General features: G+C 64.7%; 70 protein-coding genes (2 of these 70 running past the window's edge). 33 read left to right on the forward strand and 37 right to left on the reverse strand.

Annotated features, from left to right (window positions below):
- From AC3EDY_RS08125 to AC3EDY_RS08225, 21 genes are all read right to left on the reverse strand, one after another.
- Positions 1–838, reverse strand: partial view of a transglycosylase SLT domain-containing protein gene (locus AC3EDY_RS08125; protein WP_488571980.1) — the start only. The gene continues 2225 nt to the left of window position 1, outside the view; only the first 838 of its 3063 coding nucleotides appear in the window; it begins with the start codon at positions 836–838; the stop codon falls past the left edge of the window.
- The gene (locus AC3EDY_RS08130; protein ID WP_488571981.1) at positions 835–2799 is read right to left on the reverse strand and encodes a hypothetical protein; all 1965 of its coding nucleotides are present in this window, start codon (positions 2797–2799) and stop codon (positions 835–837) included. Before AC3EDY_RS08130 ends, AC3EDY_RS08125 begins: the two co-directional genes overlap by 4 nt.
- A 3-nt stretch (positions 2800–2802) precedes the next feature.
- Positions 2803–3261 (reverse strand): hypothetical protein, encoded by a 459-nt coding sequence (locus AC3EDY_RS08135; protein ID WP_488571982.1) that lies wholly within the window; start codon positions 3259–3261, stop codon positions 2803–2805.
- Positions 3261–3812 (reverse strand): hypothetical protein, encoded by a 552-nt coding sequence (locus AC3EDY_RS08140; protein ID WP_488571983.1) that lies wholly within the window; start codon positions 3810–3812, stop codon positions 3261–3263. The genes AC3EDY_RS08135 and AC3EDY_RS08140 overlap by 1 nt, the downstream gene beginning before the upstream one ends.
- The gene (locus AC3EDY_RS08145; RefSeq protein WP_488571984.1) at positions 3805–6057 is read right to left on the reverse strand and encodes a phage tail protein; all 2253 of its coding nucleotides are present in this window, start codon (positions 6055–6057) and stop codon (positions 3805–3807) included. The genes AC3EDY_RS08140 and AC3EDY_RS08145 overlap by 8 nt, the downstream gene beginning before the upstream one ends.
- The gene (locus AC3EDY_RS08150; protein ID WP_488571985.1) at positions 6057–6653 is read right to left on the reverse strand and encodes a phage connector family protein; all 597 of its coding nucleotides are present in this window, start codon (positions 6651–6653) and stop codon (positions 6057–6059) included. Before AC3EDY_RS08150 ends, AC3EDY_RS08145 begins: the two co-directional genes overlap by 1 nt.
- 12 nt (positions 6654–6665) lie before the next feature.
- Entirely contained in the window at positions 6666–6863 is a 198-nt protein-coding gene (locus AC3EDY_RS08155) for a hypothetical protein (RefSeq protein ID WP_488571986.1), read from the reverse strand.
- A gap of 95 nt (positions 6864–6958) precedes the next feature.
- Positions 6959–7402 (reverse strand): hypothetical protein, encoded by a 444-nt coding sequence (locus AC3EDY_RS08160; RefSeq protein ID WP_488571987.1) that lies wholly within the window; start codon positions 7400–7402, stop codon positions 6959–6961.
- Positions 7403–7430: 28 nt separating this feature from the next.
- Positions 7431–8357: a phage capsid protein gene (locus AC3EDY_RS08165; RefSeq protein ID WP_488571988.1), complete on the reverse strand. Its 927-nt coding sequence runs from the start codon at positions 8355–8357 to the stop codon at positions 7431–7433.
- Positions 8358–8587: 230 nt separating this feature from the next.
- Complete coding sequence (locus AC3EDY_RS08170; RefSeq protein WP_488571989.1) at positions 8588–9586, reverse strand: hypothetical protein; 999 nt, start codon at positions 9584–9586, stop codon at positions 8588–8590.
- Entirely contained in the window at positions 9567–9905 is a 339-nt protein-coding gene (locus tag AC3EDY_RS08175; RefSeq protein ID WP_488571990.1) for a Bbp19 family protein, read from the reverse strand. Before AC3EDY_RS08175 ends, AC3EDY_RS08170 begins: the two co-directional genes overlap by 20 nt.
- 1 nt (position 9906) lies before the next feature.
- Positions 9907–11556, reverse strand: a complete 1650-nt coding sequence (locus tag AC3EDY_RS08180; RefSeq protein WP_488571991.1) for a portal protein — start codon at positions 11554–11556, stop codon at positions 9907–9909.
- Between the two features lie 73 nt (positions 11557–11629).
- A complete protein-coding gene (locus tag AC3EDY_RS08185; protein WP_488571992.1) occupies positions 11630–12199 on the reverse strand; it encodes a hypothetical protein in 570 nt (189 codons plus the stop codon).
- A gap of 27 nt (positions 12200–12226) precedes the next feature.
- Positions 12227–12451 carry a hypothetical protein gene (locus tag AC3EDY_RS08190; protein ID WP_488571993.1) on the reverse strand — a complete coding sequence of 75 codons (225 nt, stop codon included), beginning with the start codon at positions 12449–12451 and terminating at the stop codon, positions 12227–12229.
- A gap of 1 nt (position 12452) precedes the next feature.
- Positions 12453–13988 (reverse strand): hypothetical protein, encoded by a 1536-nt coding sequence (locus AC3EDY_RS08195; protein WP_488571994.1) that lies wholly within the window; start codon positions 13986–13988, stop codon positions 12453–12455.
- A complete protein-coding gene (locus tag AC3EDY_RS08200) occupies positions 13988–14629 on the reverse strand; it encodes a hypothetical protein (protein WP_488571995.1) in 642 nt (213 codons plus the stop codon). The genes AC3EDY_RS08195 and AC3EDY_RS08200 overlap by 1 nt, the downstream gene beginning before the upstream one ends.
- 1380 nt (positions 14630–16009) lie before the next feature.
- Entirely contained in the window at positions 16010–17983 is a 1974-nt protein-coding gene (locus tag AC3EDY_RS08205; protein WP_488571996.1) for a hypothetical protein, read from the reverse strand.
- A complete protein-coding gene (locus AC3EDY_RS08210) occupies positions 17980–18591 on the reverse strand; it encodes a hypothetical protein (RefSeq protein ID WP_488571997.1) in 612 nt (203 codons plus the stop codon). Before AC3EDY_RS08210 ends, AC3EDY_RS08205 begins: the two co-directional genes overlap by 4 nt.
- Positions 18588–19688 carry a DUF7146 domain-containing protein gene (locus AC3EDY_RS08215; RefSeq protein WP_488571998.1) on the reverse strand — a complete coding sequence of 367 codons (1101 nt, stop codon included), beginning with the start codon at positions 19686–19688 and terminating at the stop codon, positions 18588–18590. The genes AC3EDY_RS08210 and AC3EDY_RS08215 overlap by 4 nt, the downstream gene beginning before the upstream one ends.
- Positions 19685–19930: a hypothetical protein gene (locus AC3EDY_RS08220; RefSeq protein ID WP_488571999.1), complete on the reverse strand. Its 246-nt coding sequence runs from the start codon at positions 19928–19930 to the stop codon at positions 19685–19687. Before AC3EDY_RS08220 ends, AC3EDY_RS08215 begins: the two co-directional genes overlap by 4 nt.
- 2 nt (positions 19931–19932) lie before the next feature.
- Positions 19933–20157 carry a helix-turn-helix domain-containing protein gene (locus tag AC3EDY_RS08225; protein WP_488572000.1) on the reverse strand — a complete coding sequence of 75 codons (225 nt, stop codon included), beginning with the start codon at positions 20155–20157 and terminating at the stop codon, positions 19933–19935.
- Between the two features lie 104 nt (positions 20158–20261).
- On the opposite strand from AC3EDY_RS08225, the gene AC3EDY_RS08230 reads away from it, so the two are divergent.
- The 25 genes from AC3EDY_RS08230 to AC3EDY_RS08350 all read left to right on the forward strand — a co-directional run bounded on the left by AC3EDY_RS08230 (position 20262) and on the right by AC3EDY_RS08350 (position 30497).
- Positions 20262–20603: a helix-turn-helix transcriptional regulator gene (locus AC3EDY_RS08230; RefSeq protein WP_488572108.1), complete on the forward strand. Its 342-nt coding sequence runs from the start codon at positions 20262–20264 to the stop codon at positions 20601–20603.
- A gap of 39 nt (positions 20604–20642) precedes the next feature.
- Positions 20643–20834 (forward strand): hypothetical protein, encoded by a 192-nt coding sequence (locus tag AC3EDY_RS08235; protein WP_488572001.1) that lies wholly within the window; start codon positions 20643–20645, stop codon positions 20832–20834.
- 141 nt (positions 20835–20975) lie between these two features.
- Positions 20976–21341, forward strand: coding sequence for a hypothetical protein (locus AC3EDY_RS08240; RefSeq protein WP_488572002.1), 366 nt, complete (start codon positions 20976–20978; stop codon positions 21339–21341).
- A complete protein-coding gene (locus AC3EDY_RS08245) occupies positions 21338–21628 on the forward strand; it encodes a hypothetical protein (protein WP_488572003.1) in 291 nt (96 codons plus the stop codon). The genes AC3EDY_RS08240 and AC3EDY_RS08245 overlap by 4 nt, the downstream gene beginning before the upstream one ends.
- Complete coding sequence (locus AC3EDY_RS08250; RefSeq protein ID WP_488572004.1) at positions 21625–21774, forward strand: hypothetical protein; 150 nt, start codon at positions 21625–21627, stop codon at positions 21772–21774. The genes AC3EDY_RS08245 and AC3EDY_RS08250 overlap by 4 nt, the downstream gene beginning before the upstream one ends.
- Positions 21774–22025: a hypothetical protein gene (locus tag AC3EDY_RS08255; protein ID WP_488572005.1), complete on the forward strand. Its 252-nt coding sequence runs from the start codon at positions 21774–21776 to the stop codon at positions 22023–22025. Before AC3EDY_RS08250 ends, AC3EDY_RS08255 begins: the two co-directional genes overlap by 1 nt.
- A 19-nt stretch (positions 22026–22044) precedes the next feature.
- Complete coding sequence (locus AC3EDY_RS08260; RefSeq protein WP_488572006.1) at positions 22045–22479, forward strand: hypothetical protein; 435 nt, start codon at positions 22045–22047, stop codon at positions 22477–22479.
- A gap of 4 nt (positions 22480–22483) precedes the next feature.
- Positions 22484–22795, forward strand: coding sequence for a hypothetical protein (locus AC3EDY_RS08265; protein WP_488572007.1), 312 nt, complete (start codon positions 22484–22486; stop codon positions 22793–22795).
- Positions 22792–23073, forward strand: coding sequence for a hypothetical protein (locus tag AC3EDY_RS08270; protein ID WP_488572008.1), 282 nt, complete (start codon positions 22792–22794; stop codon positions 23071–23073). Before AC3EDY_RS08265 ends, AC3EDY_RS08270 begins: the two co-directional genes overlap by 4 nt.
- Positions 23074–23108: 35 nt before the next feature.
- Positions 23109–23426, forward strand: a complete 318-nt coding sequence (locus AC3EDY_RS08275; RefSeq protein WP_488572009.1) for a DUF6948 domain-containing protein — start codon at positions 23109–23111, stop codon at positions 23424–23426.
- A complete protein-coding gene (locus tag AC3EDY_RS08280; protein ID WP_488572010.1) occupies positions 23413–23607 on the forward strand; it encodes a hypothetical protein in 195 nt (64 codons plus the stop codon). The genes AC3EDY_RS08275 and AC3EDY_RS08280 overlap by 14 nt, the downstream gene beginning before the upstream one ends.
- Before the next feature lie 55 nt (positions 23608–23662).
- Positions 23663–24046, forward strand: coding sequence for a DUF4326 domain-containing protein (locus AC3EDY_RS08285; protein ID WP_488572011.1), 384 nt, complete (start codon positions 23663–23665; stop codon positions 24044–24046).
- Positions 24043–24765 (forward strand): hypothetical protein, encoded by a 723-nt coding sequence (locus AC3EDY_RS08290; protein ID WP_488572012.1) that lies wholly within the window; start codon positions 24043–24045, stop codon positions 24763–24765. Before AC3EDY_RS08285 ends, AC3EDY_RS08290 begins: the two co-directional genes overlap by 4 nt.
- Complete coding sequence (locus AC3EDY_RS08295; RefSeq protein ID WP_488572013.1) at positions 24762–25004, forward strand: hypothetical protein; 243 nt, start codon at positions 24762–24764, stop codon at positions 25002–25004. Before AC3EDY_RS08290 ends, AC3EDY_RS08295 begins: the two co-directional genes overlap by 4 nt.
- Entirely contained in the window at positions 25001–25375 is a 375-nt protein-coding gene (locus AC3EDY_RS08300; protein WP_488572014.1) for a hypothetical protein, read from the forward strand. Before AC3EDY_RS08295 ends, AC3EDY_RS08300 begins: the two co-directional genes overlap by 4 nt.
- Positions 25372–25629 (forward strand): DUF2312 domain-containing protein, encoded by a 258-nt coding sequence (locus tag AC3EDY_RS08305; protein ID WP_488572015.1) that lies wholly within the window; start codon positions 25372–25374, stop codon positions 25627–25629. Before AC3EDY_RS08300 ends, AC3EDY_RS08305 begins: the two co-directional genes overlap by 4 nt.
- On the forward strand, positions 25626–25847 hold the full coding sequence (locus AC3EDY_RS08310) for a hypothetical protein (RefSeq protein ID WP_488572016.1): 222 nt from the start codon (positions 25626–25628) through the stop codon (positions 25845–25847). The genes AC3EDY_RS08305 and AC3EDY_RS08310 overlap by 4 nt, the downstream gene beginning before the upstream one ends.
- Positions 25848–25865: 18 nt before the next feature.
- The gene (locus tag AC3EDY_RS08315; protein WP_488572017.1) at positions 25866–26945 is read left to right on the forward strand and encodes a hypothetical protein; all 1080 of its coding nucleotides are present in this window, start codon (positions 25866–25868) and stop codon (positions 26943–26945) included.
- Positions 26942–27520, forward strand: coding sequence for a hypothetical protein (locus AC3EDY_RS08320; protein WP_488572018.1), 579 nt, complete (start codon positions 26942–26944; stop codon positions 27518–27520). The genes AC3EDY_RS08315 and AC3EDY_RS08320 overlap by 4 nt, the downstream gene beginning before the upstream one ends.
- A 47-nt stretch (positions 27521–27567) precedes the next feature.
- Entirely contained in the window at positions 27568–27927 is a 360-nt protein-coding gene (locus tag AC3EDY_RS08325; RefSeq protein WP_488572019.1) for a hypothetical protein, read from the forward strand.
- 28 nt (positions 27928–27955) lie between these two features.
- Positions 27956–28186: a P-loop NTPase family protein gene (locus AC3EDY_RS08330; RefSeq protein ID WP_488572020.1), complete on the forward strand. Its 231-nt coding sequence runs from the start codon at positions 27956–27958 to the stop codon at positions 28184–28186.
- A gap of 296 nt (positions 28187–28482) precedes the next feature.
- Positions 28483–28851: a helix-turn-helix domain-containing protein gene (locus AC3EDY_RS08335; protein ID WP_488572021.1), complete on the forward strand. Its 369-nt coding sequence runs from the start codon at positions 28483–28485 to the stop codon at positions 28849–28851.
- A gap of 2 nt (positions 28852–28853) precedes the next feature.
- Positions 28854–30158, forward strand: coding sequence for a hypothetical protein (locus tag AC3EDY_RS08340; protein ID WP_488572022.1), 1305 nt, complete (start codon positions 28854–28856; stop codon positions 30156–30158).
- Complete coding sequence (locus AC3EDY_RS08345) at positions 30155–30373, forward strand: hypothetical protein (RefSeq protein ID WP_488572023.1); 219 nt, start codon at positions 30155–30157, stop codon at positions 30371–30373. Before AC3EDY_RS08340 ends, AC3EDY_RS08345 begins: the two co-directional genes overlap by 4 nt.
- Positions 30366–30497 carry a hypothetical protein gene (locus tag AC3EDY_RS08350; RefSeq protein WP_488572024.1) on the forward strand — a complete coding sequence of 44 codons (132 nt, stop codon included), beginning with the start codon at positions 30366–30368 and terminating at the stop codon, positions 30495–30497. The genes AC3EDY_RS08345 and AC3EDY_RS08350 overlap by 8 nt, the downstream gene beginning before the upstream one ends.
- 128 nt (positions 30498–30625) lie before the next feature.
- Here the strand turns inward: AC3EDY_RS08350 and AC3EDY_RS08355 are convergent, their stop codons facing one another.
- Positions 30626–32644 (reverse strand): protein-disulfide reductase DsbD family protein, encoded by a 2019-nt coding sequence (locus tag AC3EDY_RS08355; RefSeq protein ID WP_488572025.1) that lies wholly within the window; start codon positions 32642–32644, stop codon positions 30626–30628.
- Between the two features lie 249 nt (positions 32645–32893).
- On the opposite strand from AC3EDY_RS08355, the gene AC3EDY_RS08360 reads away from it, so the two are divergent.
- Positions 32894–34579: an alkaline phosphatase family protein gene (locus AC3EDY_RS08360; RefSeq protein ID WP_488572026.1), complete on the forward strand. Its 1686-nt coding sequence runs from the start codon at positions 32894–32896 to the stop codon at positions 34577–34579.
- On the forward strand, positions 34579–35814 hold the full coding sequence (locus AC3EDY_RS08365) for a UbiH/UbiF/VisC/COQ6 family ubiquinone biosynthesis hydroxylase (RefSeq protein ID WP_488572109.1): 1236 nt from the start codon (positions 34579–34581) through the stop codon (positions 35812–35814). Before AC3EDY_RS08360 ends, AC3EDY_RS08365 begins: the two co-directional genes overlap by 1 nt.
- A 103-nt stretch (positions 35815–35917) precedes the next feature.
- On the opposite strand, the gene AC3EDY_RS08370 is transcribed toward AC3EDY_RS08365, so the two are convergent.
- From AC3EDY_RS08370 to AC3EDY_RS08400, 7 genes are all read right to left on the reverse strand, one after another.
- Positions 35918–36979 carry a site-specific integrase gene (locus tag AC3EDY_RS08370; protein ID WP_488572027.1) on the reverse strand — a complete coding sequence of 354 codons (1062 nt, stop codon included), beginning with the start codon at positions 36977–36979 and terminating at the stop codon, positions 35918–35920.
- Entirely contained in the window at positions 36976–37194 is a 219-nt protein-coding gene (locus AC3EDY_RS08375; RefSeq protein WP_488572028.1) for a hypothetical protein, read from the reverse strand. The genes AC3EDY_RS08370 and AC3EDY_RS08375 overlap by 4 nt, the downstream gene beginning before the upstream one ends.
- A 17-nt stretch (positions 37195–37211) precedes the next feature.
- Positions 37212–38408, reverse strand: a complete 1197-nt coding sequence (locus AC3EDY_RS08380; protein ID WP_488572029.1) for a phage portal protein — start codon at positions 38406–38408, stop codon at positions 37212–37214.
- A complete protein-coding gene (locus AC3EDY_RS08385) occupies positions 38350–38889 on the reverse strand; it encodes an HK97 family phage prohead protease (protein WP_488572030.1) in 540 nt (179 codons plus the stop codon). The genes AC3EDY_RS08380 and AC3EDY_RS08385 overlap by 59 nt, the downstream gene beginning before the upstream one ends.
- Position 38890: 1 nt before the next feature.
- A complete protein-coding gene (locus tag AC3EDY_RS08390; protein ID WP_488572031.1) occupies positions 38891–40153 on the reverse strand; it encodes a phage major capsid protein in 1263 nt (420 codons plus the stop codon).
- A gap of 104 nt (positions 40154–40257) precedes the next feature.
- The gene (locus AC3EDY_RS08395) at positions 40258–40839 is read right to left on the reverse strand and encodes a MerR family transcriptional regulator (RefSeq protein ID WP_488572032.1); all 582 of its coding nucleotides are present in this window, start codon (positions 40837–40839) and stop codon (positions 40258–40260) included.
- Positions 40840–40872: 33 nt separating this feature from the next.
- On the reverse strand, positions 40873–41229 hold the full coding sequence (locus AC3EDY_RS08400) for a hypothetical protein (RefSeq protein ID WP_488572033.1): 357 nt from the start codon (positions 41227–41229) through the stop codon (positions 40873–40875).
- A 439-nt stretch (positions 41230–41668) separates the two neighbouring features.
- Here AC3EDY_RS08400 and AC3EDY_RS08405 point away from each other — a divergent pair, with 439 nt between their 5' ends.
- On the forward strand, positions 41669–41905 hold the full coding sequence (locus tag AC3EDY_RS08405; protein WP_488572034.1) for a hypothetical protein: 237 nt from the start codon (positions 41669–41671) through the stop codon (positions 41903–41905).
- On the opposite strand, the gene AC3EDY_RS08410 is transcribed toward AC3EDY_RS08405, so the two are convergent.
- The 5 genes from AC3EDY_RS08410 to AC3EDY_RS08430 all read right to left on the reverse strand — a co-directional run bounded on the left by AC3EDY_RS08410 (position 41902) and on the right by AC3EDY_RS08430 (position 45679).
- On the reverse strand, positions 41902–43503 hold the full coding sequence (locus AC3EDY_RS08410) for a terminase large subunit (RefSeq protein WP_488572035.1): 1602 nt from the start codon (positions 43501–43503) through the stop codon (positions 41902–41904). The two genes, AC3EDY_RS08405 and AC3EDY_RS08410, sit on opposite strands and share 4 nt — an antisense overlap.
- 167 nt (positions 43504–43670) lie before the next feature.
- On the reverse strand, positions 43671–44048 hold the full coding sequence (locus tag AC3EDY_RS08415) for an HNH endonuclease (RefSeq protein ID WP_488572110.1): 378 nt from the start codon (positions 44046–44048) through the stop codon (positions 43671–43673).
- On the reverse strand, positions 43990–44142 hold the full coding sequence (locus tag AC3EDY_RS08420; RefSeq protein WP_488572113.1) for a hypothetical protein: 153 nt from the start codon (positions 44140–44142) through the stop codon (positions 43990–43992). The genes AC3EDY_RS08415 and AC3EDY_RS08420 overlap by 59 nt, the downstream gene beginning before the upstream one ends.
- On the reverse strand, positions 44139–45551 hold the full coding sequence (locus AC3EDY_RS08425) for an AAA family ATPase (protein ID WP_488572036.1): 1413 nt from the start codon (positions 45549–45551) through the stop codon (positions 44139–44141). Before AC3EDY_RS08425 ends, AC3EDY_RS08420 begins: the two co-directional genes overlap by 4 nt.
- Entirely contained in the window at positions 45548–45679 is a 132-nt protein-coding gene (locus AC3EDY_RS08430; protein WP_488572037.1) for a hypothetical protein, read from the reverse strand. The genes AC3EDY_RS08425 and AC3EDY_RS08430 overlap by 4 nt, the downstream gene beginning before the upstream one ends.
- Positions 45680–45697: 18 nt before the next feature.
- Between AC3EDY_RS08430 and AC3EDY_RS08435 the strand changes: the two genes are divergently transcribed.
- The 3 genes from AC3EDY_RS08435 (at position 45698) to AC3EDY_RS08445 (ending at position 48119) form a co-directional block, all read left to right on the forward strand.
- The gene (locus AC3EDY_RS08435; RefSeq protein WP_488572038.1) at positions 45698–45985 is read left to right on the forward strand and encodes a hypothetical protein; all 288 of its coding nucleotides are present in this window, start codon (positions 45698–45700) and stop codon (positions 45983–45985) included.
- 10 nt (positions 45986–45995) lie between these two features.
- Positions 45996–47123, forward strand: coding sequence for a non-hydrolyzing UDP-N-acetylglucosamine 2-epimerase (gene wecB, locus AC3EDY_RS08440; protein ID WP_488572039.1), 1128 nt, complete (start codon positions 45996–45998; stop codon positions 47121–47123).
- A 624-nt stretch (positions 47124–47747) separates the two neighbouring features.
- Positions 47748–48119: a VOC family protein gene (locus tag AC3EDY_RS08445; protein ID WP_488572040.1), complete on the forward strand. Its 372-nt coding sequence runs from the start codon at positions 47748–47750 to the stop codon at positions 48117–48119.
- A 32-nt stretch (positions 48120–48151) separates the two neighbouring features.
- On the opposite strand, the gene rfbB is transcribed toward AC3EDY_RS08445, so the two are convergent.
- Genes rfbB through AC3EDY_RS08460 form a run of 3 tightly spaced genes read right to left on the reverse strand, consistent with a single transcriptional unit; the run spans position 48152 to position 50335 of the window.
- Positions 48152–49213: a dTDP-glucose 4,6-dehydratase gene (gene rfbB, locus AC3EDY_RS08450; RefSeq protein ID WP_488572041.1), complete on the reverse strand. Its 1062-nt coding sequence runs from the start codon at positions 49211–49213 to the stop codon at positions 48152–48154.
- Between the two features lie 9 nt (positions 49214–49222).
- On the reverse strand, positions 49223–50137 hold the full coding sequence (gene rfbA / locus AC3EDY_RS08455; RefSeq protein WP_488572042.1) for a glucose-1-phosphate thymidylyltransferase RfbA: 915 nt from the start codon (positions 50135–50137) through the stop codon (positions 49223–49225).
- A 57-nt stretch (positions 50138–50194) separates the two neighbouring features.
- On the reverse strand, positions 50195–50335 hold the full coding sequence (locus AC3EDY_RS08460; RefSeq protein ID WP_488572043.1) for a hypothetical protein: 141 nt from the start codon (positions 50333–50335) through the stop codon (positions 50195–50197).
- Between the two features lie 280 nt (positions 50336–50615).
- Between AC3EDY_RS08460 and AC3EDY_RS08465 the strand changes: the two genes are divergently transcribed.
- On the forward strand, positions 50616–51626 hold the full coding sequence (locus AC3EDY_RS08465) for an NAD(P)H-dependent flavin oxidoreductase (protein ID WP_488572044.1): 1011 nt from the start codon (positions 50616–50618) through the stop codon (positions 51624–51626).
- Between the two features lie 29 nt (positions 51627–51655).
- On the forward strand, positions 51656–52319 hold the 5' portion of the coding sequence (locus tag AC3EDY_RS08470) for a TCR/Tet family MFS transporter (protein WP_488572045.1). 557 nt of this gene lie beyond the right edge of the window; 664 of the gene's 1221 nt are visible here — the first part of the coding sequence; it begins with the start codon at positions 51656–51658; the stop codon falls past the right edge of the window.

The following is a 52319-nucleotide window of genomic DNA, read 5'->3' on the forward strand; positions in this document are numbered from 1 at the left end:
CCGCTTGCTGCGGGCTCGTTGCCCAATCGCCTTTGATCGATTGGCGAAACGCATCGGCAAGTCGGCGATCGCCACGTGTCGGGTCCACTTTGTCGAGCAGCGCGCCGCCTGCCCTGGCTATGGCTGGCGGCCCATAGGTCAAGGCACCCGCAAAGGCCGCGTTCGTGGCGCCCGACATCACGAGATCGCGGCCAAGATCCTCGCTGCCGTATTGCTCGCCCATGTTGGCGCGCGATCGCGCAACCTGCGGCGATTGCAACGCCTGGCCCAGCACGCCGGCGGCAAACTGCTTGGCCAGAAAACCAGTGAACGACGTGGCCCCGCCGCCAAGCGGGATCTGCGCCAGATTTTCCGGCGATCCCATGGTGGCAATGCCGAACGTCAGGCCCGGCAGTATCGCCGAACCAGCGCCACCCTGTGCCGCGGTTTCCATGTCTTTCACGCGGCCACCCTTGCGCGCATAGGCCCAAGTTTCGAATTCCTTGCGCGTGGCCGGAATATTGGCAAAGGCACGCGGATTGGCGCGTCGTGCTTCCTGGACATCGGCCCACAACGCGTCATAGCGTTCGGGCGATGTTTCCACGGGTTGGAAATAGCCGCCCCATTCGGGGTTGCGATAGCGCGATCGCGGCCGCCCTGACGCAACGAGGGCATCCTCAAGATCGTTGAAGCCCTTAACCAGGTTGTTGTAATTGCCGGCCTCGTCATCGTCGAGGTTCAGCCGCCAGTTGGCTTTTGCCGCGTCCCACCAGCTCACCGGGCGCGTATCGGCCTGATCGCGCCGGGTGAACACTGGCGAGGCCGGGTTCACCTCATAGGCATCGATCGGGTCGCTCACTGGCCGCCACCCGGGCGGAATTCCCAGACGCCACCCGCCTTGCCGCGCACTTCCCGATCGCCGACGAGAAATCGATAGGCACCGTTTTGAACACGAACAGGATAGGCGTTGCGCAGATTCACGATCGAGCCGTCGGGGTTGCGCGGCGCGCTTTCAGGATGCTTGGCCACGAAATCGAAGACGCGGTTGGTGAACTGCTGCGCAGTCATGCCGCCTGGCACCAGGAACGGATGCCCCTGCCAGCTGCCCAGGCCGCCTTGCCGCTGCCCATCGGGCCCGACCGAACCCAGCGCCTCGTTGACAGCCTGATAGAACGTGCCGGGGGCCACTGGCGCGCCCTGTTGCCGCACATGATACGCCATGATGTCGCGCGCGGCTTCGATCACGCTTTCGCGATCGGCAACCGGGAAGCTGGCCATGGCCTGGTGGAGGACGTTGCGCGTCGTGGCGAATTTCGCGCTGACATCGGGATCGTCGTTTTTGAGCAAAGCCGGATCGGCCTTGCGCGCAGCCCGGCCTTCGATCGCCATGTTCTGCAGCGCCGGGGCCAGGGTTACCACGTGCTGCAGCCACCCATCCTGGGGTGCAACTTGCCGGGCCGCCGCGCGCGCCGTTACGCCGCCGAACATCGAAAGGGCGCTGGCCACCTGCCGCGTCCCGTTTGCCCCGCTGGCCAGCGTCGTGCTCAAGGCTTGCGCTTCATTCGCGGAAAGGGGCGCCATTGCACCATAGGCTCCCACCATCGTGCGCACCCATTGCGCCCGGGCCTGCACCGTCGACGGGTTCGACCAGTCGATCGCCGGCGGCTGCTCGCCCGGCTTGCCGTTCTGGATAACGAAGCCGACCGGATCGGCGTTATAGCGACTATCCAGCGCGCCGGTTTTATCTTGCAGCCATTTAAGCTCCGCTTGCTGATCGGCGGTCCGCTTGCCTTCCGGCACGCCCTGCAGCTGCGAAATGCGATTCTGCCGCTGGATCGGCGTCGCCACATTCCACACTTTGGCAAATGAGCTATTTCGGGCGAGGCCCTGCAAATCGACAACGGTGGACGTATCCCCGATCGCGCTGGCTTGCTGGATGAGCTGGGGCAACTGCGCCGAAACGTCGATGCCCTGCGAATCTTGCGCCTTGACCGTCGCCACGCTTTCACGAAACGCGGCTTTGGCCACCGCCTGTTCGCGTTCCGCCGCCGCCTCTGCCCTGCGGATTTCCACTTGCGTACCGCTCCGCGCAGCATCGATCTGCTCCGGCGTCAGCACGTCGTTGAACGCGCCGGCGTCTACCAGGGCAAGCGCGGCCTTGGGGTTGGTGTCGTTCAAATGGTTGATGTAGGAAATGGCGTATTTCTGGTCGCCTTCGCGCAACAGCTTTTCCCGCGCAACCGGGGTGATGTTTTTCAAACCACCAACATAATCGTGCCAGGCTTTGACCTCTTGCGCATAGTGCTGCGGGTCCATGCCCTGCCTGATCCGGTTCGCGCCTATGTCGCTCACCGTTGCGCTGTCGGTAATAACCTTGGCGATCCGCTGCGATTCGGCAAACGTCAACTCGCTGTCGTGCAGCTGGGCGTCATAGGCATCAAGCTGCTGGAGTGCGCGATTGCGCACACTTTCTTCGGTTATACCCGAAAGTAGAGCATCCCGCGCGGCCTGGTCGGCCTGCTGCGCCAGCTTGACGTGTTCGGCATAGTCGGGGCTGGTCGGGTTGTTGCGCAGCTGCTCGACAATCCCGTCCATGTTCTGGCGGTGCAGCGCGAACCGGTGCGCGAAATCTGCATTTTCCCGATCGGCCTTCAACCGGCGCTCTGCCTCATAGTCGCGCAACTCCGTCTGGTGGATCGTGTCGCCCAGCGCGGCTGCGCCCTTGAACATCGCCGCGCCATAGGTTTCGGGCGTGGCCAGGGGCATTGCGGCCCCGGCCTGGGGCATCACGCGGGCGTCATATCCTTCCTCCACCGGCATGGATCAGCCCGCCCCTGCCGCCGCGCTCGATCCCGATCCGGCCGATGCCCAATCCGAATATGCACCTGTCAACGTCGCCCCCGCCGAAAGAAACGATCCCCACATGTTATAGCGGCCCTGTTGATAGCGCATGTCCCCCTCCGCGCGCAGTGATCGCCCTTTCATCATCGCGTCGCGGCGCACCTGCATCGTATCCAGCGTCGCGTTGATCTGGCTTTCGGTCAGGGCGTCCAGCGCGCTCCCGCTGTCGCCGGTAAAACCGTTGGCCCCCTGTGCGGCCGCCTGTTGGCCAATGGCCTTGCGCGCCTGTTCCTTGATGCGCAGGGCCTGGGCATTGCCCGCGTTCTCTTCCTCGCGCGCCTGGCTATACAGCGCGTCGCGGTTCTGCCGCCCCGCCTTGTTGGCGGCAACCCCGCCTAAAACGGTGCTCGCGGCCGAAAGGCCCGCGCCAACCATCTGCATCAGGCCGCCTCCCTCATTGCGCGGTCGCGCAGCGCCGGGGCAATCCGTTCCATCAGCATCACGCTTTCCCCATTTGCGCCATAGCAGCGCAGCACGTGCGCCGGCGTGAAGCCCAGCATGCGGCCCCATCGCATTTCCGGCGTGGGCCTGGCACAGGCCAGCGCCACGATCTGCCCGGGGTCGAGATCGGGATGCCGGTCGATCAGGCCTTCCACATCGTGGCACCGCGCCAGCAATTCCACGCGCGGAATGTCGCACGTGGCCATGCAATCGCGGGCAAAGCGCGTCACGGCCAGGTGCGCCGCGCCGATGCCGCGCGCCAGCATCGCCCAGCCTGTCGCGTGCATCCCGCCGAATTGCTCCACCACGCCAAAGCACGCCACCACGCGGCCGCCCTGGGTCGCCGCCCAGGCGATCGGGCCTTCGCGCATGCGGGCAATCTGTTCCTCGCCCGGTGCGTAATCCAGCCCCAGGGGCCGCACCTGCGAAGGCTGCAGATCGATTGAGCGGATATGCGCGCTGCGTAGGGGTACAAAGCGAACCTCAGGCATCGCGCTGATCCATGTCGATGTTCAGCATCGCCGCCGTGATGATCGCCGGCAGCGGGTCGCTCGATGTCCAGGTTATCTTGCCCGCGCGGTCGAATTCGGTTTCGACCAGGCCCTGAGTGTCGCCGGAAAACAGCGGTATCGGGCTGTCCATATAGTCCGAAGCCGATCGATCGAGATCTTCGAGAAGATCGAGCGTGCCCATGGCGCTGCCAACTTTCAGGCCCATGGTTTCCAGCAAGCGCAAAACGACTTTGCGCACCCGTTGCTTGAGCCCTTGCGATGTGCCGTTCGTGGTCTTGATTTCGGGCGATAGCGTGGTGGCGGTCGCCGTAAAGGGAAGCCCCACGATCAAGGTATAGGCCGTGCTCGGAACCGATCCTGTCGGAAGGTTAAGCGAACCGTCGGCGGCCACTGTCATGCCGGGTATCACCGCGCCGCCCGCCAGCACGGAAACCGCCTGCCCCGCCAGGTGCGTCAATCCGGTGAAGCTGGTCTGCCCGCCGGCGGCGCTCGCGCGCACCCCGCCGTCGACATAGAACGCCTGCGCCGGGTCGGTGCCCAGCTCGCGCCAGGCTGTCTGCCGCCAGATCTCGCGCCGCATGCCGCTAGGCGTCGCCCGCGATACCAGCACCCACAGTTCATCGCTCTTGCCGTCGCTGCCGACAACCGAAACGGCCGAAAGCACTTGCGCATTCCCGCCCAGCTTGAACCGGGTGAAGCCCTTGATGTTCAGCTTCGTGTCCGAATGCGCCACGATCTGCCCATCGCCGCGCACGGCAAACAGCATGGGCCACGGCACGCGTTGATAGGCAAGCTGCACCACGCCGCCGGCCGTCACATGGCGCGCGGCCGCGGTGATATCGTCGGCCACATAGCGGTCGCGCGAAAACTCGTATGACGATGTGCGCAGCCGCCGCCCGCCCCGCTCGACGAACACCGTATCGATGCCGATCTGTACCGGGCGCACGGCTTCGCAGCCATAAAAGCTCTGCGGCTCTGCCTCGATGTTCGATCCCGAAAGGGCCTGCTGTTGATTGAGCGGGCCGATCGCCAGTTCCTTGCTCGCCGTGCCCACCAGCAAGCGGCGATCCGCCGTGATCCACAGCGGGGGGTCTTCGGTCGCCAGCGTCCGCCGAAACGAAAGGTCGGCCGCGGTGATGCCGCTGTCGGTAAAGGCGGAATAGTTGACCTGGCCGCCGCCATAATCCCCCACCACGCTGCCGATCACGTCGAAATCCTTGACGTCGATCCGCCGCCCTTTCCACAGTGCCACCAGGCCGGGCCACCCCTCTGCCGCCGAAAAGCACGAATGCGCCCAGCGGCGGCTCGCCACGGTCTGCAGGCTGTCCGGAACGCGGCGCTTGACCGTGCCCGTCACCTGCGTTGCGCTGGTAAACCCGGTGATCTGCACCACGCCGAATTTGTCGTGGCGATAATCCCACTTCACGCCATAGGGGCCCTTGGCGTTGAGCACGTCGTTGCGCAGCTGCCCGTCGTAATAGGCACCCTCGGTATGGGTGGGCTGCACCGATCCTGTCTTGCCGCTGGTCAGCGCGGTATAGACCTTGCCGTCGCTGCGCACCTGGTCGCCAACGGAAACGCTGTCCATCTGGGCTTCCCAGGCCTTGATATCGGCAAAATCCTTGGCCTGCATCCGGAACAGGCCGCCCACGTGCCCGGCCTTGAAAATACCGCTCGGCGCCGTGATCGTCACCGCGCCGCCGACGGTCAACGTACCCGCAACGGATACCGAGATTGCATCGTCGGTATTGTCATCCTTGAACGGCCCGTTGTTCAGGGTCAGCGTTTCATAGCCGAACGTGGTGGCCGTCAGCCGCTTGATCGCCCCGGGCGCATAGGCCGGATGATTGATGTAGAGCCGGTCATAGTTCTGTTGGGTCGAAAGTGCCGGCGCCTGTGCCGCGCTATAGGGAATGGCCAGTTCATAGGGCGTGGCCGGATCGCTTTCGATACGGCCGCCATTGGTATAAAACCGCGCCTTGGCCTCGCTGAATTCCACCACGTATTCCTGCGTGGTGGAAAAGCGGAAGGCGCCCAGCCAACTCGCCGTCGGCGCGGCATCGCGGATATATTCGAAACCGGCGCGCTTCACCAGCGGCCCTTGCGCCAACGCGATAAAGTTTTCGCACGTGGCAAGGCCATAGGAATAGTTGTCGGTATCGACGCGGCCCTGCATCAGCGGGTCGATTTCGCCGGCCAGGAATCCGGGCAACAGGTGCCGCATCAGTATGGCCCCCAACGCGATGCCGAACCAAGCCGCGCTTCGATCCAGCTGCTTTCTTCCTGCTTGATCGGCGGATTTTCGCGGGCGTCCTGCGCCTTGCTGTCGTTCAGCGCGTCTTGATAAAGGCGCCAGCCCATGTTCGCATCATAGGTCGAACCAGCAATGCGCCTGCCGATCGTGAAGGCGATGCGCTTGGCAAAGGCATCGGCAAAGCCATCGTCCCACAGCGCCGGCTCCGGCACGTCGTACAGGTATCGGATATAGAGCGGCGCGGCCGTGTCGCACAGAATCTTGCCGCTTTCCAGCTGATAGCTGTCCCGCGCCGTATCGTTCAGCACTTCGAGCAGCCGCAGGCAGTCCGCCGGCAGTTGATAGGCATAGGTATAGGGATAGGCCACCGCGCCGGTGAGCGAGGGCAGCCCAGCGCGTTTCGTGGCAAAATTCCAGGCGCCGTCGCCGATCGTCGCCCGCCGCTGCAAGTCCCACACGGCTTTCACGTTGCGCGCCAGCACCCGGTCATCGTCGGGGCTGGTGAGCCGTGCATCGGTGCCGATCAGCTGGGCCGCTAGATTGGCGATCTGTACATAGGAAGCCACCGGCCGCCCCCTTTAAATCGGCGGCCATTTGCCGGCGAAAATCTTTTCCTTGATCTCGTCGATCAGCACCAGGGCCTCGCCCTTGGTCAGCTTGGTCTGGTCGATGTTGATCGAAATCGTGTCGCTCTGCGCTTCGGCGGTGCCGGCGGCGACGGAGATGTTTTTCAGGTCGACCTTGCCGCGCTGGGCGGTGAATTTCCATTGGGGCATTCGGCTTGCTCCTCATGCATTGTGGGGGGAAGGCGGCGCCTCGACGCAGCCGCCCTCCCCCCGCCGGCCCGGAGCGCAGGCCCCGGGGCCGGAACTCACTTGATACGCGCGATTTCCAGCTCGCTTGTCAGGTTCACCGCCGCGCCGATGCCGGCCACGGCCACGGTCCAATAGAGATCTTCGTCGGCCGTCAGCGGCACTGCCGCCGCGGCCGAGGCGCGCGGCCCCATCGCCGTCGGCGTGTCGGTAACGGTCAGGGTCTTGGCGTTGACGTATTTCGTCGGCGAGGCGATCGTGCCCAGCGACATCGTCGTGGTGCCCAGCGACGTATCGACGTTAAGGTGCACGCGCCGCAGGCTTTCCCCGGCGCGCAGCGTGCCGGCATAGATCAGGTCGCCCACGGCATAGGCCTGGGTCGTGGGCTTGGCCGCCACGATCGTCACCAGGTCCGCACCGACCTTGCGCCCATCGGCGCGATCGGCGGGAAATTTCGTGCCGTCTTTCACGCCGATGAAGCTGTCCAGATAATAGGTTGGCATCGTAAGATTCCTTGTCCTGCGTCAGGGATTACGCTTCGCTGTTCAGAATGATGCCGCAGCGGCCGGCCTGGGTGCGGGTGGCCGCAAGCGTGGTGCCCGCGAAAACCTGCTTGGCCAGAATCTTGCCGGGCATCAGGTCGATCGACGTGGTGACGCGGTTCCAGAAATTGCCGCGCATCCCGCCTTTCACCCAGAACGGCGTCTTGCGATAACCACTGCCATCCACCGAAAGGGTGGGAATCGTCACCAGCGCCGGGTTCGCCAGTTCCAGCGGAATGATGTTCCAGCCCAGAATGCGCCGGATGATCCCTTCTTCCACCACGCCGCCGAACGCGCCCTTGAAATCCTCGCTCGTAGCGGGCACTTCGGTCAGCAGATCGTCGTTCTGCTCGGCCGTCAGCACCATGTAGCGGGGCAGCGTCATGTCGACGAAACCCTGCATCAGCATCTTGTTGGCCGCGCGCAGCTTGGCCACGTTCATGCGCTGCGCACCGCTGGCGCCGCCCGTGGTCACCGGCACGGTCTGGCCGGCGGGAAATGCCGTCGTCGTGGTGCCGTCCTTGCCCGAAATGATGTTGCCGTAAAACCCTTCCAGGATACGGCGATCATAGGCGCGCTGGATCACGCCGGCCGCGCCCTGGGTATAGGAACCGGTCAGCTCGATCGCGGTGGAAAGCTGGTCGCTGCGGTCGACCAGCACCGCGTCGTACAGCTCGTTGGTCTTGGGCAACCACACCCCGTCATGGGTGTTGTTGTTGTACTTCGTGTCGCCGTGGCGCTCGTCGGCTTCCTGCGGCGTATTGTTGCCGATCAGATCCTTGACCTTGATCTTTTCGGCGCCGGTATCGTCCGACCAGTCGCAGGCCATCATCAGGCGCGATTGCTGCTGCTGCAGCACAAGCTCGACATTGTTCTGGAATTTGATCTGGAATGTTGCGGGTACGTTGACAGACATGGGCCTGCCCTTTCGTCAAAACGGTTGATCCGAGTTGCGAAGGGCGAGTGGCCCGATGGGCCGGCCTCTCTATCGTTTTACGCCCGCGGTCGGCGGCTGTCTCCACAGCGGGGCCCAGGGCCGGTTTCGGCGAGTCCGGGACTTCGATCTACTCCGGGAGGGGGACAAACCCCTCCCGTTTCGAATGCGCGCAAAAATGATTCATGGCAGGCTTGGCGTCAAGTGGCTTTTCAGCCCATCCGCATCTTGCGCTCCTGCTCGGCGGCGACAGCCTCGATCGCGCGGTTGTATCGGGCCGCTTCCGGCGATCCCGGAACCATGACTTTCGCCCCCAGCGCCATGTCCTTCTTCACGCTGTCGAGGTACGCTTGCGCCTCGCTGGCAGAAATGCCGAATCGCTGCGCCCCGCCGCCGCTGGCCATCATCACGTCTTCCGCCAGGCCGGAACCCAGCTTCTGAAAGATATCCATCGCCCGCCCCGCGCCAAGCGCCGATCGAACCGAAAGCGCTTCGTCACGCGTCAGTCCCAGCGCCGCCAGGCCGCGGTTCACGTCCTGTTGCCTGGCCGGCGCATCGCGCCCCCACTCGGTCACTTTGGCCTGGGCCTCCTGCTGGGCCTTGGCATCCGATTGGCCCAGCTCTTCAAGCTGCGCCTGCACGAAATCCTGCACCAGCGCGTCATAGGCCGCCTTAGGTACGCCGGCCTGGTGCGCCACCGTGGCCAGCCGTTCCAGCAACGGCGCGTTCAGCTTCACCGGCTCGCCATCCGGCCCTTTCAGCGGTTGCCCATCCGCGCCCTTTGGCACGGGCACTTCGTATCCCTTGGCATCGTCGGGCACGCCGATCGCCTTGCGATACGTGGCAATTTCCTCCGCGTTCGCCCCTTCGCCGGGGATCTTGATCCGCCCGCTGTCATGCAAAGCGCGCTGGGTATCGAAAAACCGCTTGGCCAGCGTGCCGATATCCTTGACCCCGGCCGCCTTTACCCGATCGCGCAGGCTCGCGCTTTCGCCTTCGCCCAGCTCCGATGGCAGTTGCGCATACCAGTCGGGATCGGCCGCGCCGCCATCGCCGCCCTGGCCGCCCAGGCCGCCATCACCGCCGCCATCCTGGACGCCGCCGCCATTGCCGCCCGCCCCACTGCCGCCATCGCCGCCACCGAAAACGCCCGAAAAATCCGCTCCACCGCTGGCGCCTGCAGCGCCGCTGTCAGAATTCTGAAAGTCCATCGTCAAGCCTCATGAGTTTTTGAACGGTCGCTTCGTCCAGGTTGAGCATGTTTATGATCCGCATCGCCACTTCGCGGCGTCCCTCGCGCCGCGCCATGATCAGCGGTTCTGTGTCGAAAATCGTGCCGTGCTCCAGGAAACAGAACTCGCGCAGGTCGGCCAGCACGTGCTCGCCCACCGCGCGCAGCTCGCCGTTCTCCCCGCGAAACAGCCAGTTGTAGATCCAGCGCCGGGGGATCGCGCCCGCGAACAGTTCCTTGAACGATCGCGAAAGCATGATCGCCCGGTGCCGCAGCTGGTTTGCCGCCGTCACCGCCATGTCACGCCGCCTCGCTCAACTGGTTGCCCTTGGCGATTTTCTGATAGGCATCCGCCGCGGCCTGCATCTGTTCGGCCGATTGCGCCTGCTGTTCCTTTTCGGCACGGGCCTGGCGGATCTGCTGCACGCCCTTGAGGTCGCGAATATACCTCGGCTTGACGCCGATTTCCTCGGCCATGCCAGGGATCATCTCATCGGTATCCAGGTAATCGTACACGGCGCCGCCATCGACCTGGGCGATCGGCGTGATCGCCTCAATGAACCGCAACGTCTTTGCCGTGCTTTCCACGCGGGCCATGGCCGCCAGCATGTTCTCGTATTCCACGATCGGCCAGGCGCCGGCTTCCCGCACTTCGGGCGGAAAGTCTTCCAGCTGGCCCCAGCGGATCGCCAGGTCCAGCTCGCGCTGCGAAACCGGGTTCTGCTTTTCGGTTTCATACCGGCTCGCGAACGGCCGCACCAGGATGCCCTGTTTCGACATCACCTCGAGCACTTCCGTCGTGGTCATCCGTGAATTGGGGTCGGTCAGGATCTTGTAGAACTCTTCGAGGTAAGGGGTGCGCAGCTCGCGCCGCTCGGCCTCCATCATTTCGATCGTGATCGGAATGCCGTTTTCGCCCCCGGGCATGCGCGCCACGCGCGCCCGTCCCATTTCGTCGACCAGGCCCGGGTTCATGCCGCCCGGCTTCGTCGCCAGGCGCGTGATGCCATCCTCGTTGTTGAACAGCAGCGCGGGATCGACCGCCTTGTGCGCCGCGCGCAGCGTCGTGTGCTTCATAGCATTCAGCCCGTGGATCGTCGGCAGCATCTTGATGCTCGGCGATCGGCCGTACTTTTCGCCCGCGCTGGTCATGTGCCGCGAAACCGAAATGGGGCTGGTGTGATAGCCCTTGCGCCGCAGATAGATTTTTTCGTCCATCGCCAGATAGCGCGAGGCGATCGGGAACCGGCGCCAGTCCAGCTTTTCGCGGTCCCAGCTCCGGTTCGGCGCCACCACGTGCAGGATTTCGAATTCCGTCTCCGGCTTGTTCTCCTCCAGCGCCTTGAGCATCTTGGGCGTGAGCGCGTCTTTGCCAAAAAAGCTTTCGATCTGCCCCACCGTGCGCACATAGCGACGATCGATCGTGTCGACTTCGCCTGCATAGTCCACGTCGATCGTGCATTCCGAAAGATGCAGCACGCGATAGAACAATCCGGTGCCGTCGGGCTTTACATCGGTCCAGAACGGGCTCGTGCCATAGCGGCCCAGCTGGTCCCAATCCTCGTTGGCGGCAATGCCGAACCCGGTCCGCGCCGCATGGCGAATGGCATAGAGCCGCTTGCCCGCGTTCTCGCACCACAGTTGCACCGCGCGGATTTTCATCAGCTCCGCATCGGCGAACCGCGGCTTGATGTAATCCTTTTCGGCGGGCGTCGTGATGGCCACACCAGCGGCGGCAAACCGCTCATTGGCGGTGATATGCGTCGAATCGAAATTCTGTTCTCCACGGATCGCGCCCGGGCTCGTCTTGTTGAATCCGCCGGCCCCGTCAGGAAACCGGTCATCGATCTGGCGCCACGTACTTTCCCACGGTGACCGCTCGCTCCGGCGGCGCTCATGATCGCGGATATCGGCCTTGGCCATATCTTCATCCTGCAGTTTCTCGTCCATGAACGCCGCCTTTCAATTTGATATCAGATAATCCCGCTCCACCTGGGCAGAGTGGGTGTGTCGTGTTTTCACGTCAGAAAACGATATCCCCCGCCAGGCTCACTTTCGAACCCGGGGCGATGCGCAGGGGGGACATCCGCTTGCGGTACGCCATCAGCTTGCCATCGAGCAGCAGGCCATAACCCACGATCTCGACCAAGCCGCCGGCGCCGGTCAGCTCGATGTCAACCCCGCGCAATTGCAGCCCGGCCACCGTCACGGACCAGGCATCACCGGTGATGACGCGCGCCGGAATGCTCAGCTCGCGCTTGCCGTCGCTGAACGCTACTTCCACTTTGTCGGCCGCGCGCACCAGTTGCAGCAGCTCGAGCGGCGCCAACGGCTCGCCATCGGTTTCGCCGATCTTTCGAACGCTGGGCGCCTTGGCCGATTTTGCCTTGGGCGCACTGTCCTGCGCGGCAAGCTTCGCCTGCAATTCGTCGCGCTCTGCCGCCAGCTTGCGATTTTCTTCCTCAAGCGCATCGATCTTGGCTTCCAGGTCGGAATTGATCGCCGCCAGATCGGGGGCATCGCCCGCGCCGTTTTCGGTCGGTCCCGCCTGCTGATCGCCCGCGCCATCCTGCTCAATAGTTTCTTCGCTCATGTCCTTCGCCTTTCCTTCCGTTGAAAATCAGTTGCCCAGCACCAGCTTGCCGGTCGAACCCGTCGCAGCCTCGGCCCCGCGCGAGCCGGTCAGCAGATCGGCCGCGCTGCCCTGCCGGCGGGCAAGCGCATCGTTGGCCGCAACCTCGCTCGCTGCATCGTCGCGCGTCACCGTTTTCGGCGCATCGTACGTCACTTGCTGGCTTTTACCGCCCAGGCCGAATATGCTTGCCACCGCACCAATCAGTTGCATCTCAATAGCCTCCTGAAAAAACGTCAAAATCCGCATCGTTGATAATGGGCTGGCCCGTGCCGCGCGGGCGCCCGCGAATGTCCGAAATCACGTGCTCGCCCTCGACGCCGGCATACTGTTCCGCGTCGCACACGTGCGTGTAGATCGTGTCGGCCACTTCCAGATGGCCGCGTGTTTCGCCGGCCTTCATGTCCGCATCGCGATAGCGGTAACCGCCCAGGTGCCCCCGAATCAGGTGCTTGCACGCCGGGTCGACGGCATAGCCGTCATGGTCGGCCTGGGCTTTCCAGATCGCCTCGTGGCGCAGCGCCTGCCGGTTCGTCTTGGCCTTGTGCGCCTTGTGGCCCAGCGCCTTTTCGAACGCGCGGATCCAGTCGCGATCGTTGTCCTCATTGTCGCTGGCCCGCCAGGCCGCCGGGTCACCCACGAAGCGCACGCGATCGGGATCGACATCGGGAAAATGCTCGGCCATCATTGCCCGCACCATCTGGCCAAACGCCGTTGGCCCGATCTTTCGCAGCGTCTTTCCCGCCTCCAGGAAGCTCACCGCCTCGCGCAGCGATCGGAAATAGCCTTCCGCCGTGCGCTGGCAGGCCACGGCCGAGGCGAACAGGCCCTGGTCGAAGCCGATCACCAGCATGCGCCGCGGATCGAACTCGATCTTGCGCACGTGCCGGTCGAAATCGAACTGCGGATAGACCGGCTGCCCGTGCTGCATCGGCACCGGGCGGTTGTCGATCATCCGCGCCACGTAATCGGGCCGATGCTTGTTCAGCGCCGCCTGGATCGTGTAATAGCCCTTGGGCAGGTTGTGCAGGTTTTCGGCGGCCGGTGATCGCCCACCAGGCTGGATGAACACTTCGATCAGCGGGCGGCCCTGCAGAGCTTCGACCAGCTCGGCATCGAACAGGTCGGCAAAGTCGTTTTCATAGGCGAGCGGATATATCCAGTTATCGATATACGGCGCGTTGAGCGCCATGATGATCGTCGGATCGACCACCAGCTTGGGATCAAGCTCTGAAAATCGGCCAACACGGCCTGACAGGAACGATAGAAGATCGGCGGGCTGCAGATCCGCCTCGTCGATCATCACCGCGTTGACTTCCCACCCGCGGCAGGCTTCTTCGACCGACCGATCACCGATCGCACGAAATTCGATTTCGAAATGGCAGACGTCGTTGGGCTCGCTGGTGACCGGATCGGTGCCCAGGATCAATGTCAGCTTATGCGTATAGGGCGCCTTCCAGGTGAAATCGCCATCGCTTTGGGCGTGGATGCGAAACCAGCTCGGCAGCGTGTTCTTTTCCAGGTTCGGATAGGTTTCGCGGATCACGCCGACTCGTGCGCGCCGGCGGATCACGCCCTTTGCATCGCGGCGCCCACCCTGCATCATCCCGATCCGGCGCAGCTTGCGCAGGCAGGTCATCGTCTTGGCAGACCCCACCGGCCCGATCGCGATCTGCACGAACGCCCGCGACAGCAGCAGGCGGTCCGACACGGGGCCAGGCGAATTCAGCCGGCGAATTTCCATGTCCATCAGTCCTGATCCTCACGAAACGGCATTATGCCCAGCGGCTCACCGTCGATCGTGACCACGGGGCCGGCCTGGCCGCTGCTGATTTCCTCAACCACCATCACGCCGCGGATCGTCGCATCGACCGCCACCGGCTGCTTGCTCTCGAAGTAGGGCAACAGCGCCTCGGCACACCGCACGCGCAGGCTCTGCGCATCGTGCAGCGACATTTGCCGCTTGGAGCTGTCGATCATGTACGATTGCGCCACCAGCTCTTCGGGCGGCGTGCTATGGATCTGCATCAGCGTGATCGCGGGATGCTGGCCGAACTGCATCAGATACCGCCGGAAGTCCTGCGTTCGCCGGTTCTGCACTCCCTTCGGCCGGCCGCGCCCGCGCCTGGCTTCGCGCAGCACGGCAACCTTGCCGGCGCCCTCGCCCAACCGTTCGCGCGCAGCATCGATGTCGTCAGCCGTCAACGGTTCCAGCAGGTTCAACTGCTCTTCCTGTTCGGCCGCCTCGGCCAGCAGGGCCTTGGCCTGGTCGACCATCTCTTTGACCACAGCCTTGTCGCCGCTTTCAGTTGACATCGTTGGCGCCCCCTCTAGCGTGACGATTCTGGCAGCGCGCCAGGCCACCACCCCAACCCCGGCCCGCCGCTGCATCCCAACCACCGGCCGTTTCCCCAACCCCGACCCGCCTTGCCATCCAAGGTTCAGGGCGCTTTCCGGCCATGGTCGGCAAGGTCATCGGGCCAGCCGGCCCCCGATGCCGATCCAAATTCCGGCACGGTAGCGCGCCAGCATGCTCGGGACCTCGGCCGCCGCGAATGGGGGCATAGGGGGGGGCCTCGGCCCCGATCGGCCGCGCGGCCCCGTTCAGCCTGACAGGCTTACGACCCATGCCGGAAAGTCCAAAGATGCCAGTGCCTTGCCGGCACCGTTCCAACATCACCCTTCCAACACGCGCGCAGCGCCCCGGCAAAACCGCCTGAATTCCATCACTTAGCCCGCAGCCCCCGATCGCCGCGCTCGAGGCGCCCAGGCCACCGCCCGCAGCCCCGATCGGCCCGGCCGCCAGGCCGAAAACGCCAAAACTTTCGCCCGCCCTCCACCCCAAAACGGTGCTGCGCGCCTTGTCGGCAAGGCCACGATGCCTGGCGATCGAGCCACGGCGATATCCGGCCGCCAAAATATTCCGCGCGGCGCTACAGATCGGGCCGCGATCGGGCCTTTGCGCTGCCAGTTGCGCTTGCAACTGCGCTGCAACCACGATGCAACCAATAACATATTGATATACATAACGAAATATACACGGTTGCAGAGTTGCAGCGACACGCGCGCGCATGTGCATGTGTGTGCACGCGTATACGCACACGTGCGCATCGCGCGTGAGGAAGGCGCGCAACTGCGCAACTGGCAAAAATTGTTGTGAGAAAACAGGCGCTTGCCAGTTGCAACGCGGTTGCACGGCAGTTGCGCTTGCAACTGGCGCCCCCAGCCCGAATGCGTCGGCCAGATGGCGTGCCAATCTTTTCGCATGGTCAACGGGCCGGGGCAAGGGCAAAGCAAGAGGCAGGGCGCGAATCGCCACGCCATGCACTGCGCAGCGGGCCGGGGTGAGACAGAGCGAACGGCCACGCACCGCAGCGCCTGCGGCGCCGCTGCGGCCGTGCCCAGGCGCTTCCCGCGCCGGCAAGCCAAGCAACACACGCAGCGCTAGGCTGTTGAAATGCAGGCGATTGCGCACCGCACCAGCCCGCTCCGCGCGGGCTGGTGCTGCAATCGCGCGCAGGCTTGAGGCGGCTGCGATGCGCTCCGATCTAACCCTGTTGACACAATACAGTGGGACATAAAAACAGGACCTACAAAAGCCGCTCAAGATGCTCTCGCAACAGGTCGAAGAATGCACGGGTGCCTCACCCGCGCCGCCTAACCAACCAACGGCCGGCGCGCAGTGCCCAGCTGCGCGCCGGCCGCCTCGCATGCGCGGGCCGTCGTGGCCCGGCGCTGCGCCGCGCGGCAAGGCCAGGGGCGCGCCTAACATCACGCCACCGCCTCGCCGGTCTGCTCTGCCATCCACGCTGCCACGGCCTCGCGGCGGCACAGATCGGGCAATTCGGCTTCGTCCATCAAGTGATACAGCGGCACCAGCACCGCGCGAATCTTATGCCCGGCAAAGCTGATCGTCACCGAGGGGATCGCATGCTCGAGGCGCGCCAGCGTCTGCCGCCAGGTGCCCCCTTGCCAGCGCGATCCTGAAAAGATCGTGTCCAGCTGCCGGTGCGCATTGGCCACCGCCACGTATCCTGGCGCGGCATAGGGCATGAATGATTCCGCCCCCCATCGCCCATCGCCCTTGGCTTTGGGATTGACCACCTTGAGGCCCAGCTGCTCGAGGTACAGCCCCTTGTCCTCGCCCGCCACCGCCGCCATCGTGCTGGTCCGGCCCTGCAGCCAGCGCCCCAGCAATTCGGAAACCGCCTCCCGGCTGTCCCGCCCCCGCGGCTGCACCAGCTCGGTCATCAGCCGGTTGACGCACGCCTCCTCATCGCTGATCGCGTCGGAAACTTCGGCCAGGCGCTGCGGCGCGCACAGCGCGGTCCACTCGTGCACGTCCTCGTCGTCCGGCAGCTCGTTGTTGAGCAATACCCAGGCACAGGCCAGCAACGTGCCAAACTGGTCGCACGCGCGCCCGTCATGGCCCGCCGCCGCCAGCGCCTGGTGATAGGCGCTCTTGCATTGCGCCAGGATCGGCCAGGCATCGATCATCCGCCGGTGCAGCTGGCGGCCCAGGTCGGGAAAGTTATACCTGCCGAAATCCAGCATCGGCGTGCCCGCCCTGAAAGGCCGCAGGTTGAGTATCGCCAGGCGCGAAAGGTCGCTGCCCTCCATCGGCGGCATGTTGATCGAGCTGAACCAGAACGGCGATTGCAGCGTGAATTCATGCGCGCTGTGATCCTGCCCGCCGCGGTGCATCTTGTCCCCGCTCGATGCCACGCGCGCCAGCTCCACCACTTCGGTGATCTTGCGGTTGTCGCCGCTGGCCTCGGCCTCGTCGATCATCACCGGCACGGTCGAATTCTTAAGGCTCTGCCGAATCGCCGCCGCGCTGGTGTTGCCCGTGCGGAAAATCGCCTCGCCATACAGCTGGGCGATGATGCCCTGCCCTTCGTCCGGCCGACCGTTCAGTGTCGATTTGCCCGTGCCGCGCCCGCCCGTGATCCACACGTTGCTGCGCCAGGGCAGCGCCCCGCCGATGAAGCCCTGGCCGATCGCGCCTAGAAGCAGCACCGGGTCAAGCGCCGGCCGCCGCCAGTTCCAGGTGCGCAGCAACTCGGCGATCGTGATGGCTGCTGTCGGCGGCACGCTCTTGGGCCAGGGCCGGGGCAGCGGCATGCCCGCCGGATAGACAAACCGATCGTGCAGGCCCGTGCCATGCCAGGCCAGGGGTTTCAGGTCGCCATTCGCGCGCGGCTGCAACACGCCCAGCTCGTCGCCATAATGGATCACCAGCCCGCCGCCCGTCAGGCGATGCGCGCCCCGCCCGCGCAGCCGCCCGGCAGGGTCGAAGATCCCGCGCCGGCTGCATTCCATGATCATCGCGCGGCTCGCCCTGGCCTGGTCGAACCCCACGATGCGCGAAGGCTCCACTTCCACCCACTTGCCGCCGATCTGTTGCTTGACCGGCTTCGAATATTGCGGCCACTGGCTTTCCAGGAACCGCGCCTTGGCGCCGAAAAGATGAACCAGGTTGTTCTTGCCGTGCTTGTTGCCGGCCTCGAGCGACACGATTTCGCCGTTGGTGTTGAGGTAATAGCAACGCTGGCTGCCATCCAGCCCGCTCGAGGCCCCCAACGGCACCACCGGCGCGTCGAGCGGCCAGGCATTGTCGTCGTCGCCTTCGCCGTCCACGTCGGGCCGCTCGCCCTGGTCGACCAGCGCCGGCGCCGGCGTCGGATTGTCCAGCGCCGCGCCGATCGCCGCGATCGGGTCGTCATCCTGCGGCCGCGCGGTCACAGGCCCGCCTTCCGCAGGGTGCAATCCCCGCTGATGCAATCGCGGCTGAACCAGGTCGGCACCCGCGCGTCACAGCGCCAGCAGAATGCTTTGCCGTCCTCGCCCACCACGGGCAGCACGTGCAACTCGTCCGGCTCTGCCAGCGCATGCCACTGCGCGGCCCGGGCTTCCATCTCGCTGTGCCGGGGCAGGGGCAGCCGCGCCGCCGGCGCCGTCCGCTTGCGGGCAAGGGGTGCCTGGGCCGGTTCGGCAGGGGGTACAGCGGCCGGCCCAGGCTTGCCCACGACGGGGGACGGGAGGACCGCCACAGGCAATGGTGAATTGGTCCAGGATTGATCGGCATTCGCAGGGGTATCATCCCCGAAAGGACCCGTGGCGGCCCCGCTTGTTACTGCTGCTGCCGATCCTTCGCGGCCGCTCCTGGCGTCGACCGTTTCACTTCCCACCACGGGTAACTTGTCAGAGGGGCATGCCATGGCGCCGCCGATCGGCCCCACCACGATCTTGCCCCAAATCTCCACGCTTTGGCGGCGCCGCTGCCCCAGCCATGCCGGCGGCTGCATCGCCGCCCGCCGCGCGCTCGCGCGAAACCACATGCCCGCGCTCATGCCGCCCGCTCCCCGCCGGCCTGCGCCCGCGCCGCGTCGACCCATTCGTCGATGTCTTTGTAGGGCGCCGGCGGAAACACCAGGCGCACGTCCCCCACGCGCGATTGCTGCGCGGCCACCGCGCGCTCCAGCGTCGATATGGCCTGATCGTTGTCATCGCGATCGGCCACGATCACCAGGCGGCGCACATGGCGCGGAAAGACGATCGCCCCCATGTTGCCCAGGCTCACCCCGGCCACGATCCGATATTCCGGCCGTATTTCGCGAATGGCCAGGCACTTCTCGATGCCCTCGGCCATATAGACGGCCTCGTCCGCTGTCATCTTGGCCATGCTCTTGCCGCTCGCCCCTTTGCTGATCGGCACGAACCCGCCCCAGGCGCGGCCCAGCACCAGCTTGGGCTTGGGCACGTCCAGCTTGGTCCACCCCCGCCGCGCGCAGGGCTGCAGATAGGTGCGATGCACCGCCACCAGCGCGCCTGTCGGCAGATAGACCGGCGCCAGCATCGCCGGCTCCTTGCGCTTCGTGTCCTTCTGCCAGGCCACGTCGTATTTCAGCGCGCCGGGCCACCGCCCGCCCACCGGCCGCCGGCCGCGCCCGATCAGATAGGCTTCCGCCGGCGTGCCGGCGATGCCCCGGGCTTCGCGGTTGAGATAGATCCCGCGCGCTTGTTTGATCGCCTTGGCATGCGCCGCATTGGCCTCGGCTTGCCGCGCCGCGCGCATCTGCGCCAGGCGCCGGGCCCGGGCTTCCCGCTCTTCCGCGCTCACCGTGTTAACGCGACCGCCCCAGCCATCGTCGATCCCCAGCCATTCCTTAGCCAGGGCCACCGCCGCGCCCTTGCCGGCCAGGCCTTGCGTCTGCTCGATCAGGTCGAGCATGTCGCCGCCCACGTCGGCCGCGTAATCGCGCCACAGCCCTTGCTTCACGCCGCGCAGATTGACCACCAGCGATCCGCCCGGGCCGCCCTGCAGATCGCCGCAGGTATAATAATTGCCCTCTTCCCGCCCCCCGGGCAGGCACTGCCGCGCGATCGACAGCACATTGTCGCGCAGCTCCTGCTCGATCTCGGCCACGGTCCTGGGCGTGGCGCTCATTCGGCCACCTCCGCCGCATGCTGGCCTTCGATCGCGTCGGCCGTTTCCAGGATCGCCGCCGCCAGGCGCCGCGCCTCATCCGCGCGCAGATAATGCGATGGATTGATCATCGCGAGCCAGACATACCATTGCCCGCTGGCCCGATCGTGATACCCGGCCACAATCGGCGCTGCGCCAAGCCCCCGCGTCGCTTCGAGCGCGCCCGGCCGCTTGTCCCAGCTGTTTTCGCCCCCCGCGCTCATGGCTAGGCGGCGTCCGGACGATCAACGAAGAAATCATCGGCCGCCACCGCGCCGGACGTCAGGTTCATCAGCGCGCGAATATGCTCGGCGCGCGGGATGACGGCGCCTCGCTCCCATTGATGCCACGTGCGGCGCGCCACGTTCATGCGCCGCGCGGCGGCGGCCTGGGAAAGACCATGCTGCCGGCGCCAGTTGCGCAGCTTATAGGTTATCGTCTGGCTGCTCATGCTGCCTACGTAACTTCACAAGTTACGCTTGACAATTCCATGTAACTTAGAAGATCACTTTTTCCACAATGGGAACGCTTGTACTCTTCGTGGCAATGTCCGACATGCCCAACCGCGTTTTCGAGCTGCGCCGCGCTCGCGGCCTTTCCCAGCAAGCCTTGGCCAATCTTGCCGGCTGCTCCAAGATGCACATTTCCGGTGTGGAACGCGGCACCCGCGATTTCTCGTTTTCCCTCATGCGCCGCCTGGCCGAGGTTTTTGGCGTGCCGATCGCAGAGCTGTTGTCGCGCGACGATAATCCGGGCTTGCTTGCTCTCGAAGAAAAGCTGCTGCTGGAAACCTTCCGCGCTGCACCGAAAGACGATCAGGACAAGATATTGAAGGTCGCTGAAACCATCGCGCCGTTTCGCCCGGCCAATGACGATGATGGCCGCTATACGGCATAGCGGCCAATAGCATCTGCACGGCGAGGGGGCCGTTAAGCGATGACCGATCCTGTCAAATATGCGCTCGTTGCCGTTCACCTGCTTGCCAGCACGGCTACCCAGATTTTCCTGATCTTCTTTGATGGCGTGATCTATAACTGGTGGAACTGGATGATTATCGTTCCGGCTTCGCTTTTCCTTGGCGAGATTTGGCCGATCTATTGGCTCATCCTCCGCCCGCTTTCCCATTGATGCCGTGCACGGCGCCTAGGCCGCGTGCAAGGCCTGCCTATTGACGGCATGGGCAATGTAACTTTTTAGGTTACAATGCCGCTTGACAGGTAACATAGGAAGTTACAAAAAGGCCCCGTTGATCCCCAACGGAGGCCACCCATGCCATCGCGCGCATCCCGTCAGCCGGAAGACGATCCCGGCGCCACCACTGTCAATCTCTGGTTTATCCGGCGTGAGCTGGGCCAGCACCACTACAGCGATCGCCGCATGGTGGCCTATGTCACCCAGCTGATCGAACAGCACGCCTTTCCCCGGCCGCTGCCCGCCATGTGCAAGGGCGGCGCGCTCACCAGCGCGGTCACCGCGTCCAGCACCTGGCCCCGCGCCGCGGTAGAGGCCTGGATCGAAGACTGGCTTCCCCCCGATGCCGCCGCCGCCCTCGATCGCAAGGCCCTGGCCGCCGCCGCCGCCAGCATGGACGCCAACGCGCACAACCTGCGCCTGATCACCGGGGGCCGGGCATGAGCGAGGCTTCCCACCCGTACAGCCCGGAAATGCTGGCGCTCCGCTCCGATCTCAACGATGTCCTCATGCGATTCATGTCAGATCGCGAAAGTGCCGGCGCTGACTTCGTTGAAGCGGCCGTAGATGCGTCAGCCATTTTTGGCGAACTTCTCTCTATGGTGCTGGGCAGCATCCAAAGCTCCGAACAGCGCCTCTACGTAACCGGCAAATTCGTCGAGCATTTGCCGCAGGCGGTCTCCCGTGCGCACCAGCGGGCGCTTGTTGCTCAGCAAGGCACCGTCCAATGATCCGCCGCCTGATCCACGCCGCCGATCGCGCGATGCTCGCGGCCGATCGCCTCCCCGCCGTGGTGCTGATCCTGGCGCTCTACCTGGCCATGGAAATGGTGGGTCAGCTGCTCATGGCGGCGCTCGCCAGCGGTGCATTGGGCTGATGCCCCGCCGCCCCACCCCCGATCGCCGCGAAATCGTGCCGCCGTTCCGGCTGATAGAGCGGCACCAGGCCGTCGCCCTGGCCGCCACCACCTGGCACCGGCGCCTGCCGCTCAGCCAGTGCGATCGGTTCAGCTATGGCCCGCCCGGGCGCCACGGCGGCCATGCCACCAAGGCCAGCTTGCGCGGCCACACCGGCGGCCGCGTCCTCTTCCACGTTCTCTGCGATCCCCTCCCGCCATCGGCGATTTGACGCCTCAAGAGAAACACAGATGACCCAGCTTCCCCTATCCGCAACACAGGCCGGATCGAGCCCTTCGGGCGCGGATACGGGGCAGGGCACCGGGGCGGCCACCCCATCCACGCAGCTCGACCAGGCCGCCCCGGTGTTTCATGGCCCGGTGCTTCATGGCCCGGTGCTTCATGGCCCGGTGTTTCATACGCAAGGCGATCATATCCCCGTCGCCGCGATGGAAGCCATACTGGCCGAACGCCATCGCCAGATCCACCGCTTCGGCCACACGCTCGAAAACGATCGCAAGCTGCCCCTGGCGCATTTCGCCCGCCAGCTCGCCCGCGCCGGCCTGCGCGTCACCGAAGATATCCAGTTCAACAAGCCCGCCTTGGCCCGCCGCAACGCCACCGTGCTCGCCGCGCTCGCCATGGCCCTGATCGACCGCATCGACGCGGAATTTCCCGGAGAGTGAAGCCATGAGCGCTGAAAAGCCCTACGTCCATTTTCAAGAACCTGATCCCGATATCGCTCCTACGCAATATACCTGCTCGAGCTACAGGGGCCATCACATCTGCCCCACGTCACAACTGGCCGTCTGCACCCATGGCGCAAACGTCCGCTTAGTCCTGCTTTGCGAACGCGCCGGGATCTATGTCGATCACACGCCCCTGGGCGCGCGCCAGCTGGCCGAGCATTTGATGCGCGCGGCCGAACACTTGGAAGCCGAACAGGCAACCCAAGCGCAGGCCATGCTTGCCGCCACTCTCGCCACGCGAAAGGGCCGGTGATGGAACGCGGCCTCAACCACCCCCAGCGCGAACTATACCTGCGCCTCGCCGCCTCGCGTGAGATCGACGATCCCGCCTATACCGAGGATTACCCCCTCGATTGGCCCGACGCGCCCCTGCCGCCCTCCGCGCGCCACGATCCCGATGACGGGCTCGCCCAGCTCACCCCCGCCGATCGCCGCGCCATGCGCATCGCCGCCGCCTGGCTGCTCGCCGGCGCCTGGCTGCTCGCCGGCGCCAGCATATGCGCCTTCCTCACATTTAGCCTTCTGCGCTGACTGTCTTTCCCACCAGCCAACCAAAGGAGTTATCCATGGCTGACCAGCAGACCGATCCTTGGATCGGGAAATACGTCGTTGTCCGCACCCGTGACGCGGGCGTGCACGCCGGCGTGCTCAAATCCCGCGACGGCCGGGAGTGCGAGCTGACTGAAAGCCGCCGGCTCTGGTACTGGAAGGTCGCCGATAACGGCGCTTTCCTGTCCGGCGTCGCAACCCAGGGGCTTGATCACAAGGCCAGCAAAGTCGGCGCACCGATCGACATCGTACTCACCGAAAACTGCGAGATCATCGCCTGTTCGGAAAAGGCTGCGCAGTCGATCGCGCAGGCTCCGACTTATGAGCCCCGCTGATGCGGCAGCCGGAGCTAACCAGTCCGGCGACGGCTCCGGCTACGGCGACGGCTCCGGCTACGGCGACGGCTACGGCGACGGCTACGGCTACGGCGACGGCTCCGGCTACGGCGACGGCGACGGCTCCGGCTACGGCGACGGCGACGGCTCCGGCTACGGCGACGGCGACGGCTCCGGCTGAGCCGTCTTGGAACCCTGGGGCGTCGCCCCAGGGTTCAACCCTCCGGACGATTCTCATGACAGATCAACACCACCCGCGCCGCATCCAGCGGTCAAGGCGCAAGGGCGCGCGCTTGCCCGATGACGCCGTCTATGTCGGCCGGCCCACCATGTGGGGCAATCCTTTTGCCTATCGCCACTGGGGCCACGCCAAGTCGACCATTCTGCATCAGCGATGGCTTGCCGGGGAAATCGGCGCGCTCACGCTTGAACGCATGAACTTCTCGCCCGCAGAGATCGACGCGCTCAGCCGCCTGCGCGAGCGCGTTTTGCTCAATCTGCATACTCTTGCTGGCCGCGATCTTGCGTGCTGGTGCCCTGGCAACAGCGCATGGTGCCATGCCCAGACCTTGATCGATCTGGCGGCTATCCATGCCGAATACGATCGGCATGCCGCATGACCGCCAATCGCTCCACCGCCGTCATGGCCCGCCGGATCGAGCCGCCAGACTCGCTCGATTATTTCCCCACGCAGCCCTGGGCCACGCGCGCGCTCTGCGAATTCCTTGTCGCCCAGGGCGAGCCGCTGGAAATCCAGCGCGCATGGGATCCGTGCTGCGGCGAAAACCACATGGTCCTGCCGATGCGCGAATACTTCGCCCAGGTCTATGCCACCGACGTGTTCCGCTACAACCAGGATCACGCGATCTACGATTTCCTTGACGATCACGCGCCCCTGCCGGTGCACGATCCCGACTGGATTTTCCTCAATCCCCCATTCAACGCCGGCGTGCGCTTTATCGAGCGTGCCCAGCGCCTGGCGCGCCGCGGCGTCGTGGCCATCGCCCGCACGGCTTTCGATGAAGGCGGCGATCGCCATGATCGCCTCTTTGCCCCCGATCGCGCGCCCACCTGGCAGATCGCTTTCAGCGAACGCATCGTCATGCTCAAGGGCCGCCTGATCAGGAACGGCGCTCCCGATCCGTTCAATCTTGACGAGGCCGGCCAGCCCCGCCGCGCCAGCAGCGCCACCGCCTACAGCGCGTTCATCTGGCGCCCCGGCCAGCACGACACGCGCAAGCGCTGGATCGGCCCCGGCACCCGCGAACGGCTCGAGCGCGCGGCTGACTATCCCGATTATTCCCACCTTTTCCCCGCAGAGAAAGGACCGCTGCTGTGAACAGACTTCAAGATTTTGCGACGACCGCCATCGCTTTCACAATCGTATTTGGCGGATTCTTCGCGCTGATCGCGGCACTGATCGCCGGCAGCTATTACATGCAACGGTATCAGTGCAGCCAGCGCTGGCCCGATTTCGAAACGCGCTACACGTGGCTGGTCAAGTGCCAGGTCAAACAGCACGGCCACTGGATACCGGAAAACCGCATCCGCGTGACCGACCTGGGGGACAGCCAATGACCGGCATCCACATCCCCGCCACCATCGACGTCCTGGCCGAGATCCGCAACGAACGTGCCCGCCAGGCCGAACAGAAGGGCTATGACCTGGCCCACGACGATCGACAGCATCATGGCGCATTAGCCCATGCCGCCAGCACCTACGCGATTTACGCCGGACTTCCCGAACCATACCGCGAAGACGCGAAAGCGTTCGGGCCGGATCATTTTGGCGCCAGCATGTTGTGGCCGTGGGCGGACAGCTTTTTCAAGCTTACCACGCCCCGCCGCGACCTGATCAAGGCCGCCGCCCTGATCGTGGCCGAAATCGAGCGCATCGATCGCGCCCGCGCAGCCGCGCAGCCCGAATCTGCAGATGGGCCCAGCGCATGACCCGCGCCGGCCACAACAGCGGCGAGGCCTATGACAATCGCCTGAAACTCCTGGTCGAGCGCGTCGAGCGCCTCGAAGAGGAAAAGAAGGGCATCGCCGACGATATCCGCGACGTCTATTCCGAGGCCAAGGCCGTCGGCTATGACGCCAAGATCATGCGCCGCATCGTCGCCCTGCGCAAGATGGACCCCGAGGCGCGCCGCGAAATGGAAGCGGTGCTCGATGTCTACAAATCCGCCGTTGGGCTCGAATGATGGCCAGCGCCGCCACACGCACGCGCGACGAGGCGCAAGGCTGGCTGGCCGATGCCATCGCCCACGCGCCCGAAATCCGCGCCGCCCGTATCCTGCGCAAGCGCCGCCTCAACCGCCGCTGCGCCGTGATTCGCCAGCTACTCGCCGCGCGCACCCGCGAAATCGCCATGCTCCAGCGCGAGCTGGCCACGCTCGAGGCCGAACTGGAAACGCTCTAGTCAGGAAAGGATTGCCGCATGGCAACGCAGACCGCCACCCCGCCAGCAGCCGCCCCGATCGCCGTCAAACCAGGCACCCCGGTTGCCCGCGGCCCGCAGTTGGGCGCGCCGCCCAGCCTTGAACAGGTTCCCGTCGATCGCCTGCAGGTCGATTCGACCTATCAACGCGCCACCGATAGCGCGGCGTCGCGCCAACTCATTAATGGCATGATCAAGGCTTGGGACTGGACGCTATGCCAGCCCATCGTGGTCAGCCGCCGCGCCGATGGCACGCTCTGGGTGCTTGATGGCCAGCATCGCGTTGCTGGCGCCAAGGCGCGCGGCGACGTGCCCTATCTGCCCTGCGTGATCCTCTCCAGCCTCGATCACCAGGCCGAAGCCAAGACGTTCGTGGGTCTCAACACGCGTCGCCAACGCCTCACCCAGGGCCAGATATTCCACGGCCAGCTCGCCGCCGGCGATCCCACCGCGCGCCTCGTGCAGCAGCTGCTCGACGATGCCGGTTGGCGGGTCCGCACGATGAACAACACCGCGAGCTTTAAAGCTGGCGATCTCGAATGCGCGCCCATGCTGGTGCGCGCCGTCCAGCTTCAGGGCGAAAGCACGGTGCGCTTTGCGCTCAACGTCCTGCGCGCGGCCTATCCCGATGTTCCGGTCAGGCCCTCGGCCACATTGCTCAAGGCGCTGTTCGAACTGTTCGATTTCGTCGGCCAGGGCGAAGGCGATCTCGGCGCCGATGCCATTATCGCCACCATCGGCGCAAAGAAGCCCGACGATTGGGTCGTGGCCGGCCACCTGGTGCGCGATCGCAATCCGCACCTGTCGCATATCAACGCCGTGGCCACTTCGCTGCGCATGGCCGTGCTGGGCAAGCCTCTGCCGCTGGCCCCTTTGGCCGCGTCCCGACCGCCGGCCGTCACCGTATCGCATATGCCCCCTCCGGTTCCGGCGCACCCCGCGCAGCCGGCTTCCGTGTCCGCGAACGCCCCGGTGTTCGGATCCAGCGGCAAGGGCTGGTGCGATCAGTGCGAGGCACTGCGCACTGTCGATCAGGCCAACAGGTGCACCGATCGCTTCTGCAAGCTTCGCCCCGCATGATCGCCCCCCATCCACCCAGCACCCGCTATCCCGCGGTCACCATCGATCAGGTGATCGCCGAGATCGATCGCGAGGCGCAGTCCCGCCAGCGCGCCTATCCCGGCATGATCGCCAAGCTGCGCTTGACGGCCGAGGCCGCCGCCATGGAACAGCGCCTGTGCGAGGCATGGGCGGCCGACGCGCGCCGCTGGCGCGATTGGCATGCCACCTTGCCGCTCGCCCCCATGGCCTGGCAGGTGCGCACCCTGGGCTTCACCTGGGCCGATCGCCGCGCCGGCCTCGCGCGCGAGCTCGATCGCCGCGCCCGGCTCTATCCCAGGTGGATCGCCGCCGGCACGCTCGATCCCGTCGCCGCCCGCCAACAGACCGATCGCCTCGCCGTCATGGCCGATATCTACGACGAAGGGTTCGATTGGCATGATACCTTCGCCCGCCGCCCGCCGTTTGGCACCGGTTTGAGCCGCGATCCGCTCGACGAAGCCGAAGCCGAAACCCGCAGCCAATGGTGGGATCACGTCCACCACGTCCACACCGCCCGCGCCGGCGGCCAACCGCAGGAGCAACTTGCGCTATGAATAACTTATTTTCGATCACATCACGCAAAAGCCCGAACGGCCTTGACTTGTCGGATTTTCACATCACCGAAAGCGGCGATGGCACCATTGGCGTCATATGCGGCTCGATGTGGATCGAGATTCCGCAGGAAGCGCACGCCCCACTGATCGACATCCTGCGCGAGCGTCAGCCCCAGCAAGAAAAGCCCGGCAATCCGCCCGAACACGATTGGCATTGCGGCAACGGCCACCTGCGCGATCAATGGCTGTTCACCGTTATCGAGCGAAACCCTCTCGTCGCCGCATCGACCCAGGCTTTGGACGAGCTCGAAGATATCGCCAACAAGGCCGGCCCATCAATCTGCCAGATCGCGGTCTCACGCTGGCGCGACGCGCGCGATCTCACCGACGACGAAATCCCTTTCTAACCCCGCGTAGCATTAAGAAGGCAAACCTATGAGTGAGGTAATTGTTACAGTAAGCGGTCCTGTTGGAAGCGGAAAATCGGCAGTTTATCTTGAGATCATGGTGGCACTAAAGGCCATCGGGATTGAGGTCGTTCATGCCGATCCGTCTGCCATTCGATCTGAAATAGCAATGGGCTTCGGAGACACGCATGGCGCGTTTGAGATGTACAAGCCTCGCGTCACGATGGCCGAAGTCAACCTTAAAGAGGCAGACCGATGATCTCTCTGCATTGCCGCAAGTGCAAGCGGTCGGTTGAATTTCAGAGAGCAAGCTTTCCCGACGTGCCAGATTGGGTCTCCCGTATCGAGCACGACAAGTGCAACCTCTGTGATGATGGAGATTTCAGCGCAGAGCACTGGATCGCGAGCGACGGTAGCGAACCAGACCCGCTGTATGGACCTGAGGCACCCCACGACCAATAACCACCCCCAATTGACCGCCGCCCCCGTTCCGAGTCATAACGCTCCCGGCGCCGGCCTCTGCCGGCCCATGGTCGCATAAGGATGACCGTCCCGATGGACAACGATACCCAACGCAATCTGTTCGCCGCCGCTGTCGATGCCCTGGGCGGCCACCGCAGCGCCGCCCGCGCGATCGGCGTCACCGAAAAATCCGTCATGCGCTGGATCAAGGGCGAACGCCGCCTGCATGACGATGTGCTGGAAAAGATGTGCCGCGTCCTGATCGCCCACGCCGATCACTGCCGCGCGCTCGAGCGCCAGTTGCACCCCGCTTTCGCCACCAACCGCAGCCCCCAGCAGGAAAAGCCGCCGCTCCACGCCGGCCCGCCCAGACGCACGCCCGAACAGGCCGCCGCGCTCGCCGCCGCCAGGCGCAAGCTGGGCCTCGTGCTCGGCACGCCCGCTGCCCCGGAAAGGGACTGACCATGGCGCAGATCCGCATCCCCTGCCTTGTCGGCAGGACCAACCAGGCCGGCATCACAAGCTGGTACTGGCAGCCCTCAGCCACCCTCGCCAAGGCCGGGTGGAAGCCCGTCAGCCTGGGCAAGGATCGCACGGCCGCCATGGCCGCGGCCGAACGCCGCAACGATGAAGTGGCGGCCTGGAAATCGGGCGGCGCCCGCCCGCGCGACGTGAAGAAGCGGGAGAAGGCCGGCACGTTCGGCCACCTGCTTGATCGCTACGAGAAAGAGTTTCTCGACGCCAAGAACGACCGCGGCGACTACATCATCGCCCGATCGACGGCGCGCACCTATCGCACTGCGCTCAAGCGGCTCAAGGCCTGGGCGGGAGATTTCCCCCTGGCCTATATCACTCCGGCGCGCGTCAAGGCCCTGCGCAAAGCCATGACCGCGCCTGAAAGCAAGGGCGGCATCGGCCACCACGCCGCGCACAGCACGCTGAAACAAGGCCGCCAGGTCTTTGCCTTCGCCGAAAGCGAGGATCTGATCGCCAAGGGCAGCAATCCTTTCGTCGCCTTCGGCCTGGCCGCGCCGCCCCCGCGCGATATCATCTGGTCGCCCGCCGCGCGCGAATGCATGATCATGACGGCCTATGAGATGGGTATGCCTTCGATGGCCCTGGCGATCATGCTGGGCTTTGCCACCGGCCAGCGCGAGGCCGATTACCTCGCCATGACGCACCGCCACTATGCGGCGATTCCAGAGCACAAGATGCAGCCGGAAGACTATGCCACCTTGGCCGCCCTGGCGCCCGACGGCGTGGTGCGCGGCCTGCGCGTCAAGCAGCAGAAAACCGGAGCCTGGGTAGAGGTTCCCGTCACCGGCCTTGTCCGCTGGGCGATCGAAAGCAACATCGAAACGGCGCGCCAGCTGTCCAGCACCATGATCGTGCTCGATGATACCCGCCACGAACCCGACAAGCCGGCCGCCACCTTCAAGGGCGCCGCCGGGCAGACGCGGTTCCAGCGCGATTTCGCCGACGTGCGCGATTGGGCCGTCGCCCAGGCGGAATATGACCAGGATGCCGACCTGGCCGAAGAGATCGCCACCCTGCAATACCGCGATCTGCGCCGCACATGCGTGGTCTACCTGGGCGAGCTGGGGCTCGACGCCCACCTGATCGCCGGCATCACCGGCCACGATATCGACGATACCCAACGCATCCTGAAAACCTACATGCCCCGCACCACGGGCAGGGCCGCCCGCGCGATCGCGCTGGCCACCGCCCGTCAGGCCCAGGATGCCGACCGCAAGGAGCAAAGCGCGTGACGCCTTCGACAACCGGCAACTATAAGCAAGCAGCTGCAGCAGAACTCGCCATTGCAATTGGCCATTTGAATGCAGCTCTGCATCTATGGTCTCCGGGTACAAAATTGTCCCCCGCAGAGGAACAGCACGACTATGAGGTGCAAGCCTGGCACCGCTTCCAAGATTTGGTCACGTCGATCGAAAATTTTTCCCGCGAAGAAGGTCCAGGTGCGTGACTATCACCGCCTTACTTCAATCGACGCTAGCCGCGCCCGAATGACGACCGCCGCCCTGCGCGCCGCGATCGAGAAGCTGGAAGAAGAGCCTTCCAACAATCGTTCCAACAATGGAGCTTATTGACACGTTATAGGCGCGAAAAACCGCAGAAATCCGTCAAAAGCTAACATTGGGAAGCTGCTGCTCTACCATTGAGCTACACCCGCTTGGGCCAGCGGCGCTTGCCACAGGGGCGGTGGGTGGTCAATTGTCTAGTTTGGCTGCTTCGCCAGTTCGGGCAATGTTTGCGGAGTGAGGACCTGGGGCAGTTTGACCGGTGCCGCAGCGCCCGGAACATACCACAGGTACAACGGCACGCCTGCCGCGCCCTGGGCGGTCAGAAACGCGGTAATGGCCGGATCGGCGCGCGTCCAGTCGCCGATGATCACGCGCACCCCGGCCTTGGCAAAGGCCTCGGCGGTTGCCGCGCGGTCGATCGCCACGCTTTCGTTGACTTTGCAGGAAAGGCACCAGTCGGCCGTGAAATAGAGGAAGACAGGCTTGCCGCTGGCCCGCGCGCGGTCGAGCGCGGCCTGGCTGAACGGCGCGGTACCCGGCAGTGCCGTGTGTCGGCTTGCCGGGTTGCCGGCGAGACGCGGCGCGCCGGCCAGCGCGGCCACGAGCAGCGCGACGGTGACCGGCGCCAGCCAGGTGATCACGCCGCGGCCGCGCCGACGCTGCCGCTCGTACCGGGCCAGCGCCAGCAGCAGCACGATGGCAAGAGCGAGCGCGGCGCCGGCAAGGCCCCATCCCCCCTGGCGCCAGGCGAGCCATAGCAGCGCCGCGACAGTGAGCCCCATCGGCACGGCCATCGCGCGGCGAAAGCGCTCCATCCAGGGGCCGGGGCGCGGCAGCAGGCGGCGCAGGGGCGGGACCAACGCGATCGCCACGAACGGCAGGGCAAGGCCCAGGCCCAACGCGGCAAATACCGCCAACCCGGCCAGCGGCGGCAGCACCAGCGCGGCGCCCATGGCTGCGGCCATGAACGGCCCCGTGCAGGGCGTTGCCACGAATGCGGCCAGAAGGCCGGTGCCGAATGCGCCGCCGACCGTTCCCACGCTTGCGCCGCCGCGCGACACCGAAAGCCCCGGCAATTCGTAAAGCCCGGCGAAATTGGCGGTGATCGCCGTTGCCAGCAGAACCAGCAGGGCAACGACACTGGGGTCCTGCAGTTGAAACGCCCACCCCACCTGCGTGCCGCCGGCGCGCAAGGCGAGCAGAACGGCGCCCAGGCCCAGGCAGGCCAAGATGACGCCAGCCCCGTAGGCAAGCCCTTCGGCACGGGCGTGACGGCCGTTGCCGCGCGCCAGGGCCATGGCCTTGAGACTGAGGATCGGGAAAACGCAGGGCATCACGTTCAGAATCAACCCGCCGACGAGCGCGCCCAGCATGGCCAGGGCCAGCATTCGCCAGGAAAACGGCGCGGGCGTGGCCGTCGCCAGCGGTGTTCCTCCCTGCGGCACGGCCCCCGGCATGGCGGTGATCGCCAGGCCGCCCGCGCCCGGCCCCAGCGCCAGCACGCCGGATATTGTTTGCGGATGTTCGGCGATGATCCCCTTGGCGCGGACCATTTCGACGATCAACCAGTCTCCCTTGCGGCGGAAGGCCTGCGCAGCGCCATAGTTGACCAGGCCCTGCCCGGCGATGAAGAAATGCGGATCGTGCAGCGACGCGCTCGCCGGATAGGGAATGGCGAGGGCCAGACCCGTCGCTGTTGCTTCGAACCGGCCGGGCCGGTCCAGCGGTGCCGGCAGGGCGGCGCGCCAGGCAGCAAAGCGGGGGTCCTGGGCACCACGCCCCACGGTGATCGTGCCCATCAGGCTGGCCCGCTCGGGCACGCAGATCTGGTCCGTGCAGGCAAGCCACCGCGCCTGCGCCGCGATCGGCAGCGTGCTGCCCACTTTGGCATCGCCCGGCAGAGTAACCGGCACCAGCACGGCATAGGCCTGCTCGTAGACATGATTCATCAGGCCCTGCACGATCAGCGTCCGGGGCACGGGAAACTGCAGGCTGCCCGCTGCGGCCCCCTTGGGCAGGGCCCAGTCGAGCGACAGCGGCAGGCCGGCATCGCCCGGGTTGCTCCAATAGCCGTGCCACCCGGACGCCGGCTCCATCAGCACGGCCATGGTTACCGTCTGACCGGGCAGGGCAGGGCCTTCGGCCAGCAGGGTGGCCCTGATGTGCGGGGTTTGCTGCGCACGCGCGACGGGCATGGCCAGTGCCAGCGGCATCAGCCACAAGACTGCAACAATCGCGCGCGATGGCAGGGCCGGATGCGCAAGGGCATCAGCCAGGCTTTTCCATAACCGCTGCAACAGGGGCACAGGTTCTCCGTTTCCGGCGCAAAGGACAGGTCGCTTGCCCCCGCGATGTACGGCACATGGCCGGCGCCGTCCAGAATGCCTTGGCACAGAAGGCATTTCGGGCGAATACCCCAACGGGGTATGGACAAGGCGCCGGCAATCCTTTGAGGTGACAGCATGCGAAAGTTTACGGCGTTTCCCGCTACGTTTCTGGCCCTTGCCGCCGCCTCGATCGGGGCGCCTGCCCAGGCCGCGCCTGAAAAGCCAGCAGCATCGGCCACGGGCCCTGCCGCGCCCGCAGTGGCGCCGCCCCGCCTGGTGATCGCGTTGGCGATCGACCAGTTTTCCGCCGATCTCTTTGCCCAGTATCGCAGCCACTTCACCGGTGGTCTGGCGCGCCTGGCCAGTGGCGCGGTCTTCCCGGCCGGTTTCCAGAGCCACGCGGCCACCGAAACCTGCCCGGGCCATTCCACCCTGCTGACCGGCGTCCACCCCGCACGCACCGGCATTATCGCCAATACCTGGATCGATCAGTCCGTCGCCCGCGCCAAGAAGGAAGTCTATTGCGCCGAGGACGAGACCAAAGCGGCGGCCGATCCCAGGGATTATGTCGCCAGCGTCAAGCACCTGCTTGTGCCCACGCTGGGCGAGCGCATGAAACAGCAGTGGCCCGGCGCGCGCAACGTGGCCGTTTCGGGCAAGGATCGCGCGGCGCTGATGATGGGCGGCCATGCGATCGACCAGGTATGGTGGTGGAAAGGCAAGGGCTTCGTGACGCTCGACGGGCGCCCCGGCCTTCCTGCCGTGGCAGAGGAGAATGCCGCCGTTTCCCGCCTTCTTGCCAAGGGCGCGCCGGCTTTGCCTTTGCCGGCCTTCTGCGCTGCGCGTGAAGGCGCGATAACGGCCGGCAGCGCCACGGTCGGCACCGGCCATTTCGCCCTTGCCCCCGGTGATGCCAATGCCTTCCGCGCGTCTCCCCGGCTCGATCGCGCCACGCTCGATCTGGCACTCAAGCTGGTCGATGCGATGAAACTGGGCCAGGGTCCTGCGCCCGACATGCTGTCCGTCAGCCTTTCCGCCACCGACTATGTCGGCCACGGCGCCGGCACCGAAGGACCGGAAATGTGCATCCAGCTCGCCACGGTGGACCGAGACCTGGGGACGTTCCTTGCCGCGCTCGATGCGCGCGGGATCGATTACGGCGTGGTCCTGACCGCCGATCACGGCGGGTTCGATTTGCCCGAGCGACTGAACCGCCAGGCCCTGCCCCAGGCCGCCCGGGCCGATGCCGCGCTGCTGCCCAAGGCCTTGAGCGAAGCGGTTGCGGCGCGCCTCAACCGGCCCGCGCAGGGGCTGATCCTGAGCGACGGCGTGGCCGGCGATTTCTGGGTCAAGGCCGATCTGCCCGACGCCGACAAGGCGGCAGTGGTCGAAACCGCGCGGGCCGTCCTCATGGCGCATCCTCAGGTTGCCGCCGTGTTCACCGCGCAGGAACTGGACGCGGCCCCCATGCCCAGCGGATCGCCCGAAACCTGGACATTGCTGCAGCGTGCCCGCGCCGCCTTCTATCGCCCGCTTTCGGGGGATTTCGTGGTCATGCTCAAGCGCGGGATCGTGGCCGTGCCCCAGCCGGGGCCGGGTTATGTCGCCACCCATGGCTCGCCCTGGGATTACGACCGCCGCGTGCCGATCCTGTTCTGGCGCAAGGGTATGGCCGGCTTTGAACAGCCGTCACCGGTGGAAACGGTGGACATTGCCCCCACGCTTTCGGCATGGATCGATCTGCCGGTGCCGCAAGGCGCCTATGACGGTCGTTGCCTCGATCTCGATGCGGGGCCGGGCAGCACCTGCGGAGTGAAATGATGCGCGATCTGGCGGTGGAACAGGCCCTTGCGGCCGATGTGGTGATCCTGGGCGGCGGTCTTGTCGGCATGACGCTGGCAATCGGTCTTGCCAAACAGGGCCTGTCGAGCATGGTGGCCGATTCCTCCGATCCGGCGGCGCAAACGGCGCAGGGCTTCGATGGACGTGCCTCGGCCATTTCCACGGCCAGCTGGAATCTCTACACCAACCTCGGCATGGCAGAGGCGCTGGCCCCCAAAGGCTGCCCGATCGATGCCATCGCGGTGACGGACGGCCTGAAGCCCGGCCGAATCGATTTCCGCCCACGCGCCGAAGACGGATCGCTCGGCCGCATGTATGCCAACCGCGATCTGCGCATCGCCATGTACGAAGCGGCTGCGCGCGAAAGCCTGATCACGTTCCTGCCCAGGGCGCAGGTCGTCTCGCGCGAGCGGGGCGATCACGGCGTCGCGGTGACGCTGGCCGACGGCCGCGTGCTGAGGGGCAGCCTGCTCGTCGCCGCCGAGGGACGCCGCAGCCCCACGCGCGACGAGGCCGGGTTCACGCCCGCGCGCTGGGGCTATGGCCACCGCGCCATCATCGCCGGGCTGACGCACGCACGATCCCATGAGAACACCGCTTGGGAAATCTTCTATCCCGCCGGGCCCTTTGCGCTGCTCCCCCTGCTTGACGAACCCGACGGCACCCATCGCAGCGCGCTTGTCTGGACCGTTGCCGAACGGGATGCAGCAGGCGTGCTGGCCATGGGTGACGTCGCGTTCGTGGCCGAAGTGGAAAAGCGCATGGGCGGCATGTTCGGCAGGATCGCGCTCAATGGCCCGCGCTCATCCTATCCGCTCGATTTCCACCACACCGCGCGGATCGTCGATCACCGGCTGGCTTTGGTCGGCGATGCCGCCCATGGCGTGCACCCCATTGCCGGCCAGGGCCTCAACGTGGGCCTGCGCGACGTGGCCGCGCTGGTGGAAGTTCTGGCGGAAGGCGCGCGGCTGGGGCTGGAGCCGGGCGACGCCCAGCTCCTTGCCCGCTACGAACGCTGGCGCGCGGCCGATACGTTCATGGTCGCCGCCGCCACCGATGCGCTCACCCGCCTGTTCGGCCTGCCCGGCCGCCTGCCCAGCATGGCGCGCCGGCTGGGCATGGCCGGCGTCCAGCGGCTCCCCGCGCTCAAGCGCTGGTTCATGGACGAGGCACGCGGTGTCAACGGCAAGCTTCCCGATCTGCTCAAGGCCTGATGCCTCTGCCTTTTGACTGGGGCGGCACGGTAACGCCTCCGCATCCGATATATCCCTTAAGCGTTGTCCCTTATCCGGCCCATAAAATCAAAGGCCAAAAACATCAGGATTTCCGGGCTTTTCCACGCCGTGTTTTCCCGGCGCTTTCCTGTTCCGATTGTGTTCTACGCTCGAATTTGAGCATTGCGGCCTTGCTCATACCCTTCTGCTCGATGCCCTTGGCGTAGTGCTCGACCATCTGGAACGTCTGCCCAGTGATCGATGCGACTTCGGCAACAGTGCATCCTGCCATCAGGAGCGAATTGACGGCATTCTTGCGCAGGCCGTGCGGCACTGTCTGGTTGCCAAGCTCTTTCGTGAAGGCTTGCAAGTGCCGGCGCAGGCGTTGCGTGCGCAGCGGCTTCCCGTTCTCGTCGGCAAGAATTGTCAGACCGCGCTTTGGGGTGCGCTGTAATTCGGTGGCCAGTCGGGAATGCAACGGCACGTGAAGCCGCTTCCCCGTCTTCTCCTGGCGAACCTCGATCGCACCTTCGGTGATATGATTCCAGCGCATTCCACAAACGTCCCCGATGCGCTGGCCGGTGAAGTAGAGCAAATGGACAGCGAGGCGCACCGTGTCGTCGTCGGATGCAAGGCCAGCGTGAAGCGTCGCTTCCGGCCAGGGCTGGTGAGTTCCAATCTTCTCCCGCTCGATATCGGCCGTGGGACGAAGCTCGGTCTTGCCGCGCCGACGCGCCCAGGCATACAGCGCGGTAATCGAGCTCAAGAAGGCGTTGGTTGTGGCCGGGGGATAGTGTTCCGCCTCGATCGCGGCGCGCACGTCTGCGGGGTGAAGGTCGTTGACGGGAAATTCGCCAAGAACGCTGGCGGCCTTGGCGAGCTGGATGCGGTAAAGCTGTTGCGATGCCGCCGCCAGCTTGGCGAAGTCCGCACCGTCAAGATACTCTTGGATCAACGCTGCAACGCTAAAGGCAGTCGCTGAACGCTTCGCGCGCACTGCCTTATGCGAAGCGTAGCTATCCCAGAAACCTACGCTGTACGGCTTCGGGAGCGGCGCATAGACGGGTTTCCCGTTCTTCGTCTGGCCGGTGTTGAAATAGGCGTACCACTGGCCGCGGGCCTTCACAAATTTGACGTGTTCAAGCGGGGCGGGCTTGCGGCTCATGCCGAAAGCCCGGCTCGCTGGTGGAGCTTTTGCCGGTAGGCTGGCATCGCCGCATCGCCGGTAAGCACGTCCAGGGCCTTATCCAGCGCGGCCTTGCGCCAATGCTCCCGCCCGCCAAAGCTCACGCCGATCGGCAACCGGCCCGCTGCGACTTCCCGCTCGAAGGCAGGTTCGGACAGATCGCAGTATTCGGCGGCCGTCTTCCGTGTCATCATTTCGGGCCAGCGTGCTTTCATGCCGCAACCTCGCCGGGGCGCTGGGCACGCGGATTCCACCCTTCGACCTGGCGCACTTCATCGGCATCCAGAACGCCGGTTTCCAGCGCAATCTTATGGGCGTTCCACCGTGTTGCCGGGTCGCCCCGCAAGAAGCCGGACAGATCCAGCTCAAGTTCGAAAGTGCCGCTTGTGGGGAACACGCTGCGGGCAAACTCCGCCTCGATCTTGCGTGCCCACGGCGCCAGCGTGAACATGGCAAACCAGCGTCCGGCCGTTTCTGAATTGGTGAAGGTGTTGTGGCTGTAATCCTGGACCAGGGGCGGCGGCACCTGGAAAAGGCGGCAGATTTCTTCCACGCCAAACTTGCGGGTTTCCAGAAGCTCGGCGTCCTCCGGCGAAATTTGGGCCGGCACCCACTCAAGGCCATTATCTAGGACCGCGATCCGGCCGGCGTTGCTGGTGCCGGTCATTCTGGCATTGAACTGATCGCGGATGTTTTGAAGGTTTGCCGGAGACATCATGCCAGTGGCACGAATGAACCCGCTCGGCTGCGCCCCATTGTTTAGAAAGCTGCGCGCGAATGCGTTGCTGGCTTGCACCGCGTCAACGGCCTCGCCAGCGCGCGACAAGCGCGAGCGGCCGACCAGGCCGTCATCGGTGCGGTCGCGCAGGTGGATGACTTCACCTTGCAACAGGCGCCGAACATAGCCCCGCGCGTCGGCCACGTCATAGGCGAGACGGCCACTGGAAAGGCGCAAGACGCTGACTGTTGCCCAGGGGATGAATCGCAATCCCGCCAGGCCGCCGTTCGGGCTCCGCAGCACTTCGGCCAGGCCGTTGCCGGTGAGCAGGGCGGACGCGACCAGGTGCTCAAGAAAGTCCGGCCACGTCATGGTGTCGTTCACGCCCTGGCGCGTGAGGCGCGAGAGCGGATGCCCCAGGGCTTCCATGCGGGCATCGCCATCGCGCCGGTAGACCAGCGCGGGAATGCTGGCGAGCGACGTGGCGATCACGGTGGAGCATGCCAGCACGGCCGAAAGGTTTTCGTGAGCATGAGCCGACATGGCGCCGAAATAGCCCTGCCCGGGTGCGAGAGCCGACCACGAAGGATCGGCGCGACGGCGCTCCAAACCGAAGCGCGCAAGAATGCGGTCAGCCAATTGCACGGGCAACCTCCGCAAGAATGATGGCACGACGGCGCCGATCGGCATCGAGCGATGGGCGGCCGCGCAAGGCGATCGACGTATCGGGATAAGCTGGCCAGGCGGAAACGACGCTGATTTCGCGCAGATCCACCGCCCGCAAGGTGCGGTGCTCGCCCTGCCAGCTTTCACCGCCCTTGGGCACAAGGAAGCCGAAGCTCATGCCGCCCAGGTCATTGCGTTCGGCCAGGGCCAGCACGTCGCGGCCGGCCGCCGTGTCCGGCAGATCGAGCGAGAAAGACAGGCCCTTGCTGTCTTCCACCAGGCGCAACGTGCCCGATCGCGTGCGGCCCAGCACTTTGCCGGGATCGTGATCGAGCAGCGCCAGCACGTCGCCGCCCAGGGCGGCGCGAAAGGCGCCCGGCGCGATCGTTTCCACGATCGCGCCAAGGCGCGCTTGCGTGCCGAAGGTGGCGGCATAGCCCTCGATCATCCGCCCGCTTGCGCGAACCTCGGTAAAGGCGCGGCGTTCCAGGGTGACCGCCGCCATATCAGGCCACCGCATCCTTGATCGCGGCAAAGCTCTCCACATACCGAACGCCGATATCCGTGGTGAGCATGGCGCGGATCGAGACGTTGCCCTTGGCATAGGCGCTCGATTCGTAGGGGTTCACCAGCAGGTCGAAGGCAGACCAATAGGCGATGATCAGATCGGCCCAGTTGCCATAGATCACGGCCGAAAGGTTGGTGCCCGTGCCCTTGGTCAGGTTGCTGGGCACCTGGCTGGAAAATTCCACCCGCTCGCCGGCGAACACGCCATCCGGGCCGAAGCCCAGGTAATTGTTCTGGCCATCCTTGAGCTTGGACGCGGCCGCCTTGACCTTGAGCGAGGTCAGGAAGCCGCGCGACGTATTCGGCGCATCGGTGATATCGACCTTGCCGATCAGGTCGCGCGTGGCATCCGCCGTCAACGCGGCGCCATTCGTGCCCATGGCCACCGAACCGATGCCGGCGGTATTGAGAATGCCGGTCGGCTCGGCGCCGGAACCGCTGCCATTGATCGCGGCGCGATCGACCAGTGCGGCCAGCATATAGGCGAAGTCGTTGCGAACCAGGTTCTCCACGTCCACGCTGGTCTGCATCAGCATGTTGCGGCTGATTTCGGTCAGGCCACCGGCATGCTTGGGCGTCAGGCTGATTTTCTTGAAGCCGTTGACCGAACCGGACAGCGCCGTGTCTTCGGCCACCCATCCGGTAGTGAGCGAGTCCTTGAGGCCAGGAATGTCGATATTGCCGACCAGGCCTGAAAGCACAGTGGCACCCAGCCCCTGCACCTTGAGCGCGGCGCGCAGACGGTCGAACATCATTTCGCCGTGCAGCTCGGTCGCCACCAGATTGCCACCCACTGCGCCGCTCGGCGTGGTGGTGGTCAGAGCAGCGCGCCGCTCCAGGAAGATTTCGAGCGGGCACAGCACGCCCTCGGCCGAAGGCTTGCCGGCGCGCTTGAGCAGCTCGGGCTGCACTTCGCGTTCGAAGCCATAATCGTGCCCGCCCACGCCGGCCTGCATCGCCATGGCGCGCACCAGAGAAAAGCGCTTGTGCAGTTCCCCGGAAAGTTGGGCATCGCCGCCGATCGGTTGGCCCGGCTCGACACGCTCGGCTTGGTCGATCTTGCGAGCGCGGGCGATCTTGGCATCGAGCGCCCGAAGCTCGGTTTCGGCCGCATCGAACGCGGCGCTATCATCGGCGGTGTGAGCAGCATTCATGCGATCCACGATCGCGCTGCGCTGCTCGATAAGGTCGGAAGTCTTCATCCAAATTGCCTTTCAATCTGGCCGGGGCCGAAGCCCCGGCACGTTGATATTCGACTGTCTCTCGACGTTGATGGCCGACCGTCTCCCGACGTTGGCAAAGTGCATCATTCTACGCCGGTGGCTTCGGCGTGAGTGATCTCGATGCGGTAAAGCGGCTTGCGGCCAGCGCGGTCGAAAATACGCTCCGCGAGCACCCAGCAATCGATCACCTGGAAATGGTCGATCATGTTCTCGACCTGATAGTTTTCCAAAGCGTCGATTGAGGCGACGCGCAAGAATTGCGGCGCAGCGCCTGGTTCAAGAACGTGGGCCAACAGATATCGCCCGGCTACGCCCCTAACGGCGCCATTTTCGAGCAACATGTCCTTTAGCGACTGTGGGGCGCCACATTGATCGTCAATTTCGATCGCCTCACGGATCGACCAAAGGTGACCGGCAGTCGGCATCACTGCCGCGATCGCCAAGTCGAGACATTGCTTGACGCTGATTCCTCCGTCGGAAAACCGCTTAAGCACGGACATGACAATCAGGTCACGAACATCGAACCGCGCCCATCCGCCATTGTTGTTCGCAGGCAGGATTTCTCGCCGCCGCCAGTCCCGCTGCATGGACAGAGAAACGCCGGTGACCTCGGCGGCCTCGCTAGGCGAAAATTCGCGCTGAATGTTCTCGGTTCTGTAAGCCATAGTGAGGCATCTACCACGCTTTTAAAAACCGTGTCAAATCCCACGGTATGCTTCACATCGTTCCAAGTCCCACTCGATCATTTGAGCTACCGTGTGCGCGGGCGCCGGCAGTGCAAATCCGCCAGCATCGAACTGAACCAGCTTGAGTTTGGCCAGGATGGCACTCGGGCAGAACACGCCCTGAAGCATCACTTCGTTGAACTTTGCGTCCACAGCTTCATTGAAGAAGGCTTCCCGTTCGGGCGTTCCATCGGGAATTTTTTCCCACTCCGCTTCCAGGGCCTCGAGTTCCGCATGCAATTGCCAGAAGCGCCGATTCGCTGTCTCGCGCGAGGCGGCCATACGCTCGACCAGCTGGTGTTCGGCGGTGATCGTGGTGTGCATGTTCATGGGTTCAGCGTCCTTTGTGGGCAGCGCCTGGCCCAATGCCGGCGCAGCGAGAGGAAGCGAAACCGCAGACGCTACCGCAATGCCGCCCAGGACGGAGCGACGCGAAACAGCGGATGATTCGTCGAAAATTCCGGTCGCACGGGTGCCGTGCGCCCTGCTAGGGGCGTGCTTAGCCATGAGCGTCTCCTGTAAAGACGGTTGTGGTCAGAGCCGGGCGGGAAGCGCCAACTTCCCCTCGGCTCGTTTTTGTGTTAGCGCCAAACCATGGCTCGGTCAATTCGCGTTTACAGGAAAACCAATCGGTCGGAACAGCCCGGTCAAATGGTTGGCGTTCGCCTTCAACCAGACCAACTCGCCAAGCTCGATACGTGGATTGCGGCTCAATCGGATCGGATGTCGCGGCCTGAAGCAGTGCGAAGAATTCTGATGGAGAAACTCAATGAGCCTATTTGAAGTTGGCAAAGAGTATTATCTTGATTTCGGAACAGTAGAGCATTCGCATATCCGCAAAATTATGGTCATTGATGCCAAAGAGAATTGGATCAAGATCGTTGAAAATGGTTCAGAAGAGTTACTGAACACTCTGTCTCCGTTGATTCTATCGGCGAAAGAAATGACGCCAATCGACATGAGCAGCAAATTTGCACCGCCCGCGCCACCTCCAGGCGCTATTTAAAGCCACACAATTCCCGCGCCCTGATAGACCGCTTGCCCCTCGTCGCGGCTCGATAGGCCTATGGCCATGATCGCCGCGACCACGGGATCGACACGGTCGATCGAGCGATTCTTGCTCGGCTTGCGCAGGCCGGCCGGATCCGTTTCATAGACCAGGTTGCCGGCCGCCCAGCGCAGCACGGGATGCATGCCATGCTGCAGCTTGCCGGATAGCATGGCTGTTTCGAAGGCATCCACCGCGGGGCCCATGTCCCGATAGCCCTGGCCCCAATCCTTTAGCGGCAGTTGCATGCCTTCCCGATTGAGGATGGCACGCAGCTCGGTCATTCCCCATCGGTCGTAGGCGATGCCGCGCACGTCGAAGCGATGCGTCACTTCGGCCAGGCGCGACGCAATGAACGTTTTGTCGATCGCCTTGCCCGGCGTGGGCTCGATCAGCCCCTGTTTCGCCCAAGTGCGGTAGGGCACGCGGTCGGTTTCCTCGCGCTCGGCCATGTTGTCCTTCGGGCACCAGGTGAACAGCACCAGAGCGCCATCGTCTTCCGGGAAATAGAGCGCCAGGGCGGAAAGGTCGCGCGTGCTGGACAGATCGAGCCCGCCATAGCAGGGCCGCCCGGCCAGGGCGTCCAGATCAAACTTCCCGCCGCACAGCTCCCACTCTGCCGGGTTGATCGCCTTCGGCTCGGCATCGACGCGCTGGTTTAGGTAGAGGTTGCGAAAGGCCGGTTCGAAGGTCGGCATGCGCTGCGCTCGCCGCGCTTCCTCGGCCAGCTCGCGTTCAGAGCGGAACTTGCCTAGCGCCGGATTGGCCAGCGGCCAGACCGCCGGATCGAACGGGTCGGCATCATCGGGCACGGCATAGACGGCGCCGTGAAAGCTATCGTCCTCGATCTCGCCCGAAACGATGCGGCCGGAATAATCGACCAGCTCGCTCATGATGTTTTCGGCGCGGGGCGATTGCGTGCCGATCACCAGCAAAAGCGGCTGCGAACGCTTGCCCAGGCTGGTGCGCAGCACGTCGAACAACTCGCGCGATTGCCACTGCGCCAGCTCGTCGCAGACCACGAACGACGACGCAAGGCCGTGGACCGACTTCCCGTCGCTCGCCAGGGCGCGATAGATCGAGCCGGTAACGGCGTCCTCGATCACCTTGTTGAACGTGCGCACGTTGAGCCGTGCCGCCATCCAGGGCGTGGCCATGATGGTCGCTTCCATCTCGGCAAAGATCAGCGCGGCCTGTTCCTTGGTCGCAGCGGCCGAATAGCACTCGCCGCGCTGCTCGGCTTCCGGCCCGACCAGGTGCGCCAGGGTAAGGCCGGCGCAAAGCACCGTCTTGCCGTTGCCGCGTGCCACCGAAAGCAGGCCAGTGCGCACCTGGCGAAGGCCGTCTTCGCCATCGCTGTAGATCGCAAGGATCCAGTCCCGTTGGAATGGCTCAAGCTGGACCGTGCCGCCAACGCCAAAGCCCTTGGTGACCGGCAGGGACTCTATGAATGCCACCACTCGCTCGCCGCGCGTCAGGCCCGCCCGCTGCCATGGCAGGGCACCCGGCTGCTCGGGATTGCGGTTAAACAGATTGGCCTCGATCGGCGTCGCCAACGCCGCCGCTGCTTTCTGCCGCCCAGACCCTGGCCCACGCTTGCCCATACTCGATTAATCGCCTTTTTAGATTAAGCCCAAGTCAAACTAACTATTTTCGGTGTTGGATGGGTGGTGTTGACCGGTCAGCTCCGAGAGATTTCCTGTCAGGTAATCGACAGAAGCGATCAATCACCATGACGCCGTGCCCATGGATGGCTCGTATCGAGAGGCAGGCCGTTGGCATCGCAGCCACGTCGCGGCTTGGTGGTTCGGGCTGCACCAGCTTCGGGAGAGCGGGCTGTCTTGGCACTGTGGCAGCGCCAGCACAGGCTTGCCAGTTCCGGCAATGGCGGGAACGGGTCGCCGCCCTGGCTGACTGCGCGACGATGATCCACGCATGTCGCCTTGGCTCGCCGGCCGACGCTGGCGCAGTCTTCGCACATGGGCTTCGATGCCAGCTTCGAAGCGCGCAATTCCTTCCACTGCGGCGTGTTGTACGGCCATTTAGCCACGATCTTCCTCCAGTGCCTTTGCCAATTTCTGCATGCGGCGGCGCAGTTCATCACGGTTTTCGAAAAAGCGTTCAGGGTCACGCCAGTCCGGGGACAGGCGTGACAGGTCGCGCGCGATCTCGCGGGCTATGCCTGCTGGTTTCATGGGTCGGTCTCCTCGTCGGAGGTCCAGTCGAGTTCATCGTCTGGCGGCGCGCCCCATTCGAATATGTCAGGCGCGGGGGCTTCAAAGGCCCCGCCTGACATATACGTAGTATATGGAGGGGGGTTAGCGCGCAGGGTTGGCGCAGGGTCGGCGCAAGTGTTTTCAATGACTTGCGGATGATTTGGCGCAGGGTCAGCGCAGGGGGTCAGCGCAGGGGTTGGCGCAAGTGTTTTCAGTAACTTAGTCGAAGGGTTGGCGCGGTTTGGCGCAAGCTGAATGCCCTGCTTCCAATGGCGATTTTCACCCTTCCAAAGCGGTTTATCCAGCTCGATTGCCCCTGTGTGCAACAGGCGTTCAAGCGCCCTGGCGAACGCTTCTTCCTTCGTTCCTTTGCCCTCGATCATCCCTGCAAAGACCTTCGGCGCGTAGTTCACACCTGGCACGTGTGAGACTGCGCGACGGTCTTTCGTTGCCTTCGCGAGGCAGCGCAAAAAGGCATCGTTTTCCGCCTGTGCGACACTGACTTCGCGAAGCTGGGCACCCATGCTTTCGGGAATGTCCTGTTCGAGCATGAACGTGCCCGCGTGCCAGCGCATGACGATTGCAGTACCCTTTTCGGAATAGTTCGATTTCGGGCGCAGCAGTTCGCGCGCGCCAGGATCTTCGGCGCCGTCGTCGCTGGTGTGTGGCTTAAGGTAGAGGCGGGCGCGAAAGGCATTCTCCCACGCTGTAGAGCCCGAATACTCGTCACCGTTCTTGTTGGGGTGACCGACCAGCAGCACCGTGCCGGCCATGCGCTTGGCGAGTGCGCCCAGCATGCTTGCGAAGGTCGTTACCTCAGTGCGCGCGTTCTCGTTGCCGGCGAACAGGTGGGCGACGTTATCGAGCACCAGAAGGCCGACGCCCTCGCGCTCCACCGTGTGGCGAATGCTCGACCAGGTGGTAGTTTCATTCATCGTGCCGTCGCGCTCGAAAGCGGCCACGGCGTTGTCCACGTGGCCGAAGCGCGAGGCGAGCAGCAGCTTGCCGGATAGCTGGCCGATATCGACACCCAAGCCGGCGCAGATCGCGGCCTGGCGCCTGTGCAACTCGTCCACGTCATCTTCGCACGTCAGGTAAAGAGCCTTGCGCGGTTCGGCATGAACGCCGAGAAACGGCAGACCCAACGCGATGCACGTGCAAAGCACCTGTGCGAGCAGCGATTTGCCAGTGCCACCCGCGCCTGTGAGATAGGCGGCATGGCCTTCGGGAAGCCAATCCGGCAGCGTCCAGCGTCGTTCGGGTGGTGCGATGCCTGCCCAGCTCGCAGGATCGATCGTGCCGATCGTGACCGGCGAAGGCCCGCCTCGGCGTTCCCATGCGGCGGCATCCGCTTCAAGGCCGGCCCAATAGTCAGGCTGGCCGTTCATGCAAGCACCCGCAATTCTTCCACCTGGTCGGCCAGCTTAAGCAGGCCAAGCATGTAGGCCAATGCCTTGGCCAAGGTATCGAGCGAGGCGGGCCGATAAATCCAATAACCGGCCGCTTCGGTGACCATATTGCAAAGGTCGCGGGCATGCTGGCTTTCAGTCTGCACCAGCTTGAAGCAAGCCGCGTTCCGGCACGTCCTGATACGGCGGCGCAGATCGTATTCGGCCGGGGGGATTGGTCCGAGAAACGCTCTAATGTCGTCTTGGGCGGGCGCAGAAATGGGAGCCGGGACCGTCATGCAGGTGTTTTCCAGCGCGCAGCTAACCCATTGGCTTTATTCAGGGGTGTTTTCCCGGCACATTTTGGAGGAATGGCGGAATTCGGCCAAAAAGGGGCGATTTCCTTTATCCGGCCCTTAAGAATCGTCCTATAAGCGCGGCATCATGATCGACAACGCGCCCAGAACCATTCTCCTCGTTTTCGGCACCCGGCCCGAAGCCATCAAGATGTTCCCCGTGGTCCATGCCTTGCGCGCCGATGGACGCTTTCGCGTGGTCACCTGCGTCACGGCGCAGCATCGCGGCATGCTCGATCAGGTGCTCGCCATCGCGGGTATCACCCCCGATCACGATCTTGACCTGATGCGCCCCAACCAGACACTCGATGCGCTGACGGCCGCTTTGCTCACCGAAATCGGCAAGGTGATAGATGCGGAACGGCCGGATTGGGTCGTCGTCCAGGGCGATACCGCCACGGCAATGGCCGGCGCGCTGGCTGCCTATTATCGCAAGATTCCGCTCGCCCATGTCGAGGCTGGGCTGCGCAGCCACAATATCTATCACCCCTGGCCGGAAGAGGTGAACCGCAAGATCATCGGCACCATCGCCGCGCTGCACTTTGCCCCCACCGAAACCGCGGCCGCTGCCCTACGTGGCGAAAACGTCGATCCGGGCACGATCCATGTCACCGGCAATACCGTGATCGACGCATTGCACTGGGTTACCGGGCGGATTGCGGCGGAGCCGGCGCTGGCCGGCGGTCTGGCAGAGCTGGAAAGCCGCTTTGCCGGCAAGCGCCTGATCGGCGTGACCAGCCATCGCCGCGAAAACTTCGGCGGCGGCCTCGAAGCGATCGCGGGCGCGGTCCGCACGCTTGCGGCCCGGCCGGACGTGGCCATCATTTTCCCGGTTCACCCCAACCCCAACGTCCGCGCCGTGATGGACGCGGCGCTTTCCGGCCTGCCCAACGTGGCCCTGATCGAACCGCTGGACTATCCGCACTTTGCCCGCCTCCTCGCTATCAGCGAGATCATGCTGACCGACAGCGGCGGCGTGCAGGAAGAAGCGCCAGCTTTGGGCAAGCCCGTGCTCGTCATGCGCGAAACCACCGAGCGCCCGGAAGGGGTGGCGGCCGGCACGGCCAGGCTCGTCGGCACCGACGCGGCGCGGATCGTGGCGGAAGCGAGCCTCTTGCTGGACGATCCCGCCGCCTATGCCGCCATGGCGCGGGCGCACAATCCGTTCGGCGATGGGCATTCTGCCGCGCGCATTGCCGATCTGCTGGCCCGATAGGCTTGCCGCATGCGAAGGACCCGCGAATGGTCAGGCACGTCCGCGCCGGGTTATGCGACACCGGGTTAGCGGTTGCGGCGGGCAATCCAACCGGCGTAGATGGCGGAAACCTTTGAAGAAACCATGCCATGCCTGCGAGATACGAGCTAATTCTCTGTGACATTTCCGGAGAGCACAAGCCGGTTGCCCGATTTTCGTCTTCCAGCCCGTTCATGCCGCTGTCGGTCGGCGAGCGTTTCGACGATCACGGGTGGGATCGCCTCGATGGCGTGGGCAGGATCGCCGACGAAGCCAATCCCCTCCGCTATATCGTGTTTGCGACGAAGCATACGGTTGCGATGCGGGCGGCGAACTCGTCTATCAGCTCTGGGTCAATCTGCAGCCGTTCAGCGGCCCGCGCTCTCCTGCATGGGGGCACGGCGATCCGGTGGGTTAGGCGGCATCTGTCCACGCCGCCTGGCGCCGGCTGCGATCATCCTTCGGTTTGGCGAACGCACGGGAATCCCGTATGTCCGCATGGTGATGCGATTCATCCCATATTCGTGGCTGATTTTTGCCAGTCTCGCGCTTGCGAGCTGCGACATCGCGCCACGCGCACAGCCATCACCGCGGGGAGCCGTCCCGATGACCAATCCGGTTGTCCACTTCGAAATTCCCGTTTCCGACATGGATCGGGCGGTCCGCTTCTATGAACGCGTGTTCGGCTTTGCCCTGCAACGCGCGACGATCGACGGATACGACATGGCGTTCTTTCCGCGCACGGAGAGCGCATCGGGCGCCAGCGGCGCACTGGCCAAGGGCGATGTCTATGTGCCGGCAAAGACCGGACCGGTCCTCTATTTCGACGTGCCTGCCATCGATCCTGTGCTGGAACGCGCCCGCGCGCAGGGGGCAAAGGTTCTCTATCCCAAGAAACACATTGGGGACGGCGGCTACGTTGCCGAGTTCGAAGACAGCGAGGGCAACCGGATCGCGGTCAGCGCGGCCGCCGACTGACGCCGCCGCGCGCTGTCATCACGCGTCGTTCGTCAGTGCCGACCCGCTACCAATGGCTCCCACCAGTCTTCCCGCGCCAAGTACCACGCCAGGGTTTCGGCAAACCCCTGCGCGAAATCGCGTGCCGGCGCATAGCCTAACGCCGCACGTGCCTTGCGCTCGTCGATGGCATAGCGGCGATCGTGGCCGGGACGGTCGGCCACGAAAGTCTTGAGGCTGGCACTGTGGATGCCGCGTGCGGCGGGCGCCCGGGGAAAGCGGCGGGCAAGCGCAGGGTCGGCGGCGAACGCGGCGTCGACCCCGGCGCAGATCGCGTCCACCACGGCAAGGTTGGGCAGTTCCTGCCCGCCGCCGATGTTATAGGTTTCGCCCGACGTCCCCTTTTGCAGCGCCAGGGCAATGCCCTGGCAGTGGTCGGCCACGTGCAGCCAGTCGCGCACGTTCTGCCCGTCGCCATAGATCGGCAGGGGGCGGCCCGTCAGGCAGTTGAGCGTGAAAAGCGGAATGAGCTTTTCGGGAAACTGGAAAGGCCCGTAATTGTTGGAACAATTGGTGGTGACGGTATCCAGGCCATAAGTGTGATGATAGGCGCGCACCAGATGATCCGATGCAGCTTTTGACGCGGCATAGGGCGAATTGGGCGCATAGGGCGTCGTTTCCGCAAAGGCCGGATCGTGGGGGCCGAGCGAGCCATAGACCTCGTCGGTGGAAACATGATGAAATCGGTGCGGCCGGCCGCTGCCTTGGTCCAGCCACACGGCGCGTGCCGCTTTTAGAAGGCTGTGCGTGCCCGTCACGTTGGTGGCGATGAAAGCGTCCGGCCCGATGATCGACCGGTCCACATGGCTCTCGGCGGCAAAGTGCACGATGCGGTCTATGCTACGCCTGGCCAGCAGGTCGGTCACCAGAGCGGTGTCGGCAATGTCCGCCACGACCAGATCCACCCCGTCAAGCCCGTGCAGGTTGGCCGGGTTTCCGGCATAGGTCAGCGCGTCGAGCACCACGATGGCATCGTCGGGCGCATGATTGCGCCAGAAATGCACGAAATTGGCGCCGATGAAGCCTGCCCCGCCGGTGATCAGGATCGTACCCACGGGTTTGCGTCACCCCTGCGCCAGATGCGGCGCGGCAGCAGTCGAAAAGGCCGCTTCTCCGCGCAGCAGGCCGCGCAGGTATTCGCCATAGCCGCTCTTGCGCAAAGGGGCGGCCAGGGCTTCCAGCTGGGCATCGTCGATAAAGCCCTGACGCCAGCAGATTTCCTCGGGGCAGCAGATTTTCAGGCCCTGCCGCTCTTCCGTCACACGCACATAAGTGGCCGCGTCCAGCAGCGATTGGTGCGTGCCGGTGTCCAGCCAGGCATGGCCACGCCCAAGGATTTCGACGTTGAGCTTGTCCGCCTCGAGATAGCGGCGGTTGAGATCGGTGATTTCCAGTTCGCCCCGCGTGCTGGGCTTCAGGTCGCGCGCCAGTGCCACGGCATCTCCGTCATAGAAATAGAGCCCAGTCACCGCATAGTTGGATCGCGGCCGGGCAGGCTTTTCCTCCAGGCTCAGCACGCGGCCTTCCCGTGAAAATTCCACCACGCCATAGGCCGTCGGATCCTGCACGCGATAGCCGAACACGGTGGCGCCGTCGGCGCGCATGGCGGCACCCTGCAACAGTTGCACCAGCCCGTGTCCGAAAAAGATGTTGTCGCCCAGGATCAGAGTGGAAGGCGCATCGCCCACGAACGCCGCCCCGATGTGATAGGCCTGCGCCAGGCCCGCCGGCTCGGCCTGCACGGCATAGTGCAGGCTGATGCCCCACGCGCTTCCGTCCCCCAGCGCTTCGTGAAACGCAGCCGCATCGCGGGGCGTCGTGATCACCAGAATGTCGCGAACGCCCGCCAGCAGCAGCGTGGAGAGCGGATAATAGATCAGTGGCTTGTCATAGACCGGCATCAGCTGCTTCGACACGCCCTTGGTCAACGGATAAAGCCGCGTGCCCGATCCTCCCGCCAGAATGATGCCCTTGCGCAACGTGCTGTGCCTTTGCTGTCTGTCCTGCCCGGATAAGGAACATTCCTAAATTTGCGGTTATTTCCGCCGCTTTCGCCAGATCAGCACCCCGGCCACCGGCACCGCCAGCATCACGGCGGCCACGGCCGCCACCTTTGCTACGGCCATGGCTATTCCGGAAAGCAGGAACAGCACGATTTCCAGCGTGGCTTTCAGCATGGGCGGGGCAGGCGCTGCATCCTGTCGAAACGGCGGAACGGCACCCCTTGTGCCTCGCAATCACGAAAATCCGCCCTGGCTTGACGGCGATACTCCAAAAATGCCTTGCGGGCAGCCGGAAAGGCATAGGCTCATCGCCGGCAAAGATCTTTCTTGCCAAGCGTGTCAACCATGCACGGCGGCGTGCCGGATGGCCACGCTGCAACACCCCTTGCCCGCGCCGCGCCGGCACCGTAAAGCGCGCGCACTTCTTCATCGCAGACGGGGCGATATTTCACGCATGACCGCCACTCCCAAAACGGCCGCGCTGATGGCGCGCGGCGCTGCCTTTCTGGGCACCGAGCACGCGGTCCTGTGCGGCGCGATGAGCTGGGTATCGGAACGGAACCTGGTGGCCGCGATCAGCAATGCCGGCGGTTTCGGCGTGATTGCCTGCGGGGCGATGACGCCTGACCTGCTCGATGCGGAAATCGCCGGTGCCAAAGCACTGACGCAAAAGCCTTTCGGTGTAAACCTCATCACCATGCACCCGCTGCTGTTCGATCTGATCGCAGTCTGCCAGAAGCATGGCGTTGGCCATGTCGTGCTGGCCGGGGGCATTCCGCCCAAAGGCAGCGTGGAAGCGATCAAGGCTTTCGGCGCCAAAGTCATCGTGTTCGCCCCCACGATCGCGCTGGCCAGAAAGCTGTTCCGTTCGGGCGCCGATGCCTTGGTGATCGAAGGCAGCGAGGCCGGCGGCCATATCGGCCCCGTATCAACCTCGGTACTGGCGCAGGAATTCCTGCCCGCGCTGGCCGCCGATCATTTGGTTTTCGTGGCGGGGGGTATCGGCCGGGGAGAGGCCATCGCCGCTTATCTGGAAATGGGCGCGGCCGGCGTGCAGCTGGGCACGCGCTTTGCCTGCGCCAGCGAATCGATCGCGCATGCGGCGTTCAAGCAGGCTTTTTTCCGCGGCAATGCGCGCGATGCGGTGGCGTCCGTCCAGGTCGATCCACGCCTGCCGGTCATTCCCGTCCGCGCGTTGCGCAACAAGGGGACCGAGGAATTCACCGCCAAGCAGATCGAAGTGGCGCGGCGGCTCGACTCCGGAGAGCTGGACATGGTCGCGGCGCAGCTCGAAATCGAACATTTCTGGGCCGGCGCCTTGCGCCGCGCGGTGATCGATGGTGACGTGGAACGCGGCTCCCTCATGGCGGGCCAGTCGGTGGGCATGGTCACGAAGGAAGAACCGGTTGCCGCGATCATGGCGCAATTGCTCACCGAAAGCGAAGCCGCGCTCGATCGCCGGTAATCGCAAGGCGCTTGGAACGGGGGAAGGTCATGACGCATCGGGCATCGCTGGGATTTGTCTTTGCCATCGTGCTGATCGACATGCTGGGTTTCGGCATCGTCATTCCGGTGTTCCCCGGGCTGATCATGCATCTTGCCCAGGTTTCGATCACCCAGGCGGCCGAATATGCCGGCTGGCTGGGGGCCGGCTATGCCGCGATGCAGTTCATTTTCGCGCCGGTGATCGGCAACCTGTCGGATCGCTTTGGCCGGCGGCCGGTGCTGCTGGCAGCGGTTCTTGCCTTGAGCCTCGATTACCTACTCCAGGCTTTCGCGCCTTCGATCAGCTGGCTCGTCGCCGGGCGGATCATTGCCGGAATAACCGGCGCCAGCTTTTCCGCCGCCTATGCCTATATCGCCGATGTCACGCCGCCGGAAAAGCGAGCGGCAAGCTTTGGCCTGATGGGCATGGCGTTCGGCATCGGCTTCGTGATCGGCCCGGCGGTGGGCGGCCTGCTCGGCACGCTGGGGCCACGCGTGCCGTTCATGGCCGCCGCAGGCCTCAGTCTGACCAATTTCCTGTTCGGTTTCTTTACTTTGCGTGAATCGCTAGACCCTGCGAACCGGCGGCCGTTCGATTGGCGGCGGGCCAATGCGCTGTCCAGTCTGCGGGCGCTCAAGGGGCAAAGCGGTCGCGTGCTATGGTTCGTCGCGG

The organism is Novosphingobium sp. DS6-6 (genome assembly GCF_057784975.1).

What these genes read in the sequence shown, in the direction of transcription:
- AC3EDY_RS08170 (WP_488571989.1), bottom strand. Translation starts at nt 9,586, where the DNA reads ATGGACTTTCAGAATTCTGACAGCGGCGCTGCAGGCGCCAGCGGTGGA.
- AC3EDY_RS08430 (WP_488572037.1), bottom strand. Translation starts at nt 45,679, where the DNA reads ATGGTCACCGAAGCGGCCGGTTATTGGATTTATCGGCCCGCCTCGCTC.
- AC3EDY_RS08310 (WP_488572016.1), top strand. Translation starts at nt 25,626, where the DNA reads ATGATGGCCAGCGCCGCCACACGCACGCGCGACGAGGCGCAAGGCTGG.
- AC3EDY_RS08420 (WP_488572113.1), bottom strand. Translation starts at nt 44,142, where the DNA reads ATGAAACCAGCAGGCATAGCCCGCGAGATCGCGCGCGACCTGTCACGC.
- AC3EDY_RS08330 (WP_488572020.1), top strand. Translation starts at nt 27,956, where the DNA reads ATGAGTGAGGTAATTGTTACAGTAAGCGGTCCTGTTGGAAGCGGAAAA.
- AC3EDY_RS08355 (WP_488572025.1), bottom strand. Translation starts at nt 32,644, where the DNA reads ATGCCGCTGGCACTGGCCATGCCCGTCGCGCGTGCGCAGCAAACCCCG.
- AC3EDY_RS08250 (WP_488572004.1), top strand. Translation starts at nt 21,625, where the DNA reads ATGATCCGCCGCCTGATCCACGCCGCCGATCGCGCGATGCTCGCGGCC.
- AC3EDY_RS08280 (WP_488572010.1), top strand. Translation starts at nt 23,413, where the DNA reads ATGAGCCCCGCTGATGCGGCAGCCGGAGCTAACCAGTCCGGCGACGGC.
- AC3EDY_RS08435 (WP_488572038.1), top strand. Translation starts at nt 45,698, where the DNA reads ATGCTGGCTTTCAGTCTGCACCAGCTTGAAGCAAGCCGCGTTCCGGCA.
- AC3EDY_RS08405 (WP_488572034.1), top strand. Translation starts at nt 41,669, where the DNA reads ATGAGCCTATTTGAAGTTGGCAAAGAGTATTATCTTGATTTCGGAACA.
- AC3EDY_RS08200 (WP_488571995.1), bottom strand. Translation starts at nt 14,629, where the DNA reads ATGCAGCGGCGGGCCGGGGTTGGGGTGGTGGCCTGGCGCGCTGCCAGA.
- AC3EDY_RS08165 (WP_488571988.1), bottom strand. Translation starts at nt 8,357, where the DNA reads ATGTCTGTCAACGTACCCGCAACATTCCAGATCAAATTCCAGAACAAT.
- AC3EDY_RS08220 (WP_488571999.1), bottom strand. Translation starts at nt 19,930, where the DNA reads ATGAGCGCGGGGGGCGAAAACAGCTGGGACAAGCGGCCGGGCGCGCTC.
- AC3EDY_RS08275 (WP_488572009.1), top strand. Translation starts at nt 23,109, where the DNA reads ATGGCTGACCAGCAGACCGATCCTTGGATCGGGAAATACGTCGTTGTC.
- AC3EDY_RS08230 (WP_488572108.1), top strand. Translation starts at nt 20,262, where the DNA reads ATGCCCAACCGCGTTTTCGAGCTGCGCCGCGCTCGCGGCCTTTCCCAG.
- AC3EDY_RS08225 (WP_488572000.1), bottom strand. Translation starts at nt 20,157, where the DNA reads ATGAGCAGCCAGACGATAACCTATAAGCTGCGCAACTGGCGCCGGCAG.
- AC3EDY_RS08180 (WP_488571991.1), bottom strand. Translation starts at nt 11,556, where the DNA reads ATGGACGAGAAACTGCAGGATGAAGATATGGCCAAGGCCGATATCCGC.
- AC3EDY_RS08210 (WP_488571997.1), bottom strand. Translation starts at nt 18,591, where the DNA reads ATGAGCGCGGGCATGTGGTTTCGCGCGAGCGCGCGGCGGGCGGCGATG.
- AC3EDY_RS08365 (WP_488572109.1), top strand. Translation starts at nt 34,579, where the DNA reads ATGCGCGATCTGGCGGTGGAACAGGCCCTTGCGGCCGATGTGGTGATC.
- AC3EDY_RS08465 (WP_488572044.1), top strand. Translation starts at nt 50,616, where the DNA reads ATGACCGCCACTCCCAAAACGGCCGCGCTGATGGCGCGCGGCGCTGCC.
- AC3EDY_RS08290 (WP_488572012.1), top strand. Translation starts at nt 24,043, where the DNA reads ATGACCGCCAATCGCTCCACCGCCGTCATGGCCCGCCGGATCGAGCCG.
- AC3EDY_RS08155 (WP_488571986.1), bottom strand. Translation starts at nt 6,863, where the DNA reads ATGCCCCAATGGAAATTCACCGCCCAGCGCGGCAAGGTCGACCTGAAA.
- AC3EDY_RS08320 (WP_488572018.1), top strand. Translation starts at nt 26,942, where the DNA reads ATGATCGCCCCCCATCCACCCAGCACCCGCTATCCCGCGGTCACCATC.
- AC3EDY_RS08160 (WP_488571987.1), bottom strand. Translation starts at nt 7,402, where the DNA reads ATGCCAACCTATTATCTGGACAGCTTCATCGGCGTGAAAGACGGCACG.
- AC3EDY_RS08265 (WP_488572007.1), top strand. Translation starts at nt 22,484, where the DNA reads ATGAGCGCTGAAAAGCCCTACGTCCATTTTCAAGAACCTGATCCCGAT.
- AC3EDY_RS08145 (WP_488571984.1), bottom strand. Translation starts at nt 6,057, where the DNA reads ATGCGGCACCTGTTGCCCGGATTCCTGGCCGGCGAAATCGACCCGCTG.
- AC3EDY_RS08235 (WP_488572001.1), top strand. Translation starts at nt 20,643, where the DNA reads ATGACCGATCCTGTCAAATATGCGCTCGTTGCCGTTCACCTGCTTGCC.
- AC3EDY_RS08360 (WP_488572026.1), top strand. Translation starts at nt 32,894, where the DNA reads ATGCGAAAGTTTACGGCGTTTCCCGCTACGTTTCTGGCCCTTGCCGCC.
- AC3EDY_RS08130 (WP_488571981.1), bottom strand. Translation starts at nt 2,799, where the DNA reads ATGCCGGTGGAGGAAGGATATGACGCCCGCGTGATGCCCCAGGCCGGG.
- AC3EDY_RS08385 (WP_488572030.1), bottom strand. Translation starts at nt 38,889, where the DNA reads ATGGCGGCGGTCACCCTGGAACGCCGCGCCTTTACCGAGGTTCGCGCA.
- AC3EDY_RS08175 (WP_488571990.1), bottom strand. Translation starts at nt 9,905, where the DNA reads ATGGCGGTGACGGCGGCAAACCAGCTGCGGCACCGGGCGATCATGCTT.
- AC3EDY_RS08185 (WP_488571992.1), bottom strand. Translation starts at nt 12,199, where the DNA reads ATGAGCGAAGAAACTATTGAGCAGGATGGCGCGGGCGATCAGCAGGCG.
- AC3EDY_RS08285 (WP_488572011.1), top strand. Translation starts at nt 23,663, where the DNA reads ATGACAGATCAACACCACCCGCGCCGCATCCAGCGGTCAAGGCGCAAG.
- AC3EDY_RS08305 (WP_488572015.1), top strand. Translation starts at nt 25,372, where the DNA reads ATGACCCGCGCCGGCCACAACAGCGGCGAGGCCTATGACAATCGCCTG.
- wecB (WP_488572039.1), top strand. Translation starts at nt 45,996, where the DNA reads ATGATCGACAACGCGCCCAGAACCATTCTCCTCGTTTTCGGCACCCGG.
- AC3EDY_RS08400 (WP_488572033.1), bottom strand. Translation starts at nt 41,229, where the DNA reads ATGAACATGCACACCACGATCACCGCCGAACACCAGCTGGTCGAGCGT.
- AC3EDY_RS08415 (WP_488572110.1), bottom strand. Translation starts at nt 44,048, where the DNA reads ATGAACTGCGCCGCCGCATGCAGAAATTGGCAAAGGCACTGGAGGAAG.
- AC3EDY_RS08375 (WP_488572028.1), bottom strand. Translation starts at nt 37,194, where the DNA reads ATGATGACACGGAAGACGGCCGCCGAATACTGCGATCTGTCCGAACCT.
- AC3EDY_RS08370 (WP_488572027.1), bottom strand. Translation starts at nt 36,979, where the DNA reads ATGAGCCGCAAGCCCGCCCCGCTTGAACACGTCAAATTTGTGAAGGCC.
- AC3EDY_RS08190 (WP_488571993.1), bottom strand. Translation starts at nt 12,451, where the DNA reads ATGCAACTGATTGGTGCGGTGGCAAGCATATTCGGCCTGGGCGGTAAA.
- AC3EDY_RS08395 (WP_488572032.1), bottom strand. Translation starts at nt 40,839, where the DNA reads ATGGCTTACAGAACCGAGAACATTCAGCGCGAATTTTCGCCTAGCGAG.
- AC3EDY_RS08300 (WP_488572014.1), top strand. Translation starts at nt 25,001, where the DNA reads ATGACCGGCATCCACATCCCCGCCACCATCGACGTCCTGGCCGAGATC.
- AC3EDY_RS08215 (WP_488571998.1), bottom strand. Translation starts at nt 19,688, where the DNA reads ATGAGCGCCACGCCCAGGACCGTGGCCGAGATCGAGCAGGAGCTGCGC.
- AC3EDY_RS08315 (WP_488572017.1), top strand. Translation starts at nt 25,866, where the DNA reads ATGGCAACGCAGACCGCCACCCCGCCAGCAGCCGCCCCGATCGCCGTC.
- AC3EDY_RS08260 (WP_488572006.1), top strand. Translation starts at nt 22,045, where the DNA reads ATGACCCAGCTTCCCCTATCCGCAACACAGGCCGGATCGAGCCCTTCG.
- AC3EDY_RS08240 (WP_488572002.1), top strand. Translation starts at nt 20,976, where the DNA reads ATGCCATCGCGCGCATCCCGTCAGCCGGAAGACGATCCCGGCGCCACC.
- AC3EDY_RS08425 (WP_488572036.1), bottom strand. Translation starts at nt 45,551, where the DNA reads ATGAACGGCCAGCCTGACTATTGGGCCGGCCTTGAAGCGGATGCCGCC.
- AC3EDY_RS08195 (WP_488571994.1), bottom strand. Translation starts at nt 13,988, where the DNA reads ATGGACATGGAAATTCGCCGGCTGAATTCGCCTGGCCCCGTGTCGGAC.
- AC3EDY_RS08135 (WP_488571982.1), bottom strand. Translation starts at nt 3,261, where the DNA reads ATGCAGATGGTTGGCGCGGGCCTTTCGGCCGCGAGCACCGTTTTAGGC.
- AC3EDY_RS08140 (WP_488571983.1), bottom strand. Translation starts at nt 3,812, where the DNA reads ATGCCTGAGGTTCGCTTTGTACCCCTACGCAGCGCGCATATCCGCTCA.
- AC3EDY_RS08380 (WP_488572029.1), bottom strand. Translation starts at nt 38,408, where the DNA reads ATGCCGATCGGCGCCGTCGTGCCATCATTCTTGCGGAGGTTGCCCGTG.
- AC3EDY_RS08445 (WP_488572040.1), top strand. Translation starts at nt 47,748, where the DNA reads ATGACCAATCCGGTTGTCCACTTCGAAATTCCCGTTTCCGACATGGAT.
- AC3EDY_RS08460 (WP_488572043.1), bottom strand. Translation starts at nt 50,335, where the DNA reads ATGCTGAAAGCCACGCTGGAAATCGTGCTGTTCCTGCTTTCCGGAATA.
- AC3EDY_RS08390 (WP_488572031.1), bottom strand. Translation starts at nt 40,153, where the DNA reads ATGAAGACTTCCGACCTTATCGAGCAGCGCAGCGCGATCGTGGATCGC.
- AC3EDY_RS08335 (WP_488572021.1), top strand. Translation starts at nt 28,483, where the DNA reads ATGGACAACGATACCCAACGCAATCTGTTCGCCGCCGCTGTCGATGCC.
- AC3EDY_RS08245 (WP_488572003.1), top strand. Translation starts at nt 21,338, where the DNA reads ATGAGCGAGGCTTCCCACCCGTACAGCCCGGAAATGCTGGCGCTCCGC.
- AC3EDY_RS08255 (WP_488572005.1), top strand. Translation starts at nt 21,774, where the DNA reads ATGCCCCGCCGCCCCACCCCCGATCGCCGCGAAATCGTGCCGCCGTTC.
- AC3EDY_RS08340 (WP_488572022.1), top strand. Translation starts at nt 28,854, where the DNA reads ATGGCGCAGATCCGCATCCCCTGCCTTGTCGGCAGGACCAACCAGGCC.